Origin of the sequence: Flavobacterium adiutor (genome assembly GCF_048282555.1) — a bacterium.
Classification (GTDB): domain Bacteria; phylum Bacteroidota; class Bacteroidia; order Flavobacteriales; family Flavobacteriaceae; genus Flavobacterium.
In genome coordinates this window covers 461,370-519,040 of the sequence record NZ_CP182487.1, presented here as the reverse complement: position 1 = coordinate 519,040, position 57,671 = coordinate 461,370, and the positions used below count along the sequence as shown (strand labels likewise).

The 57,671-nt window shown below is 33.6% G+C and carries 56 protein-coding genes and 1 pseudogene (2 of these 57 cut by a window edge); 27 read left to right on the top strand and 30 right to left on the bottom strand.

Annotation, left to right across the window (positions count from 1 at the left end; translation table 11 throughout):
* The 4 genes and pseudogenes from ACNC7R_RS02215 to ACNC7R_RS02200 form a co-directional block, all read right to left on the bottom strand.
* Window positions 1-807, bottom strand: partial view of a ribonucleoside-diphosphate reductase subunit alpha gene (locus ACNC7R_RS02215; RefSeq protein WP_417939376.1) — the start only. It extends 1,584 nt beyond the left edge of the window; 807 of the gene's 2,391 nt are visible here — the first part of the coding sequence; it begins with the start codon at window positions 805-807; the stop codon falls past the left edge of the window.
* A gap of 288 nt (window positions 808-1,095) precedes the next feature.
* Window positions 1,096-2,073 (bottom strand): ribonucleotide-diphosphate reductase subunit beta, encoded by a 978-nt coding sequence (locus ACNC7R_RS02210; RefSeq protein WP_417939375.1) that lies wholly within the window; start codon window positions 2,071-2,073, stop codon window positions 1,096-1,098.
* 335 nt (window positions 2,074-2,408) lie between these two features.
* Window positions 2,409-2,633, bottom strand: a pseudogene (locus tag ACNC7R_RS02205) (DUF3109 family protein); the annotation flags it as partial.
* A 643-nt stretch (window positions 2,634-3,276) separates the two neighbouring features.
* Complete coding sequence (locus ACNC7R_RS02200) at window positions 3,277-3,846, bottom strand: DUF3109 family protein (RefSeq protein WP_417939374.1); 570 nt, start codon at window positions 3,844-3,846, stop codon at window positions 3,277-3,279.
* Window positions 3,847-4,161: 315 nt separating this feature from the next.
* On the opposite strand from ACNC7R_RS02200, the gene ACNC7R_RS02195 reads away from it, so the two are divergent.
* The 3 genes from ACNC7R_RS02195 to ACNC7R_RS02185 all read left to right on the top strand — a co-directional run bounded on the left by ACNC7R_RS02195 (window position 4,162) and on the right by ACNC7R_RS02185 (window position 5,635).
* Window positions 4,162-4,740, top strand: coding sequence for a MarC family protein (locus tag ACNC7R_RS02195; protein WP_417939373.1), 579 nt, complete (start codon window positions 4,162-4,164; stop codon window positions 4,738-4,740).
* An 87-nt stretch (window positions 4,741-4,827) separates the two neighbouring features.
* The gene (locus tag ACNC7R_RS02190; protein WP_417939371.1) at window positions 4,828-5,028 is read left to right on the top strand and encodes a hypothetical protein; all 201 of its coding nucleotides are present in this window, start codon (window positions 4,828-4,830) and stop codon (window positions 5,026-5,028) included.
* A 1-nt stretch (window position 5,029) separates the two neighbouring features.
* Window positions 5,030-5,635: an FAD-dependent oxidoreductase gene (locus ACNC7R_RS02185; protein WP_417939370.1), complete on the top strand. Its 606-nt coding sequence runs from the start codon at window positions 5,030-5,032 to the stop codon at window positions 5,633-5,635.
* A gap of 1 nt (window position 5,636) precedes the next feature.
* Here ACNC7R_RS02185 and ACNC7R_RS02180 read toward each other — a convergent pair whose 3' ends face one another.
* From ACNC7R_RS02180 to ACNC7R_RS02150, 7 genes are all read right to left on the bottom strand, one after another.
* Window positions 5,637-5,936 (bottom strand): type II toxin-antitoxin system RelE/ParE family toxin, encoded by a 300-nt coding sequence (locus ACNC7R_RS02180; RefSeq protein ID WP_417939369.1) that lies wholly within the window; start codon window positions 5,934-5,936, stop codon window positions 5,637-5,639.
* Window positions 5,918-6,154 carry a hypothetical protein gene (locus ACNC7R_RS02175; RefSeq protein WP_417939367.1) on the bottom strand — a complete coding sequence of 79 codons (237 nt, stop codon included), beginning with the start codon at window positions 6,152-6,154 and terminating at the stop codon, window positions 5,918-5,920. The genes ACNC7R_RS02180 and ACNC7R_RS02175 overlap by 19 nt, the downstream gene beginning before the upstream one ends.
* Before the next feature lie 64 nt (window positions 6,155-6,218).
* On the bottom strand, window positions 6,219-6,530 hold the full coding sequence (locus ACNC7R_RS02170; protein ID WP_417939365.1) for a hypothetical protein: 312 nt from the start codon (window positions 6,528-6,530) through the stop codon (window positions 6,219-6,221).
* Between the two features lie 17 nt (window positions 6,531-6,547).
* Window positions 6,548-6,913 carry a nuclear transport factor 2 family protein gene (locus ACNC7R_RS02165; protein WP_417939363.1) on the bottom strand — a complete coding sequence of 122 codons (366 nt, stop codon included), beginning with the start codon at window positions 6,911-6,913 and terminating at the stop codon, window positions 6,548-6,550.
* An 18-nt stretch (window positions 6,914-6,931) separates the two neighbouring features.
* Window positions 6,932-8,509 (bottom strand): S41 family peptidase, encoded by a 1,578-nt coding sequence (locus ACNC7R_RS02160; protein WP_417939361.1) that lies wholly within the window; start codon window positions 8,507-8,509, stop codon window positions 6,932-6,934.
* Complete coding sequence (locus ACNC7R_RS02155) at window positions 8,509-8,940, bottom strand: deoxycytidylate deaminase (RefSeq protein ID WP_417939359.1); 432 nt, start codon at window positions 8,938-8,940, stop codon at window positions 8,509-8,511. The genes ACNC7R_RS02160 and ACNC7R_RS02155 overlap by 1 nt, the downstream gene beginning before the upstream one ends.
* Window positions 8,941-8,943: 3 nt before the next feature.
* Entirely contained in the window at window positions 8,944-9,537 is a 594-nt protein-coding gene (locus ACNC7R_RS02150) for a HupE/UreJ family protein (RefSeq protein WP_417939358.1), read from the bottom strand.
* A 169-nt stretch (window positions 9,538-9,706) separates the two neighbouring features.
* On the opposite strand from ACNC7R_RS02150, the gene ACNC7R_RS02145 reads away from it, so the two are divergent.
* Window positions 9,707-10,138, top strand: coding sequence for a TerB family tellurite resistance protein (locus ACNC7R_RS02145; protein ID WP_417943121.1), 432 nt, complete (start codon window positions 9,707-9,709; stop codon window positions 10,136-10,138).
* A 193-nt stretch (window positions 10,139-10,331) separates the two neighbouring features.
* On the opposite strand, the gene fbp is transcribed toward ACNC7R_RS02145, so the two are convergent.
* Window positions 10,332-11,336 (bottom strand): class 1 fructose-bisphosphatase, encoded by a 1,005-nt coding sequence (gene fbp / locus ACNC7R_RS02140; protein ID WP_417939356.1) that lies wholly within the window; start codon window positions 11,334-11,336, stop codon window positions 10,332-10,334.
* A 172-nt stretch (window positions 11,337-11,508) separates the two neighbouring features.
* Between fbp and ACNC7R_RS02135 the strand changes: the two genes are divergently transcribed.
* The 7 genes from ACNC7R_RS02135 (at window position 11,509) to ACNC7R_RS02105 (ending at window position 19,677) form a co-directional block, all read left to right on the top strand.
* Entirely contained in the window at window positions 11,509-11,985 is a 477-nt protein-coding gene (locus tag ACNC7R_RS02135; RefSeq protein ID WP_417939354.1) for a GNAT family N-acetyltransferase, read from the top strand.
* Between the two features lie 110 nt (window positions 11,986-12,095).
* Entirely contained in the window at window positions 12,096-13,355 is a 1,260-nt protein-coding gene (locus ACNC7R_RS02130) for an aspartate kinase (RefSeq protein WP_417939353.1), read from the top strand.
* Window positions 13,356-13,523: 168 nt separating this feature from the next.
* Window positions 13,524-13,874 carry an SdpI family protein gene (locus tag ACNC7R_RS02125; RefSeq protein ID WP_417939351.1) on the top strand — a complete coding sequence of 117 codons (351 nt, stop codon included), beginning with the start codon at window positions 13,524-13,526 and terminating at the stop codon, window positions 13,872-13,874.
* A gap of 78 nt (window positions 13,875-13,952) precedes the next feature.
* Entirely contained in the window at window positions 13,953-14,180 is a 228-nt protein-coding gene (locus tag ACNC7R_RS02120) for a DUF5808 domain-containing protein (protein ID WP_417939350.1), read from the top strand.
* 87 nt (window positions 14,181-14,267) lie between these two features.
* Complete coding sequence (locus ACNC7R_RS02115; protein ID WP_417939348.1) at window positions 14,268-17,699, top strand: hypothetical protein; 3,432 nt, start codon at window positions 14,268-14,270, stop codon at window positions 17,697-17,699.
* 63 nt (window positions 17,700-17,762) lie between these two features.
* Complete coding sequence (locus tag ACNC7R_RS02110) at window positions 17,763-18,245, top strand: hypothetical protein (RefSeq protein WP_417939347.1); 483 nt, start codon at window positions 17,763-17,765, stop codon at window positions 18,243-18,245.
* 364 nt (window positions 18,246-18,609) lie between these two features.
* The gene (locus tag ACNC7R_RS02105; protein ID WP_417939345.1) at window positions 18,610-19,677 is read left to right on the top strand and encodes a glycosyltransferase; all 1,068 of its coding nucleotides are present in this window, start codon (window positions 18,610-18,612) and stop codon (window positions 19,675-19,677) included.
* Window positions 19,678-19,682: 5 nt separating this feature from the next.
* On the opposite strand, the gene ACNC7R_RS02100 is transcribed toward ACNC7R_RS02105, so the two are convergent.
* The 3 genes from ACNC7R_RS02100 to ACNC7R_RS02090 all read right to left on the bottom strand — a co-directional run bounded on the left by ACNC7R_RS02100 (window position 19,683) and on the right by ACNC7R_RS02090 (window position 23,127).
* Window positions 19,683-20,981, bottom strand: coding sequence for a porin (locus tag ACNC7R_RS02100; protein ID WP_417939344.1), 1,299 nt, complete (start codon window positions 20,979-20,981; stop codon window positions 19,683-19,685).
* A 167-nt stretch (window positions 20,982-21,148) separates the two neighbouring features.
* Window positions 21,149-22,228: a sensor histidine kinase gene (locus ACNC7R_RS02095; protein ID WP_417939343.1), complete on the bottom strand. Its 1,080-nt coding sequence runs from the start codon at window positions 22,226-22,228 to the stop codon at window positions 21,149-21,151.
* 215 nt (window positions 22,229-22,443) lie between these two features.
* Window positions 22,444-23,127, bottom strand: a complete 684-nt coding sequence (locus tag ACNC7R_RS02090) for a response regulator transcription factor (RefSeq protein ID WP_417939342.1) — start codon at window positions 23,125-23,127, stop codon at window positions 22,444-22,446.
* A gap of 231 nt (window positions 23,128-23,358) precedes the next feature.
* Between ACNC7R_RS02090 and ACNC7R_RS02085 the strand changes: the two genes are divergently transcribed.
* The 4 genes from ACNC7R_RS02085 (at window position 23,359) to ACNC7R_RS02070 (ending at window position 29,048) form a co-directional block, all read left to right on the top strand.
* Window positions 23,359-26,175, top strand: a complete 2,817-nt coding sequence (locus ACNC7R_RS02085; protein ID WP_417939340.1) for a TonB-dependent receptor domain-containing protein — start codon at window positions 23,359-23,361, stop codon at window positions 26,173-26,175.
* 133 nt (window positions 26,176-26,308) lie between these two features.
* Complete coding sequence (locus ACNC7R_RS02080) at window positions 26,309-27,535, top strand: hypothetical protein (protein ID WP_417939339.1); 1,227 nt, start codon at window positions 26,309-26,311, stop codon at window positions 27,533-27,535.
* A 106-nt stretch (window positions 27,536-27,641) separates the two neighbouring features.
* Entirely contained in the window at window positions 27,642-27,977 is a 336-nt protein-coding gene (locus ACNC7R_RS02075; protein ID WP_417939338.1) for a T9SS type A sorting domain-containing protein, read from the top strand.
* A 90-nt stretch (window positions 27,978-28,067) separates the two neighbouring features.
* Window positions 28,068-29,048 (top strand): acyl transferase, encoded by a 981-nt coding sequence (locus tag ACNC7R_RS02070; RefSeq protein WP_417939337.1) that lies wholly within the window; start codon window positions 28,068-28,070, stop codon window positions 29,046-29,048.
* Here the strand turns inward: ACNC7R_RS02070 and ACNC7R_RS02065 are convergent.
* From ACNC7R_RS02065 to tyrS, 3 genes are read right to left on the bottom strand one after another with little or no spacing between them, the layout of a single operon-like run.
* Window positions 29,045-29,620, bottom strand: coding sequence for a hypothetical protein (locus ACNC7R_RS02065; RefSeq protein WP_417939336.1), 576 nt, complete (start codon window positions 29,618-29,620; stop codon window positions 29,045-29,047). The two genes, ACNC7R_RS02070 and ACNC7R_RS02065, sit on opposite strands and share 4 nt — an antisense overlap.
* Complete coding sequence (locus tag ACNC7R_RS02060) at window positions 29,610-30,824, bottom strand: AAA family ATPase (protein WP_417939335.1); 1,215 nt, start codon at window positions 30,822-30,824, stop codon at window positions 29,610-29,612. The genes ACNC7R_RS02065 and ACNC7R_RS02060 overlap by 11 nt, the downstream gene beginning before the upstream one ends.
* 31 nt (window positions 30,825-30,855) lie before the next feature.
* Window positions 30,856-32,151 (bottom strand): tyrosine--tRNA ligase, encoded by a 1,296-nt coding sequence (gene tyrS, locus ACNC7R_RS02055; protein ID WP_417939334.1) that lies wholly within the window; start codon window positions 32,149-32,151, stop codon window positions 30,856-30,858.
* 326 nt (window positions 32,152-32,477) lie between these two features.
* Here tyrS and ACNC7R_RS02050 point away from each other — a divergent pair, with 326 nt between their 5' ends.
* Window positions 32,478-33,479 (top strand): NAD-dependent epimerase/dehydratase family protein, encoded by a 1,002-nt coding sequence (locus ACNC7R_RS02050; RefSeq protein WP_417939333.1) that lies wholly within the window; start codon window positions 32,478-32,480, stop codon window positions 33,477-33,479.
* On the opposite strand, the gene ACNC7R_RS02045 is transcribed toward ACNC7R_RS02050, so the two are convergent.
* From ACNC7R_RS02045 to ACNC7R_RS02035, 3 genes are read right to left on the bottom strand one after another with little or no spacing between them, the layout of a single operon-like run.
* Complete coding sequence (locus tag ACNC7R_RS02045; protein WP_417939332.1) at window positions 33,474-33,971, bottom strand: DUF4296 domain-containing protein; 498 nt, start codon at window positions 33,969-33,971, stop codon at window positions 33,474-33,476. The two genes, ACNC7R_RS02050 and ACNC7R_RS02045, sit on opposite strands and share 6 nt — an antisense overlap.
* Before the next feature lie 7 nt (window positions 33,972-33,978).
* Window positions 33,979-35,319: a dihydroorotase gene (locus ACNC7R_RS02040; RefSeq protein WP_417939331.1), complete on the bottom strand. Its 1,341-nt coding sequence runs from the start codon at window positions 35,317-35,319 to the stop codon at window positions 33,979-33,981.
* A 10-nt stretch (window positions 35,320-35,329) separates the two neighbouring features.
* Window positions 35,330-36,055, bottom strand: a complete 726-nt coding sequence (locus ACNC7R_RS02035; protein WP_417939330.1) for a polyprenol monophosphomannose synthase — start codon at window positions 36,053-36,055, stop codon at window positions 35,330-35,332.
* Window positions 36,056-36,162: 107 nt separating this feature from the next.
* Between ACNC7R_RS02035 and ACNC7R_RS02030 the strand changes: the two genes are divergently transcribed.
* The 3 genes from ACNC7R_RS02030 to ACNC7R_RS02020 all read left to right on the top strand — a co-directional run bounded on the left by ACNC7R_RS02030 (window position 36,163) and on the right by ACNC7R_RS02020 (window position 38,264).
* A complete protein-coding gene (locus ACNC7R_RS02030) occupies window positions 36,163-36,840 on the top strand; it encodes a DUF4271 domain-containing protein (protein WP_417939329.1) in 678 nt (225 codons plus the stop codon).
* 11 nt (window positions 36,841-36,851) lie between these two features.
* Window positions 36,852-37,601, top strand: a complete 750-nt coding sequence (locus ACNC7R_RS02025) for a uroporphyrinogen-III synthase (protein WP_417939328.1) — start codon at window positions 36,852-36,854, stop codon at window positions 37,599-37,601.
* Between the two features lie 192 nt (window positions 37,602-37,793).
* Complete coding sequence (locus ACNC7R_RS02020) at window positions 37,794-38,264, top strand: Lrp/AsnC family transcriptional regulator (RefSeq protein ID WP_417939327.1); 471 nt, start codon at window positions 37,794-37,796, stop codon at window positions 38,262-38,264.
* 110 nt (window positions 38,265-38,374) lie between these two features.
* Here ACNC7R_RS02020 and ACNC7R_RS02015 read toward each other — a convergent pair whose 3' ends face one another.
* The 5 genes from ACNC7R_RS02015 to ACNC7R_RS01995 form a co-directional block, all read right to left on the bottom strand.
* Window positions 38,375-39,061 carry a zinc metallopeptidase gene (locus ACNC7R_RS02015; protein ID WP_278011329.1) on the bottom strand — a complete coding sequence of 229 codons (687 nt, stop codon included), beginning with the start codon at window positions 39,059-39,061 and terminating at the stop codon, window positions 38,375-38,377.
* 605 nt (window positions 39,062-39,666) lie between these two features.
* Window positions 39,667-40,263, bottom strand: coding sequence for a hypothetical protein (locus tag ACNC7R_RS02010; RefSeq protein ID WP_417939326.1), 597 nt, complete (start codon window positions 40,261-40,263; stop codon window positions 39,667-39,669).
* Window positions 40,250-40,723, bottom strand: coding sequence for an RNA polymerase sigma factor (locus tag ACNC7R_RS02005; RefSeq protein ID WP_417939325.1), 474 nt, complete (start codon window positions 40,721-40,723; stop codon window positions 40,250-40,252). Before ACNC7R_RS02005 ends, ACNC7R_RS02010 begins: the two co-directional genes overlap by 14 nt.
* Complete coding sequence (locus ACNC7R_RS02000; RefSeq protein ID WP_417939324.1) at window positions 40,723-41,574, bottom strand: alpha/beta fold hydrolase; 852 nt, start codon at window positions 41,572-41,574, stop codon at window positions 40,723-40,725. Before ACNC7R_RS02000 ends, ACNC7R_RS02005 begins: the two co-directional genes overlap by 1 nt.
* A gap of 413 nt (window positions 41,575-41,987) precedes the next feature.
* The gene (locus ACNC7R_RS01995) at window positions 41,988-45,137 is read right to left on the bottom strand and encodes a leucine--tRNA ligase (protein WP_417939323.1); all 3,150 of its coding nucleotides are present in this window, start codon (window positions 45,135-45,137) and stop codon (window positions 41,988-41,990) included.
* Window positions 45,138-45,359: 222 nt separating this feature from the next.
* On the opposite strand from ACNC7R_RS01995, the gene ACNC7R_RS01990 reads away from it, so the two are divergent.
* From ACNC7R_RS01990 to truB, 5 genes are all read left to right on the top strand, one after another.
* Window positions 45,360-45,938 (top strand): hypothetical protein, encoded by a 579-nt coding sequence (locus tag ACNC7R_RS01990; protein ID WP_417939322.1) that lies wholly within the window; start codon window positions 45,360-45,362, stop codon window positions 45,936-45,938.
* Between the two features lie 268 nt (window positions 45,939-46,206).
* On the top strand, window positions 46,207-47,082 hold the full coding sequence (locus ACNC7R_RS01985) for a cell division protein FtsX (RefSeq protein ID WP_417939321.1): 876 nt from the start codon (window positions 46,207-46,209) through the stop codon (window positions 47,080-47,082).
* An 82-nt stretch (window positions 47,083-47,164) separates the two neighbouring features.
* A complete protein-coding gene (locus ACNC7R_RS01980; RefSeq protein WP_417939320.1) occupies window positions 47,165-47,425 on the top strand; it encodes a DUF3098 domain-containing protein in 261 nt (86 codons plus the stop codon).
* Window positions 47,426-47,528: 103 nt separating this feature from the next.
* A complete protein-coding gene (locus tag ACNC7R_RS01975) occupies window positions 47,529-48,338 on the top strand; it encodes an undecaprenyl-diphosphate phosphatase (protein WP_417939319.1) in 810 nt (269 codons plus the stop codon).
* A 2-nt stretch (window positions 48,339-48,340) separates the two neighbouring features.
* Window positions 48,341-49,039: a tRNA pseudouridine(55) synthase TruB gene (gene truB, locus ACNC7R_RS01970; RefSeq protein ID WP_417939318.1), complete on the top strand. Its 699-nt coding sequence runs from the start codon at window positions 48,341-48,343 to the stop codon at window positions 49,037-49,039.
* Between the two features lie 373 nt (window positions 49,040-49,412).
* Here truB and ACNC7R_RS01965 read toward each other — a convergent pair whose 3' ends face one another.
* Window positions 49,413-50,030, bottom strand: a complete 618-nt coding sequence (locus ACNC7R_RS01965; protein WP_417939317.1) for a thioredoxin family protein — start codon at window positions 50,028-50,030, stop codon at window positions 49,413-49,415.
* A gap of 183 nt (window positions 50,031-50,213) precedes the next feature.
* On the opposite strand from ACNC7R_RS01965, the gene pyrH reads away from it, so the two are divergent.
* The 3 genes from pyrH (at window position 50,214) to ACNC7R_RS01950 (ending at window position 54,230) form a co-directional block, all read left to right on the top strand.
* Entirely contained in the window at window positions 50,214-50,921 is a 708-nt protein-coding gene (pyrH, locus tag ACNC7R_RS01960) for a UMP kinase (protein WP_278011997.1), read from the top strand.
* A gap of 132 nt (window positions 50,922-51,053) precedes the next feature.
* Entirely contained in the window at window positions 51,054-51,617 is a 564-nt protein-coding gene (gene frr, locus ACNC7R_RS01955; protein WP_417939316.1) for a ribosome recycling factor, read from the top strand.
* A 117-nt stretch (window positions 51,618-51,734) separates the two neighbouring features.
* A complete protein-coding gene (locus ACNC7R_RS01950) occupies window positions 51,735-54,230 on the top strand; it encodes a DUF5686 family protein (RefSeq protein WP_417939315.1) in 2,496 nt (831 codons plus the stop codon).
* 85 nt (window positions 54,231-54,315) lie between these two features.
* Here ACNC7R_RS01950 and ACNC7R_RS01945 read toward each other — a convergent pair whose 3' ends face one another.
* From ACNC7R_RS01945 to ACNC7R_RS01935, 3 genes are all read right to left on the bottom strand, one after another.
* Window positions 54,316-56,586, bottom strand: coding sequence for a cation:proton antiporter (locus ACNC7R_RS01945; protein WP_417939314.1), 2,271 nt, complete (start codon window positions 56,584-56,586; stop codon window positions 54,316-54,318).
* A 110-nt stretch (window positions 56,587-56,696) separates the two neighbouring features.
* Window positions 56,697-57,416: a LytR/AlgR family response regulator transcription factor gene (locus ACNC7R_RS01940; protein WP_417939313.1), complete on the bottom strand. Its 720-nt coding sequence runs from the start codon at window positions 57,414-57,416 to the stop codon at window positions 56,697-56,699.
* Window positions 57,379-57,671 carry the 3' portion of a sensor histidine kinase gene (locus tag ACNC7R_RS01935; protein WP_417939312.1) on the bottom strand. Its footprint extends 469 nt past the window's final position, so 293 of the gene's 762 nt are visible here — the last part of the coding sequence; the start codon falls outside the window, past its right edge; its stop codon occupies window positions 57,379-57,381. The genes ACNC7R_RS01940 and ACNC7R_RS01935 overlap by 38 nt, the downstream gene beginning before the upstream one ends.

Here is a 57,671-nt window from a genome sequence, read left to right as displayed (position 1 = left end):
ATTTGAAGTTCCGTTTGTACCGCGAATGTAAGATCCTGTTGCACGAACGTTGTGAATAGAAAGTCCAATTCCTCCCGCTGACTGCGAGATTTTTGCTGTTTGTTTTAATGTATCGTAAATCCCGTCAATACTATCATCCTGCATTGCCAAAAGGAAACAAGAAGACATTTGAGGTTTTGGAGTCCCCGCGTTGAACAACGTTGGCGTTGCATGTGTAAAATATTTTTTTGACATTAAGTCATACGTTTCAATCACAGATTTTAAATCATCTAAGTGAATCCCTACCGAAACACGCATCAACATATGCTGTGGACGTTCAACGATTTTTCCATTGATTTTCAACAAATAGGAACGCTCTAAAGTTTTAAATCCAAAGTAATCGTAATTAAAATCTCTTGTATAAATAATATGAGAATCTAAGAAAGCTGCATTCTCCTGAATCACTTTATAAACATCATCAGCAATTAACGGAGCATCCTGACCATTTCTTGGGTTTACATAGTGATACATATCTTTCATCGTTTCTGAGAACGATTTTTTGGTATTTGAATGCAGGTTTGAAATTGCCACACGAGCCGCTAATTGTGCATAATCAGGGTGTGCAATAGTCATAGAAGCCGCTGTTTCTGCTGCAAGATTATCTAATTCAGATGTAGAAACTCCGTCATATAATCCTTCGATAACTCTCATGGCTACCTTAACAGGATCTACAAGCTCATTAAGCCCGTAACACAATTTTTTGATTCTTTCTGTAATCTTATCAAACATTACAGGCTCTTTGTGGCCATCTCTTTTTACTACATACATAAGCTTACTTTTTTATAGTTATTGAAAAAATGAAAGGCACCGGAAAATGAATTCCGACACTAAACATTGCGTGTTTTTAAATTTATTTTTTTTGAGAATTGTAAAATTCCCATAGTTGTCCGTTCTTCAATCTAAAATATAGATGAAAAAACCCGTAAAAATGCAACCAGATCTTCGATTTGGGAATGAGATCCAATCTAAAAAATTTGTTTAGTATAGAAACTTTCGTTTCCTGATTTTATTGTGTCTAGTGTTCGTGGCAGACACTAAATTGCAGCATTCTTTGTTCTAAAAATCTGCGTCAAACGATATTTTCTGAGCATCACTATCTGTGTTCATCACACCTGACTTCTGATACTCTGCAACACGTTTTTCAAAGAAATTAGTTTTTCCCTGAAGAGAAATCATGTCCATGAAATCAAACGGATTAGCTGATCCATAAACACGTTCGCAGCCTAATTCTACTAATAGTCTGTCGGCAACAAATTCTAAGTATTGCGTCATTAAAGCAGCATTCATTCCTATCAAACTTACCGGAAGAGATTCAGTTACAAACTCTCTTTCGATATCCAAAGCATTAACGATGATTTCCTTAATTCTTTCTTTTGGCACTTTATTGATCAGGTGGTTATTGTGCAGGTGCACTGCAAAGTCACAATGTACTCCTTCGTCACGGGAAATCAATTCGTTAGAAAAAGTAAGACCTGGCATCAAACCACGTTTCTTCAACCAATAAATAGAACAGAAAGCACCAGAGAAGAAAATACCCTCAACTGCTGCAAAAGCAATCAGCCTTTCAGCAAACGAATCAGATTCAATCCATTTTAAAGCCCATTCGCCTTTTTTGGCAATTGCAGGAAAAACTTCCAAAGCATTAAACAATTCTGCTTTTTCGGCTTCATCTTTCACATAAGTATCGATTAATAACGAATAGGTTTCACTATGAATATTTTCCATCATAATCTGAAACCCGTAAAAAAACTTAGCTTCAGCATATTGCACTTCATTTACAAAGTTCTCAGCAAGATTTTCATTTACGATTCCGTCAGAAGCAGCAAAGAATGCTAAAATGTGTTTGATAAAATATCTTTCGTCGTCATTAAGTTTATTATTCCAATCTGTCAAGTCCTGATGCAAATCGATTTCTTCGGCAGTCCAGAAGCTAGCTTCCATTTTCTTATACCATTCCCAAATATCATGATGTTTAATTGGAAAAATAACAAAGCGATTCTTATTTTCTTGTAAAATTGGTTCAACTTGTGACATTGTATTTTTGTTTAATTTTTATAATGAATTTCCCCCTATTCAGAACGGTTACAAAGATTGTCATTTATCGCCAAAAATGAAAGTCAAACTTATTCACAATTCGATGTAGTTTTTAACAAAGTAAAAAAAATGAAACCTTTTTCAGACAATACGCAAACACCTATAAATCAAACACTTAATATCAGAGCACAAACACTAAACCCCTGTAAAATATAGGCTTTTTAGAATAAGAAACAAGAAATTTTAGAATGTTTTAAAAAGTTTTTTTTGAGCTAAAAAAACTTTTTTTTGAGCTAAAAAAAACCAAAATTATGACATATATAACAGAGTTGATTTTAGACTTTTTTATACTCCTCTGCCACCTTTTCAAGCTCGATATACCAGTCTTCACCAAAACGGCGAATTAGTGCCTCTTTGACAAATTTATAAACCGGAACTTCTAATTCTTTTGCCAAAGAACAAGCATCATCACAGATATCCCACTTGTCATAATTAACTGTAGCAAACTCTTTAAAATCTTCAACAGCATTGGGTATAAAATGAAAAGAAAAAGGTATTTTTTATTTGTATCACAAGTAGCTATCGTAAAAATTAATATAGCATAATAGAATAAGAGATGATGATAGTTGAAAATATTCACTACTGATAGTAAGACATCTTGTAGTTATAAACGATTGTTGATAAATTAAAGGTGTTGTTTTAACATTAGATTTAATGTTTATTTTTACATTTGTAGAAATAAAAAGAACCCGCCTAAGACGGGTTTAAAAATCTAACTATTTTTTATCTTTTGTTGTCCGGTAGATTTCAAGAATAATACCAATAACATTTAAGATAATTCCAGAAATAGTTTGCCAGTTTTCAGGATTTTGAAGATCCATAAAAAAACAAATTTAAAACAAGCCGCAGCTACGAACTGTGGCTTTGTTATTTCTATTCTACAAAGTTGAGTCTTTTCTGCCAAAAAGGAAAGTCAAACTTATTCACAATTCGATGTAGTTTTTAACAAAGGCTAAAAATTGAAACTTTTTTAAGACAATATTTAATTTACTGAAAACAAAACACTTAAACAACTCAATTGTACCCTAAAGTTGCGTAAAATATAGGCTTTTTAGAATAAGAAACAAGAAATTTTAGAATGTATTAAAAAGTTTTTTTTGAGCTAAAAAAAACAAAATTATGACGTATATAACAGCGTTGATTTTAGACTTTTTTATACTCCTCTGCCACCTTTTCAAGCTCGATATACCAGTCTTCACCAAAACGGCGAATTAGTGCCTCTTTGACAAATTTATAAACAGGAACTTCAAGCTCTTTACCTAAAGAACAGGCATTATCACAAATATCCCATTTGTCATAATTTACAGCTGCAAACTCGGTAAAATCTTTTACTCGGATTGGATACAAATGACAGGAAACAGGTTTTTTCCAGTCAACAATTCCCTGATTATAGGCCTGTTCGATTCCACAAAGGGCTGTTTTACCATCAAAAATTACGTAAGCACAATCTTTATTATCAATTAACGGCGTTTCAAGATCGCCGTCGGTACCTTTTATCCAGGTTCCCTGCGCTTCAATAGCTACAATACCTTCTTTGCGCAAAAAAGGTTTTACTTTAGGATATATCTCTTCCAGAATTTTGGTTTCTACTTCGCTCAAAGGAGCACCGGCATCCCCATCAACACAGCAGGCTCCTTTACAAGCCGACAAGTTGCACACAAATTCTTTTTCAAGAATATCTTCTGAAATAATGGTTTTTCCTAATTGAAACATGATAATAAAATACTAAAATTTATAAAGTGCAAAGATAGTCAAAGAAAAGACATAAAAAATCCAGCATGAAGATTCGCAAAGGTTTATACAACTTTCACCAAAGTTTTATTATTATTTATGAAGTTTAAAATAATACTTCGTGAATCTTTGTACAAAATCTTTGCGAAACTATGTTAGAAAAACTATCATTGTTATAAATATCTCATTTTTAACACCAAAAACATATTTTTGTAACAAAAATACATACTATCAAAAAATCACCTAACTTTATTAACTACTTTTGCAAAATCTTTAACCCCTAAAAATCAAAACAATATGCTAGAAATCAGTTTAAAAGAAATCATTACAATAAGCATGGTGCTTTTTGCTGTTATTGATATTGTGGGTTCCATTCCGATTATTGTGAATTTACGAGCTAAAGTAGGCCATATCGAGTCTGAAAAAGCTTCACTTGTTGCAGGTACTATAATGATTGTTTTTCTTTTCGTTGGAGAAGGGCTACTGAATCTAATAGGAATTGATGTTCATTCGTTTGCTGTAGCAGGTTCGTTTGTATTATTCTTTCTGGCACTGGAAATGATTTTAGGCATTAGAATTTACCGTGATGAAGAACCTGGATCAGCATCAATCGTTCCATTAGCTTTTCCGTTAATTGCCGGAGCAGGAACTATGACCACCTTGCTTTCATTGCGATCTCAATTTCACACTATCAATATCATTATTGCGATTTTATTGAACATTATTCTCGTTTATATTGTTTTAAAATCATCGAAAAGAATTGAAACTTTATTAGGTGAAAATGGACTTGGCGTAGTCCGCAAGACATTTGGAGTAATTCTATTAGCAATAGCTGTTAAATTATTCGCAGCTAATGTTAAAGGTTTGTTTGTCTAAAAGATATTTTTTTAAATTTGCTCTATAAAATTCTAAAATACAGCTCAAAAAGCTCTGCTTTATTATTTTAGACAAATAATCAATCCTATGAAAATCTTTACTTCCATCTTAGTGGTTTTGGCACTGGCTTTAATCGTCTTTAATATTACGCAGCTTGACTTTCAAAATCCGTTCGAAGGAGACAGTGCTGTAGCTCTTATTGGAGTAGCTGCTTCATTCTGCGCTATTTTAATTCTTTTGATTTTTAGGATTTCGAAAAAAATAGAAGAGAAAACAAACGGAAGATAATATGTTTGACGTTTTAATTATTGGCGGAGGTGTTTCAGGCATATCATGTGCCATGGTTTTAGGATCCGCCAAAAACAAAGCTTTTGTGACCGATAAAAAAATCGGAATTTTTACACATCAAAAAAATTCTTCGTTACAAGAAGCTATTTTTTATAATGCTTATGGCATAAAACCAGGCAAATTGGGTTCGGCTTTATTAGTCGAAAGCACTCAGGATTTGGCTCAAACATATCCGCACATTGTTCAAATCCCAAATGAAAAGGTAATTAAAATTGAGGGTAATTATCCTGAATTTACAGTAATTACTAACAAGAATTCTTACCCGACAAAAAACATTGTTATCGGAATTGGTTCTGCGAATACTTTTGCTATCGAAGGTTTGATGCAATATGTTGAACCACACAAAAAAGCCTTACCTGAAAAACAGCGTATCCAGCTTAAAAATGACGATCATAAAGTAGCCGATGGTATTTATGTTATTGGAACTTTGGCGGGCTGGAGAAGCCAATTGGCTATTGCTGCCGGAAGCGGTGCTGCTGTTGCCACTGATATTCTTACTTTATGGAATAATGGCGTGCAGACTCATACACATGATAGTATTCGATAAATTATTTTATTTTTCTATTTTCAATATTTTGACAATTATCCCAAAAAGAAAGAATTTCTGTCCTGTCTTTATTAATTTCATAAAAGACCAAATATACATTCATGGGAATTACACGGGTTATTTTATTAGAAGTCAACCTACCTATACCTTCATTTTCAGAAAGAGTTTCCAATAAATCCTCTACTTCTGCCAAAATTTTCAAACTGTAATCAGAACTTTCATTTCGGTTAAAGTAAAACTCAAGAACATTAGAAAACTGAATTTTAGCGAGTTCAGACCAAATTATTTCTTTTTTAGCCATTCTTTCATTTCAGAGATTACATCTTCATTTTTATGAAATTTTTCATTTCCAATCTCTACACGACTGTTTTCTATTGCCTCCCCCTGATCTGAAGACAATTTATACAAAGCCTGTTCTGAAGAATCAAAAACTGTCTGAAGTGCATTTAGAAAATTCAAATCTTCAGAATTTTCTATTCTTGAGATTAAATTTCGCTTTATTTGTTCAGCTGTATTCATACCCTTTTTGTTTACACTCAAATTTAAAGATTAATTCTATATTAAAAGCTTTATATATTGAAAATTACTTCTCAGAAACAATCTCTTTCACTTTAATATGCTTTTCTGTGTCGGTTTTCCAGATTTCACCTTTTAAAGTTACTTCTTCACCTTCTTTGAGTTGTTTATAATTTTGAGGTCCACCTACGTTTACAATACTGATTGTCGCAAAATAAACTTCATTTTTAGCTGTATTGATTTTAGCAGTATAACCGTCCTTACCATTCTCAATAGATTCAACTTTTCCTGAAACTGTATTTTTATCTTTCATACAGGCACAAGAAGCTACAAAAGTCATTAAAACGAATACAAAGCTTATTTTTATTAAATTTTTCATGTTTTTTATTTTATTGTTTATTGCAAGGCGACACAACTTCCAGCTATTATTTTTAAACTTTTATCAAATTGTTTCCAGACTCTGACATAACGAAAAGCACCGCTTATCGGATTATTATCAAATGTTCCTTTTAAAGAAATAGTCACGGCAACAACAGCAGTATCTCCAATTATATTGATAATTTGATCTGAAGCTTCCAGCAAATCAATTTTCATTTTACCGGAACGATAGGAATTTAAATCGAATTCTTTAGTAATAGTATTTCCATCTGGCAAATTGAATAGCAAATCGTCATGCAGCGCCTTTTCTAAAACTGAAACATCTGCTTTTTTGATAGCCGCCAGAAGTTCGATTTCAGCATTTACAACAGTTTCTATTTTCATTACAAAGAAGTTAAAAGATTATTTCTTTACATTCAGCACCTTTTTAATCATGGCGTCCTCTTTTAAAATAACGTCGTAGTAATACAATTCACCGTATAATTGTCGTGCAAATTCTGCAGCAATATAACGATTGACTAAATCTTTGGTTTTATCCAACTTAAGATCCAGGCCAGTCATAAAAATGTAGTTTTTGAATTTCTTAAAATAAACCTCAGACTTTTTCATTTTAGATAAAAACGCATTAAAATAAAGTCCTGAAAAAGCATTTCTGTTTTTATCCAATTCTTCAAAAACGAAATGCCCCACAACTCCTGTTTGCAGCAAGTAAGCTACATTTTCATTTCCGTGCTCTGCTTCCATTGGCACAAAAACATCAGGAACAATGCCTCCTCCTCCATAAACAATTCTGCCTTTTGGGGTTTTAAATTTTAAAGAATCAGCCACTTTTATACTGTCTTTTGCATACAACTCACCTGATTTTATTCTCGCTTCAGATTCTTTAAAATATTCTTCGTTTCCTTTGGTATATGGTTTCTGAATAGATCTGCCGGTTGGGGTGTAATACCTCGCCACAGTTAACCGAACTGCAGAACCATCATTGAAGTCCATTTCGCGCTGCACCAAACCTTTTCCAAAAGAACGGCGTCCAACAATTGTTCCTCGATCATTATCCTGAATTGCTCCCGCCAGAATTTCACTTGCTGAGGCACTGTTTTCATTAATCAAAACCGTTACTTTACCCGTTTCAAAACTTCCTTTTTTTGTAGCATAAGCTTTTTCGGTACTGCCATTTTTGTTTTTCGTAAAAACAATCAGCTGTTTGTCTTTTAAAAACTCATCAGCAATAGCAACAGCTTCTTCCATATAACCGCCACCGTTATCCCGAAGATCGATAACAAGTGACTGAACTCCTTTTAGTTTTAACTTCGTCAATCCAGCTTTGAATTCCTTATAAGTGGTTTCGGCAAAACGATTAATTTTAATATATCCTGTATTATTGGAAAGCATCATTGCAGCATCAACACTTTTTATAGGAATGATGTCTCTTTTTATTTTGAATTTAAGTTTCTTCTGCTCAGATTTTCTAAAAACAGTCAGTTCGATTTCTGACCCTTTTGTCCCTTTTAACTTAGAAAACAAACTATCAGAAGGCAGTTTTCTTCCATATAATTTTGTTTTGCCTGCATATAAAATTCGGTCGCCTGATTTTATTCCGGCTTTCGCCGAAGGACCATTTTCAACAGGCTTTATGATCGCAACAGAATCTTTATACATGTAAAAATTAATTCCCACACCCACAAAATCACCTTTCATACTTTCGGCAACTTCTGCCTGTTCAGTAGGCGGAATATAAACAGAATGCGGGTCTAATTTAGACAAAATATTATCTACCGTAAGATTTACAATCGAATCTGTGTTAACACTATCCACATACTCATTATTGATAAAATCAATCAGCTTATTAAGCTTGGTCTTTGAATAATTTTTAGCCAGAAGCGTATCCTCTACCGGAGCATTCATCAGACTACCCAAAAGAGTTCCAAGAGCAAAGGCTGCTCCAATAACGATTGGCAAATATTTTGAATTGAATCTCATTATTCTTCTAAAACCGGGATATGCTCTACCTCAACACCTGCTTTCAATAAAAACTGGATTCCGGAATCATCACGATATCCATTTTGGTACACAACCCTTTTTATGCCTGACTGATGTATGAGCTTGCTGCATTCTTTACACGGTGAAAGTGTAATATATAAAGTTGCACCTTCACAGGATTGGGTTGATCTGGCTACTTTTAAAATTGCATTTGCTTCAGCATGCAAAACATCCCAACGTGTTAATCCGTCTTCATCTTCGCAGCAATTTTCAAATCCGGTTGGTGTTCCATTATAACCATCAGAAATAATCATTCTGTCTTTTACAATTATAGCACCTACCTTCTTACGTTTACAATACGACAGCGAACCCCATTCCCTAGCTATCCTCAAATAAGCTTTATCGTATTTGTTTAATTTTTTTATATCCATTATTTATCTGTTCCAAATAGGACTTTCTACAATCATCGGAATTACAACTCCAATAACAAAGGCCGACATTACAAGTGCCCAGTCACGTTTTGAAAAACGAAATACTGTCTGTACAATATACGATACAATCAAAACTACAAAGACTACTATTAATTGCGCTGCTTCGATTCCTAATGCAAATTCCAATAAAGGTACTAATTTTGAAGATGCTGTACCTCCTAAAATAGTCTTAAAATAATTTGAAAATCCAAGACCGTGAATAATCCCAAAAAATAAAGTCAAAAAAAACACCAGATTAAGGCTTTCATTTTTAGATACTTTTCCGGCTGTAAAAAGATTGAAAAATGCGGTTATTAAAATTGTAACCGGAATTAGAAACTCTACCAGACTAGCTTTTACGGCTATAACTCCAAAAACAGAAAGCAAAAGCGCTAATGTGTGACCAACCGTAAACATTGTAACAAGCAATAAGATCCGTTTCCAGTCCTTAAATGCATATGGTGTTGTTAAAGCGATTAAAAACAATACGTGATCATAAGCATGAATATCTAAAACATGCTTTAAACCGATCTGAAAATAAATCCAAAATTCTGACATGAGGGCACTTATATTAATTCATTTTGGGCTGTAAACATACAATTTATTTTGAATAATAAACAAAGCCCTTTATTAAATCAACGCAGAAAAATAAGTTAAATTTTATGAGAACTTTAAAATTGATAATTTAAAATAAAATTTATCTTTGTTCAATAAAAACACTTTTAATATGTCATTTGCAGAATTATTTGATAGCGAATTCAAACAAAGAAATAAAGGTCACTTTTCAGCTATTGTTCGCGTAGCGTTTGCAGACGGAGTTGTATATCCGGAAGAAAAAAACTTCCTAGACAAACTTGCATCCCGTTTAGAAATAACTGATTCTGAGTATGAAGAAATCCTTAGCGATCCTTTGAAATACCCTATCAACCCACCTTATTCATATGTTCAGCGCCTGGAGCGCTTATATGATTTAACAAGAATGGTACATGTTGACCATCATCTTGAAGATAAACAAGAAGTTTTATTAAAAAAGATAAGTATAGCTTTAGGATTTACCCCTAGTAATGTGGATTACATCATTGCAAAAGCATTGTCATTAGTAGACAAAAAAGTTGATTTAGACACATTTGTTTATGAAATGCAACACATGAATAAATAATTTTAGTGGTCAGTTTACAGATTATTAGTATTCAGTTCAATACTTAATTTAAAAAAAATTGCCAATTCAAAAGTAAACCCGACAGATTTTGAAAACCTGTCGGGTTTGTTTTTACTGATATTTCTGCTATAAAAAAGCTAACAAACTTTAAAGTTTCAAGGTGCTCTGTGAACTGAACACTAAAAACTGAATACTATTCAGCTGCCATAAATTCCTCAGCCTTCTCTACCATATTAATGCTTCCGCAAAAAAACGGAACCCTCTGATGCAATTCTGTTGGCTGGATTTCCATTATTCTTCCAAAACCGTCTGTTGCTTTTCCTCCGGCCTGCTCTGCAATGAATGCCATCGGATTGCATTCGTACATTAATCGCAGTTTTCCTTTTGGTGCTTTTGAACTGGTTGGATATATATAAATCCCACCTTTAATCATATTTCGATGAAAATCGGAAACCAAACTTCCAATATATCTGGAAGTATAAGGCCTGTCCTCTTCTTCACGCTGACAATATTTGATATAATTTTTTACTCCTTGCGGAAAGTGAACATAATTTCCTTCGTTTACCGAATAGATATTACCGTCTTTAGGAAATTTCATGTTTGGATGTGAAAGATAAAAAGTTCCAATTGCCGGGTTTAAAGTAAATCCGTTTACACCATGTCCGGTTGTATAAACCAGCATAGTTGAAGTTCCGTAAATTACATATCCTGCTGCCACCTGATTAACGCCCGGCTGTAAAAAATCCTCGCTTGTTACCGGGGTGCCGATTGGTGTTTTTCTTCTGAAAACAGAAAAAATAGTTCCTAAAGAAACATTTACATCAATGTTTGAAGATCCGTCCAGCGGATCCATTAAGATCACGTACTTATTATTATTACTGTTGTCGCTCCCCTTGACAGTAATATATTCGTCGTTTTCTTCTGAAGCAATTCCACAGACAATCTCACGGTTTATTAACGTCTGAATGAATACTTCATTGGCATAGACATCTAATTTTTGCTGGTCTTCTCCCTGAACATTCTGTTCGCCCACGGCGCCTATTATATCCACTAATCCAGCTTTGTTTACTTTATAGTTGACAACTTTTGCCGCCAGACGTATAGAGTTGATAATCCGGGATAATTCCCCAGATGAATACTGAAATGCTTTTTGGTTCTCAATAATAAACTCTCCCAGTGTTTTATTGCGTTCTTCCATTTGCTATATCGTTGTAGTTTTAATTATAAGTCACAAATATCGCTTTTTTTGTGAGAATGATTCAAAAATTATTTCGTTAGTTTGCTACTATTGTATATTTGCTAATTAAACGCAAAAAGTTTACAATAAAAAAATACTTAATTCTCCAATAACAGATTAAAAATATGAATTTATGAATATTAGAAAAGGAAAACCTGAAGATATGAAGGCGGTTTTAGGACTGATTCAGGAGCTTGCGATATTCGAAAAAGAACCTGATGCAGTTTTAATTACCGAAGAGGATTTAGTACGTGATGGTTTTGGTGAAAGACCACTGTTTCACGTTTTTGTAGCGGAAGTAGATGAAAAAATTGTTGGCATTGCACTATATTATTATCGCTATTCAACTTGGAAAGGAAAAACAATTCATCTTGAAGATTTAATTGTAAAAGAAGAAATGAGAGGTACAGGTTTAGGATCGGCGCTTTATTCTGAAATAATGAAACAGGGGAAAAAAGATAATGTTCGAAGAATCGAATGGAATGTTCTCAACTGGAATACTCCTGCAGTAAATTTCTACGAAAACTCAGGCGCAAGAGTTATAGAAGACTGGAGGGTAGTTCAAATGGATGAAGCAGGAATTAATTCGTACTTAGAAAAAATTAATTAAACAAAAGCGACAGGAAAATTAAGGAGTGATCCTGTTAAATTCAAATATTAAAATTTTAAAAAAACTGACAGAGACGCACTTCAGTGGGTCTCAACAATACAAATTCAAAGATGAGAGTATTTAAATTTGGTGGTGCATCGGTAAAAGATGCTGAAGGAATTAAAAACGTTTATGACGTTTTGCAAAAAGTTGGGTATGAAGATGTAATTTTGGTCGTTTCGGCTATGGGGAAAACCACAAATGCATTGGAGGTCGTTATTAAAAACTATTTTGATAAATCGGCGGAACTTACTTCTTCTGTACAAGAGATAAAAAAATATCACAATCAAATATTACTGGATTTATTTGCAGATGAAAAACATGCCGTTTTTGCAGCTGTTAATGAGCAGTTTTCAGAGTTAGAATATTTCCTGGCTCATAATAAATCTCCAAACTATAATTTTGTTTACGATCAAATTGTGAGTTTTGGTGAGCTGATTTCAACAAATATTCTAAGTCATTTTATGAATTTCATGGGTATTCAAACGCAATGGCTTGATGTTCGTAACTTCATTAAAACTAATGCTAATTACAGAGACGCAGAAGTTGACTGGGAAACTACTCAGCAAAACATCAGCAAAAATGTACCTCGCAAAATCTTAAACATCACGCAAGGATTTTTAGGTGCTGATGAAAACAATTTTACCACAACTTTAGGACGTGAAGGTTCAGACTACACTGCAGGAATTTTTGCTTATTGTCTAAATGCAGAAAGCGTTACAATCTGGAAAGATGTTCCGGGAGTTATGAATGCAGATCCGCGCTATTTTGAAAATGCGAGTTTGTTAAACCAGATTTCATACCGTGAAGCTATTGAACTTGCTTTTTACGGCGCAACGGTTATTCACCCGAAAACATTACAGCCATTACAAAAGAAAGAGATTCCTTTGTACGTAAAATCATTTGTGAATCCGTTATTAAAAGGAACCTGCGTTTCTAAAGGAGTAGATTTAGAGCCTTACCTGCCTTGTTTTATTGTAAAAAGAGAACAGCTTTTGATTTCACTTTCTTCCATTGATTTTTCTTTTATTATGGAAGAAAACATCAGTGAAATTTTCGGGTTATTCCATCAGTTTAAACTGAAAGTAAACTTAATTCAGAACTCAGCGATTAGTTTCTCTGTTTGCGTAGAAGATAAATTTGGAAACTTCAATGAACTGAATGCTATTCTTTCAAAAAAATTCAAAGTAGATTTTACTGACAATGTAACTTTATATACAATTCGTCATTTTAGTGAAGAAGCCGCACAAACTGTTGAAGAAAACAAAGCAGTTTTACTAAAACAAGTAAGCCGTGAAACGATGCAGATTGTCACGAAAGAATTAAACTAATTTTTTATAAAAGGTAATTATTTAGTTCAAACTTATAGAAAGGGCTTCACTTCATTGTGAAGCCTTATTTATTTTTCCATTTATATAAATGTTTGATAATCATTTAATTTTGTCGGTTATTTTTTTATAAATTTGAAATCAAGTTCCTTAAAAAAATCAAATAATTATATGGAAGCAATAGATCTTTTATTCAAAAATCCAATAGTAATCATCACTTTGTGTGTGATATTGATAACTAAGCTGTTTCCTCCAAAAAAAATAAATTCATTGTATGGCTATCGAACAGCTAATTCAATGAAAAATAAAGTGAATTGGGATTTTGCACAAAAATTTAGTACAAGTCTTTTTCTTAAATTATTGTCTTTATTGTTACTTATTCAAATTGTATTATATATAATTTTCGGTTCTACATCATTTACAGAGTTCTCAGTGCTTGTAGGTCTCATACTATGCATCGCCATTGTTTTATATGAAACTGAAAAGAAACTCAAACTCAATCAATTCAAAAATCATGAATAACGCAGCTTTAGCACTCTCACTTTAGTAATTATAATTGCAATTGGATAATTCATTACAATAAAAAATAAATCCAAAGAAATGGGATACAATCAAGAACCAACAGAAGAACAAAAAAACAATTGGAACCAAGATCCTGAAAGCTGGATTTGGGGTATTTTTTATTATAACCCAAAAGACAAAAGGCTATTTCCTCCCAAAAAAATAAACCAATTTGGATACACCACTAATTTTGCAAATCCTCATTCTGTTTTTGCATTGATAATCTTAATGATAACTCTTATTGTCATAGGAACACATCTCAATTAAGCATTTTATCCAATAACTAAACCTTTATCTGCCACAACATTTCCCAATTATAAATACTACTTTTGGCTTTTTAGAGTTAAAGTATTTATGCTGAAAAAATTACTTCTTTTATTGGTTTTAATTTCTTGCTCCGGGCTTCGGGCCCAGGAAACAGATCCGCTCTATAAAACCAAAAAAGTAAAAATTACAAGAGATACGATTCATCTGGAAAATATCAGTATCAATTCCGGATTTTTTCAGCTTTTAAACTCAAAAAACGAAACTATAGATTCTTCCTTTTATAAAATCGATTTTCAAAAAGGCTATCTTCTCTTAAAAGAAAATATTAGTTCGGATTCAGATACTTTGACAGTTAATTATTTAAAATACCCTGATTTTTTAACCAAAGAATACAGCCTTTACAAATCAAGTCAGGTGGTAAGCAATGGTGCCGGCTCTGAAAAACTATACAAAATAGACAACACCAATTCTAAAAAAACCACCCCGTTTGATGGATTAAATACTTCTGGGAGTATCACCCGCGGTGTCACCATTGGAAACAATCAAAATACGGTCTTAAACTCCAATTTAGACCTTCAGATTACCGGAAAAATATCGGATAAGGTAAGTCTTCGGGCGTCGCTGCAGGACAGTAATATTCCGCTGCAGGAAGGCGGTTATTCGCAAAAGCTCGATCAGTTTGATAACATCTTTATGGAATTGTTCAGTGACGACTGGAACATCAGGGCCGGAGATGTGTTTTTAGAAAACCGAAAAACGCAATTTTTAAGTTTTAACAAAAAAGTTCAGGGACTTTCGGGCAGTTTTGATTTTGGCGATGAAGACAATAAAACTAATGTTTTTGCATCGGTAGCTTTTGCAAAAGGGCAATATGCCAAAAGCACCTTTATTGGACAGGAAGGAAATCAGGGACCTTATAAGTTAAAAGGGCAAAATGGCGAATTATATGTTTTAGTTATTTCTGGCTCCGAACGAGTTTATGTAAACGGCGTTTTGCTGAAAAGAGGCGAGAATAATGATTATGTAATTGATTATAACGCTGGAGAAATTGTTTTTACCTCCCTTTTTACGATTACTTCTGAAATGCGTATTAATATTGAATACCAGTATTCAGACCGTAACTATAATCGTATGTTAACCTATGCCAGTGCTTCCCATGAAAATAAAAACTGGAGTTTTGCAGGTTATTTATATTCTGAAAATGATTTAAAAAATCAGCCTTTACAGCAAAATCTTTCTACAGAACAAGTTCAGATTTTAAGTGAGGCTGGAGATGATACCACCTTAATGCAAGCACCTTCGGCATATGAAGACACCTTTTCTGATAAGAAAATTTTATACAAAAAAACAATTATAAATGGCATTGAAGCTTATGAGTACTCCACTAACCCTGATGATGTTTTGTATAATGTAAAATTCAGTCTTATAGGAGCCAACTCTGGAAATTATGTCATTAAGAATGCCAATTCAGTTGAGCGGATTTATGAATATATTGCTCCGGTAAATGGAATTCCTCAGGGAAATTATGAACCTCTTTTACAATTAGTGGCACCGATGAAACTTCAAATCGCTACTCTTTTAGGAAAATACAATCCGAACGAAAAAACGCTGGTTGATTTTGAAATTGGAATTAGTAACAATGACCAGAATCTTTTTTCGGAGCTTGATGATGGCAACAACAACGGAATCGCTTTAAAAGTAAACACCAAAAAACGCCTTTTTACGAAAGACTGGACTTTGGATGGTTATGCTAATTATCAGTTTGTAGAAAAGGATTTTAAGTCAGTCGAACGTTTGTATAATATCGAATTTAACAGAGACTGGAATTTAAATACAACACTTTTAGGTGATCAGAGTTTATTAGTCGCAGGCTTAAATTTTGATTTGTTTACGAAGAAAAAAACAACCAATATCGGATTGTTTAATTATCAGTTTGAAAAATTGGATTTTACCGAAAGTTATTCCGGAAACCGACATACTTCTACCGCTTTTTTTAAACTAAAAAACTGGACGATCGAAAATCAAGGTAGTCTTCTGAGCAGTGATGCCACAGCCTCAACTTCAAAATTTATTAGAAACCTTGCCAAAACCAAATATCATTTTGGCAAAAACTGGATTGGCGGGAATATTCAGATCGAAGACAATCAGGAAAAAGATAAAGCTACGAACCAGTTTTCGGCAATTAGCCAACGATTTGCAGAGTATGGTATTTTTGTTGGTCGTGGCGACAGTACCAAAGTTTTTGTAGAACTGGGTTTTTTACGCAGAAAAAATGATAGTTTGCAAAACGGATTATTACAACATGTGAGCCATTCGCAAACCTATTTTTTGAAATCGAAACTGATTCAGAACAAAAAAACAGATTTAGCGGTTTATGCCAGTTACCGAAATTTAGATTTTACAGCTGCTGACCGGAAAAACGAACCTTCGTTAAATTCGAGAATATTGTACAACGATCGTTTTTTTAAGCAGTTTCTTCAAGTCGGAACCGTTTACGAAACCAGTTCCGGTACCATTGCACAGCAGGAATATACCTATCTGGAAGTTCCTGGCGGTCAGGGTGTCTATGCGTGGAATGATTACAACGGCAATAATGTTCAGGAGCTGGAAGAGTTTGAAGTAGCGCCATTTCCGGATCAGGCTAAATTCATCCGTGTATTTTTACCTAATCGGGTTTATATTAAAACCAATCAGAATAAATTTTCACAGTCCCTGACTATAAACCCTTTGCAATGGCAAAATGAAAAAGGTTACAAAAAGATATTATCTTACTTTTATAACCAGACCTCCTTTATTCTGGACAGAAAGGTAAAAAGTGATGGCGATAATTTTGAACTGAATCCGTTTTATTCTTCCGAAGAAAATATTTTGGGCTTAAATTCGGGTTTCAGGAACAGTTTATTTTATAACCGGGGTAAGCAGAAGCATTCTGTCACTTATTCTTATCTGATTAATAATGCAAAAACCCTTCTCTCTATTGGTTCTCAGTCTGTAAAAAACGATTCACATCAATTGCAATACACGCATTTGTACCAAAAAAGCTGGCTATTTAATCTATTTGCAAAAACAATTAAAACATCCCTCACATCAGAGGACTTTATCGAGAAAAATTATGACTTAACCGGTTTTCAGGTCGCTCCTAAAATCAGTTATTTGTTTTCGAAAAACACTAGCCTGGACTTCTTTTATGAATTGCAGCAAAAAGAAAATCAAACTGGAAATTTTGAAACCTTAAACCAAAATAGATTAGGGACTTCATTTTCGTATGCCGGCGATAAAAAAGTGACAGTGAACGGAGAGTTCTCCTTTTATAAAAATAAATTCGCTGGAAATGAATTTTCTTCTGTTGGGTTTCAAATGCTCGAAGGACTTCAGGCAGGTGAAAATTTAGTCTGGAAATTACTTCTGCAGAAAAATATAACCCAGTTTTTAGATATAAATTTAAACTATCAGGGTCGCAAAAGTGAAACAGGAGTTACAGTACATACTGGAAACATACAGCTACGTGCTTATTTTTAACCCTTTAAAGAAAAGCTATTATAAAATTGATTAATTTTAATTCAACTTTAAACTCCTACTCTTATGAAAAAAATAGTATTACTTTGTTTTGTAGTTGTCTTCTCAACTCATTTGTATGCTCAGGAAACAGCTGTGAAAACAACTAAGAGCAAAACCGAGGCCTCTGCAAAAAAAACCAAATCGGACGCTGAAAAAGCTAAAAAAGCAGCAGACAAAGCAAAAAAGGAGTCCGCAAATGCTAAAAATACAGCAGATAAAGAAGCTGTAAAAGCTAAAAAAGAAGCTGAGAATTCGAAGAATGCTGCTAAGCAAGCCGAAAATGCAAAGAACACAGCAAACAAAGAAGCTGTAAAAGCCAAAACCGCAGCTGAGAAAGCTAAAAAATCTGCTTCAAAAAGTAAGACTTTAAAAGAAACTACCGAAAAAGCCCCAAAAGTAGCCGATAAAGTTACTGGCGAATACAATGGTAAAAAAGTCTATACCGGTCCAAAAGGAGGAAAATATTACATAAACAAAAACGGAAACAAAACGTATATTCAGGATTAAAAAGATTTTTTTCAGACCCGCAAGTCCGGATTCTCATTGAGAAGTCCGGACTTTTTTATACATGAAAACAATCATTTTCTCCTAAACCCAGATTACGCATTAAAGATTTAAAAAAATCATACAGTATTAATATTCAACATCTTATTCTTTAAAGACTAAAGATATCAAATATCTAACTAATTTTATTTCGATTAGTTATAAAATTTAGTTTTTCTAATGCGTAATCTGGGCTAAATTCAATATTATTTGCATTGATTTTTGAACTTGATTTTTGAATTTCAAACTTTATAGTTAATAATTTAGTAATATTTCCGAAATAATATAAAAAGAGTATTTCTGTATCTTCGTTTGAAAATCGCCCGATATGAGCATCGAATATACAGCCAATAAAACTATTTTAATTACTCCTTTAAACTGGGGATTGGGTCATGCCACCAGATGCATTCCAATAATTAAAGCTTTACAGGAAAATAATTATATCCCTATAATTGCTTCGGATGGCATTGCATTGGCATTATTACAAAAAGAATTTCCATATATTCAGACTTTAGAACTGCCTTCTTATCATATTGAATATGCCAAAAATGGCAAAAACTTTAAATGGAAGCTGATTAAAAGTTTACCTAAAATGATTGCCGCTATAGTGGATGAAAAGAAAATAGTGAATTCATGGATTAAAAAATATGATATAGACGGTATCATTTCAGATAACAGACTGGGGGTTTTCAGTAAAAAAGTACCTTCAGTATTTATTACCCATCAACTCAATGTGATGACAGGAAATACGACAAAGTTTACTAGTAAATGCCATCAGTATTTTATAAAAAAATATAATGAATGCTGGATTCCTGATACAGATGGAGATCCAAATTTAACAGGTAATCTGGGTCATCTTAAAAAAAGTGAACTTAACCTGAAATATATTGGGCCTTTGAGCAGAATGCGCAAAAAAGATACTCCCAAACAATATGATCTAATGATTATTTTGTCCGGTCCTGAGCCTCAGCGTACATTATTAGAAGAAAAACTTCAGGCAGAAATTACACGATACAAAGGTGAAATTGTTTTTATAAAAGGTATTGTCGAAAAAACACAAACCAAACAGCAGATCAAAAATGTGACCTATTATAATTTCATGAATACCAAACAACTGGAACAGACTTTTAACGAAAGTGATTTGGTTTTATGCCGCTCAGGTTATACAACCGTTATGGATTTGGCAAAACTGGGTAAAAAGGCCTTTTTTATTCCAACACCGGGTCAATACGAACAGGAATATCTGGCTATAAAACTTCAGGAAGAACAACTGGTGCCATATGCAACACAAAACGACTTTACGATTGAAGATCTTTCAAAAGTAAAATCGTTTAAAGGTTTATCCCAATTTGAAAATAAGATCGACTGGGAATCATTATTTACTGTTTTTGAGTAGTAGATTTAGAAATTAAACTGCGCTTGTAATCGCAATAAATTCCCCTGTTGTCTGTTAAGCGGAATGGCACTATCTTCAAATGTTCTGTCGGCAATAACGTATTCTGCGACTAATTCAAATGCCTTAATTGGCTGCCATTCTACGCCAATTTGGTAATCTCTTACTACATAACTTCTGGCATCTTTTTCATATTTTTTACCTCCGTCATAATATTGAAATTTGGCGAAAGGATAAATATGTTGTTTTTTTATGTCCCATTTATAATTCAGTAAAACGTACCCGCCATTTAAATCTGTAACATCAACCGAATTCGTAGTCGGATTATAGCGTGGTCCAGTTCCAATATTATATTCAGTCTGTATTCCGAAAGGCTTAGGATACAAAACAAAAGTCGCTCCTATCCTCTCGTCTTTTATATATTTAGGATCCCCATTTACGACAACTCCTGAAGAAATTTCTCCGGTAAAAGCCCATTTTCCAGTGTACGCCTGAATCCCGGGTTCTATAATCTGGTTCCCAATAACAAAAGGATAAGTAGCTCTTGCTACTGCATTTAAATCTCTGTTCCCGTCTATTTTATTTGCTATTTGTCCGTTGTAAACTCCCAAAGCAAAAACCCCAAAATCACCTGAACCTTTGTAACCATCTTTTACCAGCATCGCAAAACGTTCCCTGATTTCAGCTGGTGCCCAATAAAAGAAAATTCCTAAATCACGTTCGTTTGCGATTGCACTGTTTATCCCGTCAGCACGGTCTAAAGTAAGACGCTGTGAACTGGACTGCATATTTTCAAATCCATAAGGAATTTTACTTTGTCCCACACGTACACGATATTCTCTTTTTTTATCGAAAGAAAGATCGAAATACAAATCACGAATTTGTACGAAATTATTAAGCCCAGTGCCTGGTGAACTGGCAAAATCCGGCTGAAAATAAAAAAAAACATTTGGATGAACCTGTCCAGAAAACACTAACCGCGCACGACGGACAAAAAGCCCGTTGTTTGCTTTTGCATCCGGGTCGGTAGAAGTTGTCCCCCAGGATTTATCACACTGGTCGCAGGAAACTTTATCATTTGTAGAAAACAAACCGTTGTATCTGATTTGTGCATAACCTCTTAAAGAAATTTTGTCGTACCAGTGTTCTTCAACACCTCCCCCAGATTTGGTATCAGGAAGTTTTGCTTTATTGATAGAATCTAAAATACGCATCACTTCGTTTTTTACATCCTGTTTATTCAGTTCCTGCGCATTAGCTCCACATGTCAGCAGTATTAAAACTGCTATTAGTATTCTTTTTATCATTTTTTCTTTTGCCCTTAATTTAAGGATGCAAAGATGTAACCACCTATGTTAAGAAATCATTAACCAGATGTTATCATAATAAAAATTTAATGTTATGAGCTAAATCAGTATGTTGATTTATTGTTAAAACCTTTGTTTTACAGCTTTTACGAAAAACGTAGTTACAATTATTTAACCTCAGTTTTGGTTGTTTTATTTGCTTTTTCGAGGGTAAAAGAAAATTCAGAACCAATTCCAAATTCACTTTCAACATACACTTTCTCTTTATGAGCCTCGATAATATGTTTTACAATTGCGAGTCCCAAACCAGAGCCTCCCTCTGAACGGGTTCCGCTTTTATCAACTCTGTAAAAACGTTCAAACAGACGTGAAATATTTTGTTTTTCAACCCCTTCGCCATTATCGCTAATACGAATTAAGACTTTTTTCTTGGTCAGGTTCACAACACCTACCTCGGTCAATCCTCCTTCTTTTCCGTATTTAATAGAGTTCACGATTAGATTTTCCAGAACCTGCTGGATTCTGTCTTTATCCCCCTTCACTATTAAGGACTGAACATTCTTGCTTTCGAATGCTAATTTGATTTTCTTTTTATCAGCTTTCATTTCCAATAAATCAAAAACATTCTGAATCAGTTCAACAATATTAAATTCCGTAAAATTCAAATCTAAATCTCCCGATTCTAATTTAGTGATCATATCAAGATCTTCAACGATATAGATCAGGCGCTCTACACCTTTTTCTGCACGTTTTAAGTATTTTTTACGGATCGTTTTATCATCCATTGCACCATCCAGCAAAGTTGAAACATAGCCCTGAACTGTAAACAGGGGGGTTTTAAGTTCGTGCGAAACGTTTCCCAGAAATTCTCGTCGATATTGTTCCCTGATTTCAAGCATCTCGATTTCGAGTTTTTTATCGGTAGCGAATTTTTTTACCTCACGGGAAAGCGTTTCCATATCTGTTGTAATGGGCTGGTTAATAAGAGGTGTTGATTCAAGTAAAGAAACCTCATCGTAGATCTTTTTTACCCTTCTGTATATAAAGCGTTCTACACGATACTGGAGTACCAGAAACGAAAAGATGTAAACAGAAATTAAAAAGATTATTCCAAATCCGGTCTGATACTTCAACTGATTTCTATAAAAGATATTCATCAGCAGCAATACAAATCCTGTTGTAAAGAGACTTATATACAATGCCGACTTGATAGCGAATCTATAGGTTTTCTTGAAATTGATTTTCATTTAAATTTTAAAATAAACAATTAAGGGAATATTTTTCACCATATTAAGTAATATAAGTTCATTTAAAAACTAACCTTGTTTTTGCCTTAAATGAATTTTAAAAAAGCCAATCTTTGACAAAATAAACTTTGACAAAGATTGACTTCAGTTAAGTTGTAACATTATAAATTTACTAAACTTATATTACATATAGGGTTTAAATTTATATTGAATGTTTAAGCTTCAAATTTATAGCCGACTCCTTTTATAGTTTTAAAAAGGTCTTCGCCAATTTTCTCGCGTAATTTTCGGATATGCACATCAATGGTTCTTCCGCCTACTACCACTTCATTACCCCAAACTTTATCTAAGATCTCATCTCTTTTAAATACTTTTCCGGGTTTGGAAGCGAGTAAATAGAACAATTCGAATTCTTTTCTTGGAAGCGAAATTTCAACATTATCTTTAATAATTTTATATTCTTCACGATTTATTTCGATTCCCCCTACGTTTAAGGTATCTGTAGTTACCACCTGCTCTTTTAACCTTCTTAACAAAGCCTTTACTTTACTTACGAGTACTTTCGGTTTTATTGGTTTGGTAATGTAATCATCAGCACCGGCATCAAAACCAGCTACTTGAGAATAGTCCTCGCTTCTTGCGGTTAAAAATGTTATGATAACGTTATTTAATTCGGGAATTTTTCTAATATGCTCACAAGCTTCCATCCCGTCCATTTCAGCCATCATAACATCCATAATAATAAGTTCTGGTAATTCTTTCTGAGCTTTTGCGATTGCCTCTTTCCCATTTGAAGCAGTAACAATCTGATAGCCTTCCTGAGCCAGGTTGTACCCTACAATTTCAAGAATATCCGGCTCATCATCAACTAACAAAATCTTGGTTTGTGTTTTTTTCATAAATAGCAAAAATTGAAATTTTCACATCAAATTTTATGTGTTATGGATTTGATGTTTTTGAATTGCGATGGTAAATATAATATAAAAACAACGGTTAAAAAGTTGTGTTAACGGTAATTTAATCTGGTAACAATTTGATAATCTACAAGACACAAAATCATAACAAGTGCCTAACATGAACTTTACAGTGTGTGTATTTCTTTGCACCAAAATATAAACACAACACTGACAATGAAATTCAATTTAAAATTTCTATTTATTACATTATTTATCTGTACGATTTCGATCGCACAAAACAAAGGTACGATTTCTGGTGTATTAACCGACAAAGAAACGAATAATGAAGTGCTTCCTTTTGCAAATATTTTAATTAAAGGAACCAACATTAGTACCAACACTGACATTGACGGAAAATATTCCTTATCCGTAAATCCGGGAAACTATACTCTTATTTTTAGTTTTGTTGGATATGAATCTGTAGAAAAAGCTGTTACTGTTAAAGCAAACGAAACAATTACTGTTAACCAGGTATTATCTGCCGGAGGTTACACACTGAAAGATGTAGTTGTAAAATCGACAGGAGGAAACAGAGAAAAAGAAACAGCTTTACTTTTAGAACAAAAAAATGCTGTCGTTATTAAACAAAGTATCGGCGCACAGGAAATGTCCCGAAAAGGCGTTAGTGATGTTGAAGAAGGTTTAACAAAAGTAACCGGAATTACTAAAGTAGACGGAAGAGGTTTATTTGTAAGAGGTTTGGAAGATCGTTACAACAGTCTTTTACTAAATGACTTGGCTGTTCCATCAAACAATCCATTTAAAAAAATCATTCCGTTGGATATTTTTCCAACTGATATTGTAAGTGTTTTAGAAACATACAAAACTTTCAATACTAATTTATACGGTGATTTTGCCGGAGCTACTTTTAACATAGTAACAACTGCTACTGGAAAAAGCCAGACTAAAATTAATTTTGGAGCTGGTTACACAATCAATAACAACCTAAAAAAGTTCCTTATTTCCCGTGATGCGACTTCAACATCTGATTTTTTCGGATTTTCAGGAAATGAAAGAGATTTACCATCTGCAATAAACAAAAATCCTAGTTTTCAAACATTAACTGCAGATCAGGCTGCAAACGGATTTGGCTCAGGGTTTGACGTCAAAAGCGATGTAGCTCCTCTAAATACAAGTTTTGGAATTACTCATTCTGAAAAATTCAATATAGGAAAAAACCAAAACGTATTTCAATATTTGATTTCACTTAACTATGATAATAAATTTCAGACAAGAAGTGGTGCAGATAGATTTTTCAATCCAGGGCAAGGAAACTACAGTAATGATTTAGTTACAACACAGTATAAATTTATAACAAACTCTTCTGTATTAGCCGCTTTAACTTATAAAACAAAAAGGTTTTCTCTTACATCAAACACCACCTATCTAAAATCGACCGAAAATTCAATACAAGATCAGCTGGGTTACACAAACTCTAATGTAAACCAACCAAATGGTTTTATAAGAATGAACCAATTACAAGAGTCAACTTTTTTAAACACACAATTGTTTGGCAATTATAAAATAACTGAGGACGAAAGACACACTATAAAATCAGGTATTTCATACTCTACAACACAATACGAACTACCTGATAGAAAATCTTTCAGCGGTACTAAGGTTGACGATAACACAACTTCGATAAGCTATTCTGGAAATAGTATAGTTAGACAATATCTTAATTTTAAAGGTGATAATCACATTTCTGGCTTACTGGAATATAATTGGAAATTTGGAAACGAAGATCTAAGCAAATCACACAAACTTACAGCAGGATATAGTGGTTACATGAATAAAATGGGATCGGAATTTAGATTTCTTGTATCACAAAGACTAAACTCAAATAGTGTTACTTTCTCAACTAATACTCCTGATTCAACTTTAAAAAATGAGATTTTAAACAATAATTTCACCTACAGCGATGGAACGAACCCAACTTACAAAGCAATGTTAGAGGAGTTTATTAACGCTGGATACTTAGACTTTGCCTTCAAATTTTCTGAAAAAATTGAATTAAATGTAGGTGCAAGAGTTGAACAGACTCATAGAGATACAAAATACAAAGAAGCGGGAAGTTTTGAAGATCCTTATCAAACAATAAATAATGATAAAACAGATTTTTTGCCATCTTTAAACACAAAATATATTTTAAATGAGAATTCAAACTTACGATTTGCAGCCTCAAAAACAATTACAAGACCTGTAATTATGGAGTCTTATCCTCTTGAGTTTGTAAATCCAGACGGCACCATAGAACAAGGTAATCCTTTATTAATCAATAGTGACAATTATAACTTTGATTTGAAATACGAATTATTTCCAACCAATAAGGAATTAATTTCTGCCACAATTTTCACTAAAATAATAGAAAACCCTATTGAACGATTATTTACAAACTCAGCAGGAAGCGGTGGACAAATTATGACATACGGTAACTCTCAAAAAGCTTTACTATATGGCGCTGAATTCGAGTTTTTATTTCAATTCGAAAGAATTTCAAAATCATTATCTAATTTCTCTTTAGGTGCTAATGCGTCATTAATGGATTCTAAAGTAACTATTGAAAAGACTTTTAAAAACGGAGTTAACAATCCAGAAACTATCGCAGCAGATGAGAATCCTTCCAGAAAACTACAGGGAGCATCTCCTTGGATCGTAAATGCCGATCTTAAATACGATACTGAGTTTAGTGAAAAATGGAAAAGTTCTATGACTATGGTGTACAATGTCTATAGTAAACGAATCTATGCTGTGGGAACAAATAAATTAGATAATTATTATGAAATGCCATTTGGCAAACTTGATTTTATTTGGCAAAACAAAATTTCAGACAAATTTGATGTTAAACTTTCTGTAGACAACATATTAAACCCATCTTATAAAATAGAAATGGGTGAAAAGAGCAGACTTGAAATCACTGAAAGAGATTTAACAGTAAGAGAATACAAAAAAGGAGTTGGTTTCTCTATGAATATATCTTATACCTTTTAAAAAAACACTTAACAATAAAAAAACACAAAGTTAAAGAACAAGTATTAATTTGATAACATTCTCTTAAATACATCATAAAGAGACTCGTATTAAATTTGTTGAAGATTAAAAATCAAATAAAAAATCACACTTTATGAAAAAATTAGTATTCTGCTTAGCAGTTTTAGGAAGTATCTTTACAGGATGTTCAAGTGACAATGATAATAGCACACCGATAAAACAACCAGTAGTCGGAGAAATATCTTCAAATATTACAGCAAATACAACTTATGCTTATGGTAACTATACCTTAAAAGGAATGATAAAAGTTAGCGAAGGTGTAACTCTTACTTTCGAAGCTGGTTCTACAATTACTTGTGACAAATCTACTGGACAAAATGGTCTTATTATATTAAAGGGAGGAAAACTAATTGCTAATGGCACAGCAGATGCTCCAATCGTTTTTACTGAAAAATCAAAAACAGGAGGTTCTTGGGCTGGAATTATTATGTATGGTGATGCTCCAATTGTAAACTCTGCTACTGCTACTGCTCCACAAACAGCTGTTTCGGAAGATGGTTTAGGATTGACATACGGAGGTTCAAATGAAACACACAACGGAGGTTCATTGAAATATGTAAGAGTTGAATATGCCGGACAAGTAATCACTTCTAACAGTAAAGAAAATAACGGATTCTCATTCTACTCTGTTGGATCAGGAACAACATTAGATCACTTAGTAGCTTACAAAGGTAATGATGATGGTTTTGAATTTTACGGAGGAACTGTAAGCTTAACTAACTCAATATCTTACGGAAACAGTGATGACTCTTTTGACTGGCAAGATGGATGGAGAGGTCAAAACAATACAAACTGGTATGCTTATCAAACAGGTGTTGCTAACTACGGCTTAGAAGTAGAATCTAAAAGTGTTGATAATGCGTTCTGGCCAAAAGTTACTAACATCACTCTTAAAAGAGCTGCTGGTACAACTACGGAATCACAAGGTGAAGTTCAATTGGATGCTATTCAATTTAAAAAAGAAGGAAATGGTGATTACAGCAACATCGTGATTGATGGTTATATTAGCCAAGCGGCTGTAGGTGAAAATAAGGCTATTAATGGTGGTGCAATTCAAATACAAGACAAAGTAACTTATGACCATCAAGTTGCTGGGGGAAAAATCAAATTAAACAACGTAAAAATTACTAACTCTCCTATTACTTTTATTTCAGGAGTTCCAGCTTCATTCACAGTAACTGCAGCTAGTTTTGTTCCAGCATCAAACTGGACAACTAGTACTACAGCTACAGGAGCTACTTTAACCCCTGGTGCATGGGCTACTGTTGATGGTGTAAATTTATTGAGCAATCTAAACTAATTTTAGCTTACATAACTGTTAAAAACATCCTAAATATTTAGGATGTTTTTTTTTGTGTAATTTTTGAAAACTTTTTTTTGTATATTTACTTATCTAAAATTATGCGATGGCAAAAAATTACTTTTATATTACTTTCTTACTGGCTTTTTTCTTTACTGTAAGCGTCTCAGCTCAGGATAGTAAACCAACGCCTAAAACTCAGGGAACTCCTATAGAGGGACTGAGTTTGTACCCTAACCCTGTATTAAATGGGAAAGTATATATAACTTCCAAAAATGATCTTGAAAAAGAAATTATCATTTTTGATGTTTTAGGTAAAAAAGTACTTCAGACACATTTGACTACAAAAGAACTAAACATCGCTGACTTAACTCCGGGAGTTTACATCATAAAAATAAGCGAACAAGGCAATTCGGCAACACGAAAATTAATTGTTCGATAATCATAGAAAACACATTTTTAGCTCCATAATTTGGAGCTTTTTTATTGCCCTCACACCTACAATAATTTATACCTTTGCATAAAAAAAGTTTTGATTACAGCCAACGATATATTTACCATTTCAAGTCAGAAACAATTTGAAAAGATAGCGCTTAAGGTGTTTCGTTTTCAGCATGAAAACAACAAAGTATATCGTGATTTCTGCGATTTTTTAAATGTAAATCCGCAACAGGTAAAATCGCTGGAAAAAATTCCGTTTCTTCCAATTCAGTTTTTTAAAAGCCATGAAGTAGTTTCAAATTCAGATTTTGCCGAAGTAACTTTTACCAGTAGCGGTACCACCGGAATGGTTACCAGCAGACATTTGGTTACTGATGTTTCGCTTTACAAAGAAAGTTATCAAAAAGGCTTTTCCCAGTTTTACGGCAATATAGAAGATTACGTTGTTTTAGCCCTCTTGCCATCTTATTTAGAGCGCAACGGATCTTCACTAATTTATATGGTCGAAGATTTAATAAAACTATCCAATCAGCCTGAAAGTGGATTTTATTTGCATAATCATGATGATTTAATTAAAAAACTAACCGAACTTGATGAATCAGGTCAGAATGTGATTTTGATTGGCGTTACCTATGCTTTATTAGATTTGATCGAAAAACATCAGTTCAATCTTCAGAATACCATCATCATGGAAACTGGCGGAATGAAAGGCAAACGCAAAGAAATGATTCGTGAAGAACTGCATGAACAGCTTTGTAAAGGCTTTGGCGTTTCTTCAATTCATTCAGAATACGGCATGACAGAACTTTTAGCACAGGCTTATTCTCTTGGCGAAGGTGTTTTCGAATGTCCTTCCTGGATGCAAGTTCTCATGCGTGATCCGGAAGACGCACTCACTTACGTAAAAGATGGAAAAACCGGCGGCATCAATGTTATTGATTTAGCCAACATCAATTCATGCTCGTTTATTGCCACACAGGACTTGGGCAAAAAAAATCCCAACAACTCTTTCGAGGTATTGGGACGTTTTGATAATTCTGATATTCGTGGCTGTAATTTGATGGTTCTTTAAATCGTAATCCTTTTTTCGCTCTTTATTATTGCTGAATTTGCAGCTCTAATTTTTACTTTATGTTCTAAAAGTATCTCAACAAACAAATCTGGTGAAAACATAAAAGCACTAAACTCTTCCATTAGTGTAGGAATTGCTAAAATTCCATTAACTCGTTTATCAATACCTATAATTTCTCTTCTTCTAAAATATTTAACACTTTCAACAACTTGATCTATCATTTTTTTAGGGTAGCCATTTTTAACATCCGAAGCTGTTTTTAAATCTTTAGAATATTTACATTCAATAAATAAAACCCAATCCGTTTCAACACAACTATCAGGGAACACAACACATTCACATTGTTGACTATAAAAACCCGTTTCAATTTCTAATGCATTATCCTTAAAACCTGTAAAGCAAACACAAATACCTCCTTCGTTTTTTAAATGAACATAATTCTCACTAGGCTCATTTTCTAATAACTCAACACCTCCTCCGTTAATGTTTTTATAATCAACAATATATAAATTTTCCGAAGATGTTTCTACGATTATCTGCTTTGGCAAATGTACTTGAATATTACTCTTCATATTCAAAATGATTTAACATTTCGTAATATTCATTCATAATATCATTCATTACTGTATTAAAATAATGCTTATCTACAGTGCCTGTTTTTGAATTTTTAATCGATTTCAAACCACCATTTTTACTGTCTATTTCAAAAATATTAACCTGTGATGGTGAAATCCAAGAGTCAAAACTTGCAAATTCCTTTTTTTCTTCTTCAGTCAATTTGTCTGAGATAACACTACCCATTAAACAATTATTTATTGCATAAAGAATATATGGACTATGAGTTGTAAGAATCAAAGAATGATCTCTTTCGCCTTGAATTTTATTAAATAAATAATAGATTAAGTCTCGTTGCGTTCCGGGAAATAGATTCTGCTCTGGTTCTTCTATAATAAATTGCGTTTTGTGATAATTAATAGGTAAAGCATCTTTTCCTTCTGGATAAATATAAACTTTACGTGTTTCATCACGATCTTTTTCATAATAATCAGCATCCACAATCTTGCCTGAATTCCTAAATCTCTTACTTAAATGATCTAATTCTGCAATAGAAGGAGACACTTCTTCTTTATAAAAACCATTTGTCAGATATTCAGTTAAAACCACCAAAGGAATAAGAGATTGTAAGCCACTTGATCCAGTTCTTAAATAAATTTCTTTTTTATTTTTTAAAGTAATTAAATCTAAATCTTTTTCTTTATCATTATGAAAATCCACATCTAAATTCAAAACAGAAAATGCATCATTTCTCTGAAAACTTCTTTTGGCTGAGTACCAATCATACACGAAGCTCATTATATTATCAAATGGAGCCTTATAATTTCGTAAATCAGGCATTACAGAAACGAAATTTCTTTCAGAAGGAATATATATATTTTTCGTTTTCTTATAATTTGCAACACTTTCAATTTCTATTATTTCCTCTTTTTTATCTCCCCATCTATAATAAATTTTAACAAAATCAGTAATATACTCAAAATAAGATCTTTCAGAAAAATAATTCCCACTTAATCTATGAAAATCCAAAAGCTGACCTTCAATACTTTCTTCATATTTCCCATCCAACAAATATCTTTTTTCAACCCACTGACAATAACTGACAATTTTAGCAATAGTACTTTTACCACTACTTTGAGGTCCCATAAAAACATTCACTTTGTTCAATTCAATTTCAATATCTGAAATTGGACCAATATTTTTAATTATTAATTTTGTCATTTTTTGATGTTTTAGATTCAAAAGCACTTATTTAAACCACTCTAATCACAAAATAATTTCGTCTTCCACTCTGTAACAACACAAACTGATTATTAATTAAATCATTTGCAGTCAATACAAAATCTTCTTTAATTTTTTCTCTGTTTACTGAAATAGAATTTGCAGTTAAAGCACGTCTGGCTTCTCCATTTGATTTAAAGAAACCTGTTTTTTCATTTAAAACGGTAATGATCTCCAAACCGTTTTCCAGATCTGCTTTTGCAATTTCTGCCTGAGGAACTCCGTCAAAAACTTCTAAAAATGTTTTTTCATCCAGTTTCTTCAAATCCTCCGCAGTTGAATTTCCAAACAAAATATTCGAAGCCTGAATCGCTTTTTCTAATTCTTCTTTACTGTGAACAAAAATGGTAATTTCTTCTGCCAATTTCTTCTGCAACACTCTCAAATGCGGAGCTGTTTTGTGTTCTTCAATCAAAGCTTCGATTGCTTCTTTATCTAAAAAAGTAAAGATTTTAATGTATTTTTCAGCATCTGCATCTGTTGTGTTTACCCAAAACTGGTAGAATTTGTAAACCGAAGTTTTATCAGCATCTAACCAAACGTTTCCTCCTTCAGACTTTCCGAATTTAGAACCGTCTGCTTTTGTAATCAAAGGAGTTGTTAAGGCGTAAGCTTTAGCATTCTCGCCTCCCATTCTGCGCACTAATTCTGTACCCGTAGTAATATTACCCCATTGGTCAGAACCACCCATTTGCAGAATACAATTGTTATTTTTATATAAATGATAGAAATCGTAACCTTGAATTAATTGATATGTAAATTCTGTGAAAGACATTCCTTCGCCTTCTCCGCTAAATCTCTTTTTTACAGAATCTTTAGCCATCATATAGTTTACGGTAATTCTTTTTCCAACTTCACGTGCAAAATCGATAAAAGAGAATTCTTTCATCCAATCGTAGTTATTCACCATTACCGGTGCATTTACTTCGGTTGAATTAAAATCTAAGAAACGAGACAAAACGCTTTTGATTCCAGCTACGTTTTTAGCCAAAGCCTCTTCGTCAAGCAAGTTTCTTTCATCAGATTTACCAGAAGGGTCTCCGATCATTCCTGTTGCTCCACCCACTAAAGCAATTGGTCTGTGACCAAAATTCTTTAAGTGAACCAATAAAATAATCTGAACCATACTTCCGATATGCAGTGAATCTGCCGTTGGATCAAAACCGATATAGGCAGTAGTTGCTTCTTTTAGCAATTGTTCTTCCGTTCCAGGCATACTATCATGGTATAACCCGCGCCATTTTAATTCTTCAACTAGATTCTTCATTTTAAAATATTTTTGCGCAAATGTAATCAATGATAATGGCAATTTCAATTTCAATGGCAAAAATCAATGGCAATGTCAAATTCAAAAAGCAATGACAATATCAAAAATCAATAAATTTTAAATTCCAAACTTTAAAAAACTCCAAATTCCAATTTTTTCAAGGGCGATTTAGATTTCGTTTCTGTTTTGTAAAAATAACACCGTCAGGAATTACACTAATTAAAACTACATCAACAGGGAAATTCGTGTAATTTGTGGTAAAAAAATTTTGAGCCTTTGCATCTTTGTAACTTTGTAACTTTGCCTCAAAACAGTATATTTACAAAATGATATTAGTAACAGGAGGAACCGGTTTAGTTGGTGCACATTTATTGCTTCATTTAATTGAAAATGGAGAAAATGTAAGGGCTATTTACCGAAACCTGAATAACATACAAAAAACAAAATCTCTTTTTGAACTGTACCAAAAAGGCGATTTATTCGAAAAAATCAATTGGCTTGAAGCTGATATTTTAGATATTCCTTCTCTTGAAACTGCTTTTATCGGGATAGAATATGTTTATCATTGCGCTGCCTTAATTTCGTTTGACCCAAAAGATGAAGATGCGCTTCGAAAAACCAACATTGAAGGAACAGCCAATATGGTTAATTTTTCTCTGGCTTATGGAATAAAAAAATTCTGTTTTGTAAGCTCAATTGCTGCTTTGGGAGATTTGCAGCCACATGAGACACATATTACCGAAGAAACCGACTGGAATCCGGAAAAACCGCATAGTGACTACGCTATCTCAAAATATGGTGCCGAAATGGAAGTCTGGAGAGGTGTTCAGGAAGGTTTAGATGTAATCATTATAAATCCCGGCGTCATTTTAGCTCCCGTTGCAACAAAGTCAATTTTTAAACACGGAAGCAATGAACTGTATGTAAAAATAAGTAAAGGCCTTTCATTCTACACCCTTGGAAAAAGTGGATTTATCACTGTAAATGATGTCATAAGAGTTGCTTTTGAGTTAATGAAAAGCAATATAAAAAACGAACGTTTTACGCTAATAGCGGACAATATTGTATTGAGGGATATCCTAAACACAATTGCTGAAGTTTTAAAAGTAAAAAAACCAACAATTCACGCAACACCATTATTTATGAATATTTTATGGATTGCTGATAGCATATTTTCAACACTGTTTCTGCAAAAAAGAAGCCTCACGAAAGCAACAGCAAAAGCTTCTTATTCTGGAAGTCTGTATTCGAATGAAAAAATAAAAACCGCTCTAAGAACGGTTTTTCAAGACGTGCATCAATACATAAAAGAAGCATCAAAATTATAATCTTTTATGCTGAAGTTTTCTCTTTGTTTTTATAGAATCGATATTAACTTTTTTAATGACTTCCTTTTTGACAGAATCTTTAGGAGTTTCTTTTAATTTTTTCTTTTTAGCTTCAGCTGCTTTTTTTGCTTTAGCTGCTTTTTCTTCAGCTTTCAGCTTTTTTTCAGTACTCTTTTTTTCTTTATCCAGCCTCGCATTTATTTGATCGAACATTTCTTTGTAACTATCATAATCAGCAGCGTAATAAATGTTACTTTGCGCAAACTGTAAACTGTCAACCTTGTATTTTTTAAAAATAAACTTTGTTGGGTTTGATGCAACTGAATCCAGCGACAGAGGCTGCTGGTATTTTATAGCTTCCAATAGAGATAAATCATATATTATATCGATCATCTTTTCTTTCTCTATAAGTTTCGCAGGTTCCTTGACCAACTCTTTTTTGCAACTTACAGAAAGAAACAAAACCAATAGTATAAACACAAAATTCTTCATCTGTAGTTTATCTGTTAAATAATAATCGTTTACCGGCACGGATATCTTTTACTTTAAAATTATTGTAAACCATTTCACCGTTTACAAACGTATGTGTAATTCTCGATTTGAATGTAAAATTTTCAAACGGAGACCAACCGCATTTATACAATATATTCTCAGGCTTTACACTCCATGGCAAACCTGGATTTACAATAACCAAATCTGCATAATAACCTGCTTTAATAAACCCTCTTTTTTCGATTTTAAAAATCTTCGCTGGGTTATGGCACATTTTTTCTACGATTTTCTCCACCGTGATTTTTCCCTGATGGTACGCTTCAAACATCGCCACAACCGCATGCTGCACTAAAGGCCCTCCTGAAGGTGCTTTTAAATAAGACTGTAATTTTTCTTCTTTTGTATGTGGCGCATGATCGGTTGCAATAACATCAATACGACCGTCATTCAGGGCTCTCCAAAGTTCTTTTCTGTCATCAGCTGTTTTTACTGCGGGATTCCATTTGATAAAATTCCCTTTTGTTTTGTAATCTTCATCGGTAAACCAAAGATGATGTACACAAACCTCAGCTGTAATTTTTTTCTCTTCCAACGGAATTTTATTGGTGAACAATTCCATTTCCTTCGCAGTGGAAAGATGGAAAATATGAAGCCTTGCACCAGTTTTCTTTGCCAAAGCCACTGCTTTTGAAGACGAAATATAACAAGCCTCAGCACTACGGATCAGGTTATGTGCCGTAACCGGAATATCATCTCCGTATTTTTCTTTGAATTCGTCCAAATTATTCTGAATCGTAGTTTCATCTTCACAATGAACCGCAATCAGCATGGGCGTACTCGAAAATATTTTCTCTAGAGTAGCTTCGTTGTCAACCAGCATATTTCCAGTTGAAGACCCAAGAAAAATCTTTATTCCGGCAACATTTTTAGGATTTGTTTTTAAAACTTCTTCCAGGTTATCATTGGTTGCTCCCATCATGAACGAATAATTCGCAAACGATTTCTGGGCAGCTATTTGGTATTTATCTTCTAATATTTCCTGTGTAACAGCATTCGGAACCGTGTTTGGCTGTTCGATGAAAGAAGTAATCCCTCCTGCTACTGCAGCTCTGGACTCCGATTCAATATCACCTTTATGCGTAAGTCCAGGCTCTCTAAAATGCACCTGATCATCAATTGCTCCCGGAATCAGAAAATTTCCTTCGGCGTCTATAACTTTACAATCAGATGATTTTAGACTGATACTGTCTGCAACTTCAATAATTAACTCGTTTTCTATTAAAACATCGCCTTCAAAAATTGATCCTTCGTTTACAATTTTGGCATTTTTGATTAAAATCCTGTTCATCGCCGTTCGTTTATAGTGTGTTGAATAATTTTTTTAATCGAAGAGAAATAACTCCAAGTATTGCTTCTTTAATAATAGCATTGCTCATTTTTGAGACTCCTTTTGTACGGTCGGTAAAAATAATCGGAACTTCTGTTATTTCAAATTTACCACAATAAGTTCTATATTTCATTTCGATTTGAAAAGCATATCCAACAAATTTGATTTTATCGAGATTTATCTTTTCCAGAACTTCTCTTTTATAACATACAAAACCTGCTGTCGCATCGTGAATTTTCATTCCGGTAATAAACTTTACATAAACCGAAGCAAAATAAGACATCAATACCCTGCTAAGAGGCCAGTTCACTACGTTTACTCCTGTAACATAACGTGACCCTATAGCTAAAGAAGCACCTCCAAGACGACAGGCATCGTATAATTTTTCAAGATCATTTGGATTATGTGAAAAATCTGCATCCATTTCAAAAATGAAATCATATTTATGTTCCATAGCCCATTTAAAACCATGAACATAAGCTGTACCAAGACCAGATTTCTTAGCTCTTTTTTCCAGAAACAGTCTTCCCGGAAATTCTTCCTGAAGCACCATAACTTTGTCAGCCGTGTGATCAGGTGAATTATCATCGATAATTAAAAGGTGAAAAGATTTATGTTGAGAAAGTACAGCGCGTACTATACTTTCTATGTTTTCAATTTCGTTATAGGTAGGAATTATGACAATACTATCGCTCATTTTTTCTGCGTAATTTCACCGCAAAAGTAAACTTTTTTACAGCATTTGGTTCATAATAAATCTATAATAAAAGTATTGATACAAAAAATCACTAATTTTGCAACGTTATGATTGAACAGCTTCACCTCAGAATAATAGAAAACAAAGACTGGGCAACACTTCTATTTGTGTTGGCTTTTGCTGTTGTTGCGATTACTAAATCAGCATATGAAAACAGATTTAGTGAATTTACGAGACTTATTTTCTCGGATAAATACGTTAAAATTTACCGTGATGTTTCGCATCTGAAAAGCAGTTTTACAGTGGCCTTATTTTTTGTGCAAATTATCTCTTATGCCTTTTTCATACAGCTTACAATGCACATCTTTGAGTTTCCTGTAAAAACAGAAAAAACAGACTGGATGCTTTTTACCCAAATTGTGACATTTTTGACCTATTTTATATTAGCGAAGTATTTAATTGAAAAAATCGTAGGAACTTCTTTCAATATAAATGAATTTGTCGATCTTTTTAACTTACAAAAAGCGACTTACAGAACCTATATTGGTCTTTTAATACTTCCTGTTAATGCTATTTTGTTCTATAATGACAATATTCCTAAAATCATACCATTAGCAATAATAGGCGTTTCAGCATGTATAAGTATGTTTTCATACTTTATTTCAATTAAAACTTATCAAAATACAATAATCAACAAATTGTTTTATTTTATTTTGTATCTTTGCACTCTTGAAATAGCCCCTTATTATTTCCTTTATTATTGGATTACAAAGGTGGCTCAGTAAATGTCTATAATATGAAAGTGAAAACAATTTTGGTGTCACAGCCTGAACCTAAAGTGGAAAACTCCCCTTACTTTGAGCTCCAACAGAAACACAAAATAAAAATTGATTTCAGACCTTTTATTCATGTGGAGGGAGTTAGTGCAAAAGAAATCCGATTACAAAAAATCGATCTTAATCATTACACTGCAATTATTTTAACAAGCCGAAATGCCGTTGACCATTTTTTCAGAGTTGCTGAAGAAATGCGCTACAAAGTACCTGAAGGGTTGAAATATTTTTGCCAGTCTGAAGCTGTAGCTTTTTACCTTCAAAAATATGTGGTATACAGAAAACGTAAAATTTACGTTGGCGCTAAAGATTTTGCAGATTTATCTCCACTGATCAAAAAATACAAGGACGAAAAATTCTTATTGCCGGCTTCTGACCAGTTAAACGCTGATGCACCTATAACTTTAAACGGCTTAAAAGTAGACTGGGCACAAGCTATTTTCTACAGGACTGTAATGAGCGACTTATCAGATTTAGCAGACGTTTATTATGACGTTTTGGCTTTTTTCAGTCCAACCGGAATAAAATCATTGTTTAAAAACTTTCCTGATTTTAAGCAAAATAACACCCGAATTGCTGTATTTGGAAGCACAACTCAAAAAGAAGCTTTAGACCACGGTTTAAGAATTGATATTCTTGCCCCTACTCCTGAAACTCCTTCTATGACAATGGCTTTAGAAAAATATATTGCTGAAGCAAACAAATCAAAATAAATTCTAAAATATATAATCTTAAAATTCCAAATTCCAGCCTAAAACCTGGGATTTGGAATTTTCTTTTACCGCAATCTTATCTGTTGCAATTTAGGATTCACATAAAATGAAATTTTCTTTTTCAGAGCAATTTAACTACATTTGATTTCTATTCTAAACCCAAATCACAAGAATAGTTTCAAATTTTAAGCTATGAAAATTAATTCCCTCTTAATTGAAATTGACGGCATCGACAAAGAAATCCTTCGATATCTCATGGAAGATGCCCGCAAGCCTATTCTTCAAATTGCTAATAAAATAGGTATTTCGGGAGCAGCAATTCATCAGCGTTTAAAAAAGCTGGAACAATCTGGTGTGATTTCGGGATCAAAATTTACTGTAAACCCAAAAGTCTTAGGGTATAATACCATGGCATTTATTGGTGTTTATCTGGACAAGGCTTCTGGAAATTCGGAAGCCGTAAAAGAACTCAGGAAAATCCCCGAGGTTTTAGAATGCCACTACACTACCGGAAACTGGTCGGTTTTGATTAAGATTATTTGTCGTGACAACGAACATTTAATGCAGCTTTTAAATACCAAAATCCAGGCCATTGAAGGGGTTTCGAGAACCGAAACCTTTATTTCGCTGGATCAGCAGATTGACAGGCAGATTCAGTTATAATTTGATAATTAGATAATTTTTAATGCCATAATAAAAGCCGGATAGATTTTAAATTTATCCGGCTTCTATTATTATCTAATTGACTAATTATCTCAATTACCACATTAAAATTAGTTCCTCCTGCTTCCTGAATAAATCGAAATATAATACAACAACGTTGCAATTGAACCAATAGCCGCTACAACATACGTTCTCGCTGCCCATTTTAATGCATCTTTTGCTCCAGCCTGCTCTTGTTGGGTCAGCATTCGTTTATTTTCTAACCATGCCAGCGCACGATTACTTGCATCATATTCAACGGGCAAAGTTATTATCGTAAACAATGTTGTTGCAGCAAAAATCACGATACCTACTAACAACAATTGTGGAAAAGTCCTGATCATCAGGATTCCGGCCAATAAAATCCATTGTACATAATTGGATGCTACGCTTACAATAGGCACTAATGCCGAACGCATTGTCAACCACTCATATCCAATTGCATGCTGTACCGCATGGCCACATTCGTGTGCTGCAACGGCTGCAGCAGCTGCGTTTCTGTGATTATAAACCGCTTCACTCAAATTAACCGTTTTATCTGCCGGATTGTAATGATCTGTCAATTGTCCCGGCGTCGAAATAACCCGAACATCATAAATACCATTGTCTGCCAGCATCTTTTCGGCAATTTCTCTTCCGCTCATGCCGTTCTGCAATTGCAGTTTAGAGTATAATTCGAATTTACTTTTTAATCTTGAACTTACCAGCCAGCTGAATAACATAATAGCTCCGGCAATAATTAAATATCCACTTCCCATGATTTTATTTTATTTGATTGAATCTAAATTTACAAAACGATCTGCAAATTATGAACCATTTTAACAAAATGTCATTTTGGCATTTTTTACACCCTTAATCTTAGTTCAAATCGTGTTCTTAATATTAAGAGTCTGTTTTAAATTTTATTCAATACATGCTTCATAGCAGCTAATTTTACCCTGTTTTCGGCAAAACACTTTATCTGGATAGTCTTCGGCTATTGTCGAGCCCTGCAAATATTCTAAATCAGCCCATTTTGAATAGCAACAGGAAGTAAGCTGGCATTTTACAAAATTAGAAGGTAACATTCGCTACTGAACTCCACTTTTACATCAAGTAATTAATTGTGTCTCAAATCAAATAAAAGTTGTGTTTACGTTTTCTATCCTCTAATTCCAATGTTTTTTTAATAAATTGACGCTGATTTTCTATTAAATCGGTTAGATGCCATATTATTGTTGTTTAATCACTACAAAAAACCATTTCCAATTGGTTTCTTTAACTTCTAAACAATACTTTTCCCTTTTTTAAACAGACTCTTAATGTAAATTATCATATTTAATTTAAAAACAGAGCTGACTCAAAAATAAGTCAGCCCTTCTTTTTATGATTCTAACTGATGTGTTACTTCTTCAAATTTCTCAATCAGACTATTGATTTTGTCCTGCTGTTTTTTAATTTGTTTGGGACGAATAAAAAACCAGTTGAATAAAATCCATAAAAATGTTATCCCATAAGTCAACCCGGCTCCCAAAAGAGTCATTCGGCTTGCGTACTCGTACATGTACAGGCCAATTCCTGCACTTAGCATCATAAAATACAGACTCATCATATTAGTTTGTAAAAATTGCTGTTTCTTTTTAATCAAAACTAACTTTTGGAGATAATCATGATTAGTCGTAGTCGTATCAATATCTTTATATTTTCCAAATAATTTATTGTAAACTAACAGATAAACCACCATAGCGAGAATTACCAAAACGATTCCGATCTTAGTTGATATTAGCTTAGGCTTAAAATATATCCAGATAAAAATTATAAAAATACTTGTTGCCAAAAGCATGATATTGGTCATCCACAAACTGCGCAGTGCTGCTTTTTTAAACACACTCACTCTGGAAAGCAAATCCTGCATATCAGGCTGACTTACGGTTTGTTTTTTCCATAAATCTTTAAAATCTATATTGTTATCGCTGTTCATTTTCTTTGAATTTTTGAGTCAGTTTTTCTTTTATTCTGTGAATTTTCACGCGTACATTGGCTTCAGAAAGTCCTACGATTTTGGCAATTTCCGACTGTTTAATATCTTCTAATTCCAGTGAAATAATGATACGCTCTGTTTCCGGCAATTCGGCTATACATTTGTATAAAAATTGAATATGGGGTTCAATAGAAGTTTGTTTTTCTTCACTCAGATGAACCGGCAAATTTGATTTTGGAAAACGTTTGTCTTTTTCAATCTGCCTTAAGCAATTATTCGAAGCAATCCTGAAAATCCAGGTTCCAATCGCTGACTCATTTCTAAAAGTTTCCAGTTTTTGCCAGACGATTATAAAGGTTTCCTGAGCCAAATCCTGTGCGATATCATAATCGTTGACAAACCCCATACAAAGCCTGAAAATTCTGTCCCAATACGTTTTGTAGATAGTTTCAAACTCCATCATTTAGATTTTAAAAAATTGTTCAATTGTTCCAAATACCAGTCCGTATCATCATACATAATAAAGTGAAGCCCTTTGGTGGCATATTTAAAATCAGCGGTTTTCAGGTTTTTATATTGTTCACCGATTGCAGGTTTTAAATTTATAAAATAAGATTCTAACAAAATTAACGATGGGCATTTTACATCTGTAATTTTCTCTCTTAAATCAGTATTGAAAAAGTCACAGTACATTTGTCCAAAAGTGGTTCGGTCCGATTTTACACTCCAGCTTACTACTGTTTCAAGTTTTGATGAATCTTGCAAAAGTCTTGGCATCATTTGTTTCTGCATATCATAAAACTGAGTTTCATTCATAGATGTCATTTGATTTACGGTTGCAGAACAATCGTTATTTTCTTTTGATTTAAAAGAAGTGTCGCTCAAAGCTGCCAAACACGGAAGCGCATCAACTACTACAATCTTCCCAATCAATTCCGGATAATCAGAAGCAAGAGCAAGCGCAAGTCCACCGCCCATACTATGACCGATTACAATTGGTTTTTCGATTTTATTGTTTTTAATATAATCGGCAATTGCAGTTTTCCAGTTTTCGAATGAAGGATCCGGCTGTGGTTTTACTCCGGCGAAACCGGCCATTGTAAGGGTATAACAGATGAAATCTTTCTCGAATGTAGCTTTGGTTTCATTCCAGACTTCACCGGAAGATGCAAATCCAGGAATGAAGATAATCGCTTGTTTTCCTTTGCCGGTTTTTACAACTTCAAACGGATATTGTTTTGTTTGCGCAAAAACATTTAGACACAATGCTGAGCATAGGAATGCGATAATTACGATACTATATTTTTTCATTTTAATAGTTATAAGTTGTTAAATAATCGGATCCGTGCTTTGGATACGTGAACTATTAAAATGTTACAATGAGAATTAAAATTTTAATGAAAAAATTCCAAATCCCAATGTTACTGCGGGTTTTTAACCGCGAAGTACGCGAAGGTTTACGAAAAGAACGCAAAGTCTTCTCCACAATATTGTCATTCCGACCGAAGGGGAAATCCTCGAGAGAAACTCCGCATTCAAAATTGCCAATCTTTGTAGAGTTACTTATTGAGATTTCTCCTTCGTCGAAATGACAGACTATGCGTATTTGGGGTGAAATTTGTGGAAATTCGTGCAATTCGTGGCAAAAAAAACAAGGCACAAAAAAAATCCCAAACCCCAACAAAAATTGGAATTTGGAATTTTAAATATTGAATTTTATTTGGTTATCCAACCAAATTGATAATCTTCCCAGGAACAATAATCACTTTATTCGGCGTTCTTCCGTCTAATTGTTTTTGCGTTCTTTCATCTTTCATCACGATTTCTTCGATTTGTTCCTTGGTTAAATCCAAAGGCAATTCGATAGTGAAACGCATTTTTCCGTTGAAAGAAACCGGGTATTCTTTATTGGTTTCAATTAAATGTTTTTCCTCAAAAACTGGGAACGCAACATCAGAAATTGAAGTGGTATATCCTAACTGCGCCCATAATTCTTCTGCGATATGCGGTGCATAAGGCGAAACCAAAATGGCTAACGGTTCTAAAATTGCTCTTGAATGACAGTTTTGAGAAGACAATTCGTTTACACAAATCATAAACTGCGAAACCGAAGTATTGAAAGAGAAATTCTCGATATCTTCTGCTACTTTTTTGATGGTTTTGTGCAATGATTTTAAGTTGTCTTTTGTTGGTTCGTCGTTGTTTACGATTAAACCGTTATTTTCATCAAAATACAATCTCCATAATTTTTTAAGGAAACCAAAAACTCCCGAAATTCCGGCAGTATTCCAGGGTTTTGCCTGCTCTAACGGACCTAAGAACATTTCGTACAAACGTAATGTATCAGCACCGTATTCGTTACAAATATCATCTGGAGTTACAACATTGTGATAAGATTTTGACATTTTCTCAACTCCTCTCCCAACAATAAATTTTCCTTTGTAAAAAAAGTTAGAAGCAGATAATTGGTGGAATCCTTTTTTCAATCCTTCAACATCCAATTCATTACTATTGTTTACATAATTAATTGGAATTCTAATTGGATCAAAACTTACATCTAAAATATAATCTCCCTTTAAAACCTTATCAATAATTTCTTCATTAACATCAAATTCAGACATAAGATCTTTTCCTAATTCTAAATTAGAAACTGTAAATACTTTATTTGATTCAAAATTTGAGGGTTCAATTTTGCCATCACTTAGATCTGTTAAGTAATTAAATGAAGTATAATAACTATAATTTTCTGAAAGATATTTTATAGCGTCCATTGGATACCTAACTTCTCTTTCACTTTTTTGAACCATTTTAGATTTATCTAAAACTTTTAAATAAATTCTGTAAACAAAAGCACTAGTCCCCAAAATCATTCCCTGATTGATCAGTTTTTTGAATGGTTCTTCTGTTGGCGCAAAACCTTTGTCTTTTAAAAATTTGTTCCAGAAACGAGAATACAATAAGTGACCTGTTGCGTGTTCGCTTCCTCCAATATATAAATCTACATTTTCCCAGTAAGCCAAAGCTTCTTTATTTGCAAATTCAGTTTCGTTGTGCGCATCCATATAACGCATCCAGTACCATGAACTTCCCGCCCAACCTGGCATGGTGTTTAATTCTAAAGGAAAAACCGAAACATTGTCAACCAAATCTGTATTCACAACTTTGTTTTGATTGGTATCCCAAGCCCAAACTGCAGCGTTTCCTAATGGCGGCAAACCGTCTTCAGTTGGTAAATATTTTTCTACTTCCGGCAAAATAATTGGCAAATGCTGCGCATCAATCATTTTAGGCAATCCATTCACATAATACACCGGGAATGGCTCACCCCAATAACGCTGGCGAGAGAAAACAGCGTCACGCAAACGATAATTTGTTTTTCCTGTTCCCTGCCCGATTTCTTCTAATTTTTCGATCGCTTTTTGAGTTCCTTTTTTATAATCTAATCCGTTTAAGAAATCAGAATTAGCGATTTCAACGTTGTCTTTTGATCCGTAAGCGGCTTCAGAAATATCAACATTGGCAAAAATGTTTTTAATTTCGGGCATTCCGTTTTGACCTTTAAAGAAATTAGCAAACGCATAATCCCTTTCGTCTCCGCAAGGAACTGCCATTACAGCACCAGTTCCATAACCAGCCAAAACATAATCCCCAATCCAAACCGGAATTGGTTCTTTTGTAAATGGATGTTCAGCATAAGCACCTGTAAATACCCCAGAAATAGTTTTTACATCGGCCATACGCTCACGTTCTGAACGTTTTGCGGTTTTTTCGATATACGCTTCAACTGCTTCTTTTTGTTCTGGAGTTGTAATTTTAGCCACCAAATCATGCTCTGGCGCCAAAGTCATAAAAGTCACTCCGAAGATGGTATCAGGTCTTGTTGTGAAAACTTCGATAAAATTTGTTTCAGTTTTCACGTTTAAAGTTTCATCACTTTGCGCATCAACCTGAGACTTGAAACTTGAAACTTGAAACTTAACTAAAGCACCAACCGATTTTCCAATCCAGTTTCTTTGTGATTCTTTGATAGACTCACTCCAATCGATATCATTTAGACCTTGAAGCAGGCGTTCGGCATAAGCAGAAATTCGCATACTCCATTGTGTCATTTTTTTTCTTATAACAGGATAGCCTCCACGCTCCGAAACTCCGTTTACAATTTCGTCATTTGCCAACACCGTTCCTAAGCCGGGACACCAGTTTACTTCGGTTTCTGCCAAATAGGTTAATCTGTATTGTAAAAGAATTTTTTCCTGTTGTTCTTTCGAAAATGCATTCCATTCGCCTGACGAAAAAACAGGAATATTGTCGTCAGAAACGGCTTTTACATTTGCATTTCCTTCTTTTTCGAAAATAGTAATCAAGGTAGAAATATCTTCGGCTTTGTCAGAATCTTTATTGTACCAGGAATTGAACAGCTGAATAAAAATCCATTGTGTATGTTTGTAATAATCCGGATTTGAGGTACGCACTTCACGCGCCCAGTCAAATGAGAATCCGATTTTATCTAATTGTTTTCTGTAACCAGCGATTTGTTTTCCTTCTTTATCAACACCTCCATCAATGTTTACGCGAGTTGTATCTTCCGGACGCTGTCCTGTCTGAATCGCATACTGCTCTGCCGGCAATCCAAAACTATCATAACCCATTGGGTGCAAAACATTGAATCCCTGATGTCTTTTGAAACGAGAATACACATCCGAAGCAATATAACCCAGCGGATGCCCAACGTGTAATCCCGCTCCAGATGGATAAGGAAACATATCAAGAACATAATGCTTCGGCTTTTCAGAGTTGTTTTTTGCTGCAAAAGTTTGATTTTCTGCCCAATATTTTTGCCATTTGGCGTCAATTTCGTTTGGATTGTATTTCATTCCTTGTTTATATTTTTTATTTTATGGAGTCATGCTTTCGCTTCCTCAAGTCATTTCTAAGTAACTAAGCTTCTAAGGCTTTGCACTAATTAATTATGGCGCAAATTTACATTTATTGTGGCTTGTTCCAAAGCTATTTCACTGACAAACAAATAAAATATCCGAATACGTAATTAAATTAAGTAAAAATACGTAATATTAAACCATTAACTATTCCGTATTATGAAAACAAAAAAACATATCCTAATTCTATTCATAGCTTTTTCATGCACCATGTGTAACTCTTCTAAAAAAGATAAAGAAGAAATTTCAAAAACAGAAAAACACGAACATAAGAGTCTTACTGCTAAGGACAGTCGAAAATTAATCAGTCACCACATTGAAGTTAAAGGCGAAGTCGAAAATGAATTACGACTAACAGTGGATTCCTTAAAGAAAATGAAAGTAGCCACTATCGAAGACCTCAAAATAACTGGTAAAGACGGCGCAATTAAAAGAGAGATCAAATCCTGCAAAGCCGTTCTTTTGAAAACTATTTTGGAGAAAGCCAAAATAAAGCAGACCGATCATAAAGACCGCAATTTTTATATTGTTGCAAGAGCACCAGACGATTATAAAGCTACTTTTTCTTGGGCGGAAATTTTCAATAATCCAACCGGAGAAAACACGTTCATTCTATTTGAAGAAAATGGAAAAACGGTTAAAAACGGCGAAATGATTGCGATTTGTAAAAATGATATTAAAACTGGCCCGAGGCATGTGTATTGGCTGAAAAGCATTGAAGTATATAAAGTAAAATAAACTGCCTTTTTACCGCAAAGCACGAAAAGTTATCACTTAGCAGTGTAACAAAAAAGTAAAGTTCGCAAAGCTTTATAAATACTAAGCTTTGCGGACTTTGCGTTATTATAAACTTAAACATTAAAAATCTTTGCGGACTTTGCGGTTAAATTCAATTAAAATCAACTTTTTATTCAACAGGTAATTGTACATTTATAGTATAAAAGTTCGTTAATAACTTTAAATAAAGAAATTGTTTATTATTTTTACCACATAATTTAAGCAGACTATGAGTTCTAATTTTGATAAATTTCAAAAACGCAGGTTAATTTCCTCTTATTTTTCGGTTGTATTGAGTGTATTTCTAGTATTATTCCTTTTGGGAGTACTGGGACTATTCATTATTAATTCAAAAAAACTGGCTAATGATTTTAAAGAAAAAATCGCTATGACGGTTTTCTTTAAAAATGAAGCAACAGATAGTGTCACCAAAGCATTTGATACCGAATTGAAAAGAGCTCCTTTTGCAAAATCATATGTTTACGTTAGCAAAGAAAAAGCGGCAAAAGAACATACTGATATTATTGGAGAAGATTTTCTGACCTTTTTGGGAGAAAACCCTTTATTGAATTCTTACGATATTCATTTAAAAGCAGATTATGTCGAAAGAGACAGCATTGTTAAAATTGAAAGCAACCTGCGTAAAAACACTATGATCGAAGACATTGTTTACGACAAACAATTAGTAAATCTGGTAAATGACAATATCAAAAAAGTAAGTATGTGGATTTTGATCATCAGCGGTTTCCTTGCGGTGATTGCGGTTTTATTAATAAACAGTTCTTTGCGCTTATCCATTCATTCTAACAGATTTATTATCAAAACTATGCAGATGGTTGGGGCTACAAAAGCTTTCATTCGTAAACCTTTTATAATGCGCAGTGTAAAACTTGGAATATTAGGATCTGTTTTGGCAATTTTTGCCTTAATTGCACTCTTGCTTTATGTCGAAAATAACTTCCCCGGATTAGGAATTATGGAAGACAAAGCTTTAATAGGGTTAGTATTGCTGGCTGTATTTGGTTTAGGAGTTTTAATTACCTGGGTAAGTACACACTTTGCAACACAGCGTTTCCTTAACTTAAGAACCGATGATCTTTATTAATTTTAGATTAGAGCTTAGCATTTTTTGATTAAAAAACTTTAAATATCTGGAATGAGACTGTTTCGTTCCGTGCAATGACAAGATGAAAAACAACTATAAAGAAGAACCGCAATCAGAGCCTCAAAAACAGGAATTTCTTTTTGACAACATCAATTACAAAATCTTATTGATTGGAATTGGTGTTATCGCATTAGGCTTTATTTTAATGTCTGGAGGAGGAAGTAATAATCCAAATGTCTTTAACGAAGAGATTTTTAACTTTAGACGTATCAGACTCGCTCCGACAACCGTGTTAATTGGCTTTGGAATCACGATTTATTCTATCTTCAAAAAATCTAAATAGACTTATTTTAGACTTTCTTAGACTCCTTAGATCTTTAGATTATTAGATTAATCTTCATAAAGTCTAAATCTAAAAATATCTAAAAATCTAAAATCTAATTTTAATGAATACATTACAAGCAATTCTTATTGCAGTAGTTGAAGGACTAACAGAATACCTCCCTGTTTCCTCAACAGCACACATGATTTTTACAAGTTCATTTTTTGGAATACAGGAAGATGATTTTGTAAAGTTATTTCAGGTTTCCATTCAGTTTGGTGCTATTTTGGCAGTTGTAGTTTTGTACTGGAAAAAGTTTTTTGACTTTAGTAAAATCAATTTCTACATCAAATTAGCCTGTGCTGTTATTCCCGCTTTGATTTTAGGAAAATTATTTGATGACAAAATCGATGCTATTTTAGGAAATCCCATTCCAATTGCTATTGTTTTAATATTAGGTGGAATCGTCTTGCTTTTTATAGACAAACAATTCAAAAATCCAACTATTATAAACGAAGAAGATATTACCATAAAAAAAGCTGTAACTATTGGTTTTTGGCAATGTTTAGCTATGATGCCAGGCACAAGCCGTTCAGCAGCTTCTATAATTGGCGGAATGCAGCAAGGATTGGACAGACAGACTGCTGCGGAATTTTCTTTTTTCTTAGCGGTCCCAACAATGCTCGCAGTAACAACGTATTCTTTATTATTAAAAACTTACGAAGTTTCTCAATTGAAAGGTTACGAATTGTTAACACAATCACCAGATAATCTGAAATTATTTTTGATTGGAAATATAATTGCATTTGTAGTAGCCATTATTGCGATAAAATCCTTCATCGGAATCATAAAAAAATACGGTTTTAAGCCATGGGGTTATTACAGAATTATTGCTGGAATTCTCTTATTGGCGTATTTCTCATTAAATAAATAATTTTGAAAACTCCCGAAGAATATTTAGAAGGACAAGTTTTACTGATAGACAAACCTTTAAAATGGAGTTCGTTTCAGGCAGTTAATAAACTAAAATACCTTCTAATCAATAAAGTTGGACTACCAAAAAAGTTCAAAATTGGTCATGCCGGAACTTTGGATCCTTTAGCAACCGGATTATTACTAATCTGTACCGGAAAATTTACGAAACGAATTTCTGAACTTCAGGGGCAGGCAAAAGAATATACCGGAACTTTTTATATTGGTGCCACTACTCCATCTTATGATCTGGAAACTGAAATCGATCAGAATTTCCCAACAGCACATATCAATGAAGCTTTAATTCACGAAACAGTAAAACAATTTTTAGGCGAAATCGATCAAAAACCGCCCATTTTCTCCGCTATAAAAAAAGACGGTGTTCGTCTTTATGAACATGCACGCGCAGGAGAAACGATAGAAATAGCAAGCAGAAAAACGACAATTCATGAATTTGAAATTACCCGGATTGCGTTACCAGAAGTCGATTTTAGAGTAGTATGCAGCAAAGGAACCTATATACGTTCTTTAGCTTATGACTTTGGAAAAGCAATGAATACAGGTTCGCATTTAACTGTTTTACGCCGAACGAAGATTGGTGATTACGATGTTAAAAATGCTATAGATATTACCCTGTTTGAAGAAAATCTCAAAAACAGTTAAATAAAAAAGCACATTACAAATGTGACTACAGTAATGTGCTTGTTCCAGTTTCCCGATTAAAAATAAAATTATTCCATACTTTAGGAATTTAATAATGAGAGATGTTTTTTCCTCCAAATAAAAGCCTTGAAAAAAAATCGTAAAATTTTTCGAATAACGTTTTCATAATAGTGTATTTTTAAAATTATTAAATATTAATATTAAATAAAACACCAATAAAAAAAGTAAATACTATAGTAGATGCGGGAATAGATTACTAAATTACAACATTATAAACTTATAAAAAACACTTTTAACGTATTTTTTATTACTAAAATTCTTGTTTTCAGCAAATTACCTCTAAAACGACACTTTTAAACTATTTTTCAAAAAATTACAACCTGTTATATTTTATATTTTCCATAATTTCAACTAATTCTTCCTGAACTGAAATTCCCTTATCAGCTAAATACCATAATTGCAAATCAGTTTTGATTTTTTCATCTATAACTCCAAAATCCCTTTTATAATTTGCCATCAATTCTGCTGCTCCTTTTGGCCTGGGTCCCCAGTCTGCACGCACGATACCGGCCTCTTTACAAATTACGATAACTTTTGGTATTGCCCTTCCGCCGTTTGTTAGATATTGACTCATCAATTCCTCATTTTGATCTCTTAAAACAATTCTGAGATCAATTTTCTTATCTGATGCCAAAGCCATCTTGTTTACTATTGGAAGTATCTGAGCCGCATCTCCGCACCATCCTTCAGAAATAACTAACCATATATAATGATTGTCTAAATTTTGAAGCTTCGAAATTACATCCTCAGAAATTTTAATAGTTTTCTCTAAACGATTCATTCTCGCCTCGTTAAGGCTTGTATAATGTGTTAAACTTTCAGATTGTTCATGACCGGTTGATTTCCCTTCTGATAACAAATCAGTAACTAGCTTACGATACTCCGCGTAAGAATGACTATTGAATAATGCTTTGGCTACAATACTTTTCATATTTCTTTCGTTTTGATTCCATAAAAATACACTTTTTAAAAATAGTGCTTAATGACTTTTATCACATTTAAAAGAAATCGGAAATGTCTAAGAAATTAAATTCGAAAAGAAGAATTAATTTTTTAAAACTCTATTTTAAAAAAACAGAATATGTCTATATTTGCACAAACAAAAGCAACACAGATGAAATACAAAAGAATTCTTCTAAAACTAAGTGGGGAAGCCTTGATGGGAGACTTACAATACGGAATTGACCCTAAAAGATTAGGTGAATATGCCGATGAAATTAAGCAGATTCACGACAAAGGAGTAGAAATTGCTATTGTTATTGGAGGAGGAAATATTTTTAGAGGAGTTGCCGGAGCAAGTTCAGGTATGGACAGAGTACAAGGCGATTACATGGGAATGCTTGCTACTGTTATTAACGGAATGGCTTTGCAGGGTGCTCTTGAAGACAAAGGAATGAAAACCCGCCTGCAGACTGCTTTGAAAATGGAATCTATTGCAGAACCTTATATCAAAAGAAGAGCAGACCGTCACCTTGAAAAAGGACGAATCGTAATTTTTGGTGCGGGAACCGGAAATCCTTATTTTACTACTGATACAGCTGCTGTTTTAAGAGGAATTGAAATTAATGCTGATGTTATTCTAAAAGGAACCCGTGTAGATGGAGTTTATGATTGTGATCCTGAGAAAAACGCTTCAGCTGTAAAATTTGACTTTATTTCTTTTGAAGATGTAATCAAAAAAGGATTAAATGTAATGGATACTACAGCTTTTACATTAAGTCAGGAAAATAAATTACCAATTGTTGTTTTTGACATGAACAAAATTGGAAATCTTTTGAAAATCTGTGAAGGCGAAAACATCGGAACTGTAGTCAATATTTAAACTACTTGCATTATTAGAATTTTAGACTAATCTGGATTCTCTAAATCTAATAATCTTAAAAAATAATTAGTTAGTAAATTACAAGAATCTGTTTTTAAAATCTACTCATCTAAAAATTTAAAATCTAAAAAAATGACTGAAGAAATAGATTTCATATTAGAAAGTACTGAAGAATCAATGAATGGCACGATTGCACATTTAGAAAAAGAATTTCTAAATATTCGTGCAGGAAAAGCTTCACCGGCAATGCTTGGAGGGGTTTTTGTAGATTATTATGGTGCTTCAACCCCTCTTTCTCAGGTATCTAAAATTAGTGTTCCTGATGCACGAACCATTACATTGCAACCTTTCGAAAAAAACATGTTATCCGCAATTGAAAAAGCTATTTTAGTTGCCAATATTGGTTTTAATCCGATGAACAATGGCGATGTCATTATCATTAGTGTTCCGCCTCTGACAGAAGAGCGACGAAGGGATTTGGCAAAACAGGCAAAAGCTGAAGCTGAAGATGCTAAAGTTGGTATTCGCAATTCCCGTAAAGATGCTAATACAGATATCAAGAAATTAGAAAAAGAAGGTACATCGGAAGACATTTGTAAATCTGCCGAAGAAGAAGTTCAGAACCTAACAAATGCTTACACAAAAAAAATAGATGAATTATTAGCTGCTAAAGAGGCTGAAATCATGAAAGTATAACTCATTTGATATAAAATTAAGAATCCGTTTGGTTAAAATTATACCAGACGGATTTTTTATTTATTACTTTTGCATACCAAAATAAATTCCTTTGGTTTCTAAACCACTATACTCTGTATGAAGCTATTCTGTTTATTTACTTTGTTTTTTACACTTACTCTACAGGCACAATTTCAAATAAACGGAATTGTAAAAGACTCCGGCAACAAACCACTTCCTTTTGCTACTATTACCACTTCAGACAACAATAATACAATTACAGATGTTGATGGAAAATTTATACTTTCATCAAAGGTAAAAATTACTGCTTTTACGGTTTCCTATATTGGCTTTCAAACGAGAGTCATCACTATCCAGGACAATAAAAAGTTTTATCAGGTTTCTCTAAAACAAAAAACAGATGACCTGAAAGAAGTTATTGTTACTAATGAAAATCCGGCATTGGCTATTGTAAAAAAGGTAATTGCAAACAAAAGCATCAATAATCCGCAGAAAAAACTTAACAGTTTTGAATACAAAACATACAATAAACTCATTGTAACGGCTAATCCCGATTCTATAAACGGGAGGATTGACTCATCTGCTTCTTATAAAGATTTAAAGAAAAAAATAATAAATATTGACTCTTCTGATTATAAATTTAAAGAAGTGATATCCAAACAGCATCTGTTTCAAACCGAAAAAATTTCACAATATCAATTTGCAAACAAAAAACTCAAAGAAACTATTCTGGGTACCAAAATGGCAGGTTTTAAACAGCCTGTTTACGAAATTATTGCTTTCAATTTACAGTCTATTTCCATTTATGATGCTAAATACGAACTTTTTGAAACCAAATACAACAACCCTGTTTCGGATGATGCGCTAAAAGATTACAATTACAAATTACTGGATACGGTAACTATTAATGAGCGAAGTACTTATATGATTTATTTTAAGAATAAACAAAAAAGAAAAGCAGCCGGTTTAGAAGGCGTTTTGTACATTGATCAGGAAAATTTTGCCATTGCAAAAGCTGTTATGCGTATAAAAGGGGTACTTGATATTAGCGGAATACACGAATTTAAATATGTTCCTGAGGAAAAAATCTGGTTTCCTGCAAATACTACTTTCAAAATTGTAAAAGGAAAGAATGATGATGACATCAATTTCTTAGGCGGGACTATTCAGTTTGACGGAGATGCAGAAGATGCTTTTACAACCAGAAAAAAAAGTGCTTCCGATTTTACTTATGTACTCTCTGAAAGCAACAATTTCGACATTCATTATAATACTGCCTCTCCGATAAAAAACCCTTCTTATTATATCGAAATCAAAGATGATGCAAGTACAAAATCAGAAGAATTCTGGAATGAATACAGAAAAGAAAACCTTGATCTTAAAAGCCAAAGAACGTATCAGTTATTAGATAGCATTTCAATCAAAAAAAGAATTGAAAAGCGTTTGGGGCTTGGCCGGAAAATCATAAACGGTTATATTCCGATTGGTCCGGTTGACCTGGATTTGAAAAAAGTAATTAGTTATAATAATTACGAAGGTTTTCGATTAGGACTGGGCGGAATTACAAATGATCGTTTTTCTAAACGCTTCAGGATTGAAGGTTATGGTGCTTACGGTACAAAAGACGGTAACTTAAAATACAATCTGGGTTCAGGTTTTTTACTGGATAAAAATACCAATACCTGGCTAAACGGATCGTATACAGATGATGTGAGAGAGATTGCGAGTACTGTTTTCGCAGTTGATAAACGCGTTTTTAAGATTTATGATCCCCGCCCAATCAACATTAGCACATTTTACCATTACCTCAGCTGGAAAACCAATCTGCAGACGAAAATTATTCCGAAAACAGAAGCTGTCTTTGAGTTAGCAAGAACATATATCGAACCAAAGTTTGACTATCTTTTTAACTATAACGAAAAATTGTATTCGCACTATGTCATGACAACTGCTATGGCGTCTATAGTCTGGGCACCATTTAGTAATTTTATGCAGACCCCTACGGGCAGATCTGAAACCGAAAAACGTTTTCCAAGATTTACTTTTCAGTTTACTCAGTCACTGCCAAATGTTCTGGATAATGATTTCAGTTTTGCTAAAATAGATTTTAAAACAGAATACGAAAAAAAATATCTGGACGGACAAAAAACCAGTCTTTTATTTCAGGGAGGTTACGCTATGGGTGATGTTCCAATTACACATTTGTATAATACCATGCCCAACAACCTTAACAAAGAAACTGTGATCCAGCGTATTACTTTTTCTGGAAGAAATAGTTTTGAAACAATGTATTTTAATGAATTTTTTTCTAGCGAATATCTGTTTTTCCAGATAAAACATGGTTTTAACAGAGTAAAAATTCTCAAAAAAGTTCGTCCGTCCTTAGTTTTGGTTACCAGAATGGCCTGGGGAAATATGAAAAGACCAGAACAACATATTGGACTGGCTTATAAAACGCTCGATAAAGGTTTTTTTGAATCCGGACTTGAATTAAACAAAATCTTTAAAGGTTTTGGTTTAGGCGGATTTTATCGTTACGGTCCAAATCAATTACCGAAATTCGAAGACAATATAGCGGTTAAAATTTCTTATGTATTAGATTTAGGATTATAAAAATTGAAATCCCAATTAAAAAAATCCAAATCCCAATTATATAAAAATTGGAATTTGGATTTTATTTTTTGGAATTTTTCAATCATTATGGTTTCAAAATCAAAACCGATGGTGTATTATTGAGCCAGATACTTTGAGATTCGATTAGTTTTTTCCAGCTGTCTAAACTTATGATCATTAAATTTTGAGTTTCCAGAAACTCTTTTTTAATAGTTCTGTTATGCATCATCATAATATGGTTTGGCGCTATCTGCTCAATTGAGCGAATACTTTCCTGCATGTTACGTCCACTCTTTACTTCACCACTGGCATCCAGAACCGTAATTTGCGATCCGTTATTGTTGATTAGTTTTTTGGCATAATCAATCAAAAAAGAATCTTCCTCACTAAAAATCGGCATAAAAATCCGATCTACTTCTTCTAAATCCTTGTCAATAAAAATACCCACTGCCATTTTAGTTTTGGAAATAATATGACGTGTTCTTTCATCAAAAGGAGAGTTTTCGAACAAACCTTCTTTTCCGGTAAACTTATCAATCAATCGATCAGGATTTACAATTCTTGAGGTAAACCCAAGGATTTTTCCTAGCAGAGTTCCTTCAAAAATAGATTGTCCTAAACCAATCAGCAACAAATCGTATTCTCCCTGATTTGCAACATCTATAATATCGGCATCTATATCATTTGTTACTTTAAAAACACTGACCATATTCTGGTTCAAACGCTCTGATTCTTCAATCACAGGAACAAGCATTTTGCGCTCATGATCCTTGACATCAAAAGAGTGAATTTCAGTACTCAGCGACAAATGCATTGCCGTAACAATTGAATTGTCAGTCTGTTTTTTCACTAAACTATTGGCAATCTGCAAAAGTTTTTTTCCTCGTTCAGGAGTCGCAAACGAGAGCAGGATTTTGTATTTGCTTTTATTCCCAATTTCCTGTGGAATTATTGTTGGCTTATCCTTAAAAATATAGCCAATAAAATCCAGGGCTGGTCCTGTCATAAAAGTAGTTACCAGAGCCATAATGACCATCATGGTAAAAATCTCAGTAGACAAAACCCCCAGGTCGTAGCCAATATTTAAAACGACCAGTTCCATTAATCCGCGTGTGTTCATCAAAGCTCCGATAGCCAAACTGTCCTTCCAGTTTTGACCGACAAATTTTGCAGCGAATGCACTTCCAAAAAATTTACCTGCAACGGCAACGGCAATAATTACTGCTGTAACTTTCCATAAATACGGATCATTTAGCAAACCAATCTGTGTACGTAAACCTGTAAATACAAAGAACAATGGTAGTAAAACGATAATCGAAACGTCTTCAACTTTTTCTATAAAAATGTTTCTGAATTTATTGTTCTCCGGCATAATTGCTCCTGCTAAAAATGCTCCAAATAAAGCATGAATTCCAATTAATTCTGATGCATAAGAAGAAAATAAAAGTGTTATAAAGAAAATAGCAACCACAGGTTTGTTCAGACTTTCACGCGTCGAATTTAAATCACCTACACGTTTCAGGAATGGACGAACTATTTTCAACATGATAATTACATATAAAATTGCCAATCCAATAACATATAATGCACTTGTAAACGATCCTGCTTTTACAATGGCAATTACAACTGCAAGTATACACCAGGCCGTAATATCATCGGCGGCGGCACAGGTGATGGCAATAGTTCCGAGTTTTGTTTTTTGCATGCCTCTTTCCTGAACGATTCTGGCTAAAACTGGAAAAGCAGTAATACTCATCGCAATTCCCATGAATAATCCGAAAGAAGAAAATGCTACTCCTTTCGGCGCAAAAATTCCATAAATGAAATAAGCCAGTGTTAATCCTAAAGCAAACGGAATCACAATACTGGCGTGACTGATTACCACAGATTCGTGTGCTTTATTTTTTAATACTTTTAAATCCAGCTCCATTCCTATCACGAACATAAAAAGTATCAAACCAATCTGACTTAGAAATTGCAGATTCCCTAAAGATGCTGCCGGAAACAAAGTAGCTGAGAATTCAGGAAAATACATCCCGACCAAAGAAGGACCTAAAACAATTCCGGCAATCATTTCTCCAATTACAGATGGCTGCCCAATTTTCCTGAAAATCCAGCCAAATAAGCGTGCTGCCAGGATAATCGTTATAATTTGTGCCAGCAAAATCGCCAGAGGATGCTGCAGGTTTTCAATCATCGAATGTAAAAAGTCATTCCAGTGATTGCTTTCCATTTTTTTCTGAATAATTCCGCGTCCTGCTTCAAGTGAAGCTCCTTTTAAAATCATCCAGTATATCAGACCGGTAAAACCACCAATGACTGTAACGTAGAATAAAGAATTTTTAATATTATTCATAACCCGCATTTTAAATTATGGGCAAATATCAGCACTGAAAATGTAGCGAAAAAGCAAATTTAGCCCTAATTTTCAATCTATGTAATAAGTCTGAAAAACTTTGTAATAAGTTAGATTTTGACCTTTTTTAAAAAGTCAGAACGATACGTTTCACTCAGCAAAAGTCTAGTGTTTTTATTATTTTCTTCTAAATGGTGCAGCACAATTTCGTTATGATTAAAGAATTTGATTGCTTTTACCGCAACAATTTCTTTTTTATTCACACGACAGAAATCGGCATCAGGCAACTCATTTAAAAGCGTATCAAATTTCACGTTCTTTAAATTCAAAAAACTTCCGTCTAACAAAAGAACTGTTTTATCACGGCTGTCGCTCACTGCAGTTTTGATATACTGAATCTGACTAAAATACAATAAGGTTTTTCCTTTATCTGTATTGAGCTGAATGAATTTTTTGGCTGCTTCAGGTTTATTGAACCGTTCAAAAGCTTTTGAGATTGCTTTTTGCAAACGTTCCAGTTTTACGGGCTTTGTAATATAATCTACAGCATCAATGTTAAAAGCATCTGCAGCATAATCTTTATAGGCCGTACAAAAAATCACGAGTTTATTCTGAATCATTTCAGCCAGATGCAATCCGTCTATTCCGGGCATTTCGATATCTGAAATCAACAAATCAAATTCGAGATCCGGAATTTCGGTCAATAGTTTTTCAGGATTATTAAACGTTTTTACGATTTCTACTTCTGGAATTTGTTCGCAAAGCATTTTCAGATACGTTAATCCCGGTAACTCATCGTCCAGAAGCAAGCATTTCAGTTTTGTATTCAAGTAAGTCTATTTTTAGATGGGCTATATAAATATCGTTTTCTGTAAACCTTTCGAGTTTAAAATTGTTCTTGTAGATAATTCTTAAACGGTGTTCTAAAGTTGTATTTCCTAAACCGCTTCGTTCCTTTTTCAGGACTTTCTTATCTGAAATTTTATTCGAAACTGTCATAAAGAAAGCATTGTCCTTAAACTCAAAAACAACCGAAATAAAGGCATCGGCACTTTGCAAATCGGCGTGTTTAAAGGCATTTTCAA

Bases quoted from the DNA above. Each gene is read 5' to 3' on its own strand.
- ACNC7R_RS02210 (WP_417939375.1), bottom strand. From the start codon at position 2,073: ATGTCACAAGTTGAACCAATTTTACAAGAAAATAAGAATCGCTTTGTT.
- ACNC7R_RS02200 (WP_417939374.1), bottom strand. From the start codon at position 3,846: ATGTTTCAATTAGGAAAAACCATTATTTCAGAAGATATTCTTGAAAAA.
- ACNC7R_RS02195 (WP_417939373.1), top strand. From the start codon at position 4,162: ATGCTAGAAATCAGTTTAAAAGAAATCATTACAATAAGCATGGTGCTT.
- ACNC7R_RS02190 (WP_417939371.1), top strand. From the start codon at position 4,828: ATGAAAATCTTTACTTCCATCTTAGTGGTTTTGGCACTGGCTTTAATC.
- ACNC7R_RS02185 (WP_417939370.1), top strand. From the start codon at position 5,030: ATGTTTGACGTTTTAATTATTGGCGGAGGTGTTTCAGGCATATCATGT.
- ACNC7R_RS02180 (WP_417939369.1), bottom strand. From the start codon at position 5,936: ATGGCTAAAAAAGAAATAATTTGGTCTGAACTCGCTAAAATTCAGTTT.
- ACNC7R_RS02175 (WP_417939367.1), bottom strand. From the start codon at position 6,154: ATGAATACAGCTGAACAAATAAAGCGAAATTTAATCTCAAGAATAGAA.
- ACNC7R_RS02170 (WP_417939365.1), bottom strand. From the start codon at position 6,530: ATGAAAAATTTAATAAAAATAAGCTTTGTATTCGTTTTAATGACTTTT.
- ACNC7R_RS02165 (WP_417939363.1), bottom strand. From the start codon at position 6,913: ATGAAAATAGAAACTGTTGTAAATGCTGAAATCGAACTTCTGGCGGCT.
- ACNC7R_RS02160 (WP_417939361.1), bottom strand. From the start codon at position 8,509: ATGAGATTCAATTCAAAATATTTGCCAATCGTTATTGGAGCAGCCTTT.
- ACNC7R_RS02155 (WP_417939359.1), bottom strand. From the start codon at position 8,940: ATGGATATAAAAAAATTAAACAAATACGATAAAGCTTATTTGAGGATA.
- ACNC7R_RS02150 (WP_417939358.1), bottom strand. From the start codon at position 9,537: ATGTCAGAATTTTGGATTTATTTTCAGATCGGTTTAAAGCATGTTTTA.
- ACNC7R_RS02145 (WP_417943121.1), top strand. From the start codon at position 9,707: ATGTCATTTGCAGAATTATTTGATAGCGAATTCAAACAAAGAAATAAA.
- fbp (WP_417939356.1), bottom strand. From the start codon at position 11,336: ATGGAAGAACGCAATAAAACACTGGGAGAGTTTATTATTGAGAACCAA.
- ACNC7R_RS02135 (WP_417939354.1), top strand. From the start codon at position 11,509: ATGAATATTAGAAAAGGAAAACCTGAAGATATGAAGGCGGTTTTAGGA.
- ACNC7R_RS02130 (WP_417939353.1), top strand. From the start codon at position 12,096: ATGAGAGTATTTAAATTTGGTGGTGCATCGGTAAAAGATGCTGAAGGA.
- ACNC7R_RS02125 (WP_417939351.1), top strand. From the start codon at position 13,524: ATGGAAGCAATAGATCTTTTATTCAAAAATCCAATAGTAATCATCACT.
- ACNC7R_RS02120 (WP_417939350.1), top strand. From the start codon at position 13,953: ATGGGATACAATCAAGAACCAACAGAAGAACAAAAAAACAATTGGAAC.
- ACNC7R_RS02115 (WP_417939348.1), top strand. From the start codon at position 14,268: ATGCTGAAAAAATTACTTCTTTTATTGGTTTTAATTTCTTGCTCCGGG.
- ACNC7R_RS02110 (WP_417939347.1), top strand. From the start codon at position 17,763: ATGAAAAAAATAGTATTACTTTGTTTTGTAGTTGTCTTCTCAACTCAT.
- ACNC7R_RS02105 (WP_417939345.1), top strand. From the start codon at position 18,610: ATGAGCATCGAATATACAGCCAATAAAACTATTTTAATTACTCCTTTA.
- ACNC7R_RS02100 (WP_417939344.1), bottom strand. From the start codon at position 20,981: ATGATAAAAAGAATACTAATAGCAGTTTTAATACTGCTGACATGTGGA.
- ACNC7R_RS02095 (WP_417939343.1), bottom strand. From the start codon at position 22,228: ATGAAAATCAATTTCAAGAAAACCTATAGATTCGCTATCAAGTCGGCA.
- ACNC7R_RS02090 (WP_417939342.1), bottom strand. From the start codon at position 23,127: ATGAAAAAAACACAAACCAAGATTTTGTTAGTTGATGATGAGCCGGAT.
- ACNC7R_RS02085 (WP_417939340.1), top strand. From the start codon at position 23,359: ATGAAATTCAATTTAAAATTTCTATTTATTACATTATTTATCTGTACG.
- ACNC7R_RS02080 (WP_417939339.1), top strand. From the start codon at position 26,309: ATGAAAAAATTAGTATTCTGCTTAGCAGTTTTAGGAAGTATCTTTACA.
- ACNC7R_RS02075 (WP_417939338.1), top strand. From the start codon at position 27,642: ATGGCAAAAAATTACTTTTATATTACTTTCTTACTGGCTTTTTTCTTT.
- ACNC7R_RS02065 (WP_417939336.1), bottom strand. From the start codon at position 29,620: ATGAAGAGTAATATTCAAGTACATTTGCCAAAGCAGATAATCGTAGAA.
- ACNC7R_RS02060 (WP_417939335.1), bottom strand. From the start codon at position 30,824: ATGACAAAATTAATAATTAAAAATATTGGTCCAATTTCAGATATTGAA.
- tyrS (WP_417939334.1), bottom strand. From the start codon at position 32,151: ATGAAGAATCTAGTTGAAGAATTAAAATGGCGCGGGTTATACCATGAT.
- ACNC7R_RS02050 (WP_417939333.1), top strand. From the start codon at position 32,478: ATGATATTAGTAACAGGAGGAACCGGTTTAGTTGGTGCACATTTATTG.
- ACNC7R_RS02045 (WP_417939332.1), bottom strand. From the start codon at position 33,971: ATGAAGAATTTTGTGTTTATACTATTGGTTTTGTTTCTTTCTGTAAGT.
- ACNC7R_RS02040 (WP_417939331.1), bottom strand. From the start codon at position 35,319: ATGAACAGGATTTTAATCAAAAATGCCAAAATTGTAAACGAAGGATCA.
- ACNC7R_RS02035 (WP_417939330.1), bottom strand. From the start codon at position 36,055: ATGAGCGATAGTATTGTCATAATTCCTACCTATAACGAAATTGAAAAC.
- ACNC7R_RS02030 (WP_417939329.1), top strand. From the start codon at position 36,163: ATGATTGAACAGCTTCACCTCAGAATAATAGAAAACAAAGACTGGGCA.
- ACNC7R_RS02025 (WP_417939328.1), top strand. From the start codon at position 36,852: ATGAAAGTGAAAACAATTTTGGTGTCACAGCCTGAACCTAAAGTGGAA.
- ACNC7R_RS02020 (WP_417939327.1), top strand. From the start codon at position 37,794: ATGAAAATTAATTCCCTCTTAATTGAAATTGACGGCATCGACAAAGAA.
- ACNC7R_RS02015 (WP_278011329.1), bottom strand. From the start codon at position 39,061: ATGGGAAGTGGATATTTAATTATTGCCGGAGCTATTATGTTATTCAGC.
- ACNC7R_RS02010 (WP_417939326.1), bottom strand. From the start codon at position 40,263: ATGAACAGCGATAACAATATAGATTTTAAAGATTTATGGAAAAAACAA.
- ACNC7R_RS02005 (WP_417939325.1), bottom strand. From the start codon at position 40,723: ATGGAGTTTGAAACTATCTACAAAACGTATTGGGACAGAATTTTCAGG.
- ACNC7R_RS02000 (WP_417939324.1), bottom strand. From the start codon at position 41,574: ATGAAAAAATATAGTATCGTAATTATCGCATTCCTATGCTCAGCATTG.
- ACNC7R_RS01995 (WP_417939323.1), bottom strand. From the start codon at position 45,137: ATGAAATACAATCCAAACGAAATTGACGCCAAATGGCAAAAATATTGG.
- ACNC7R_RS01990 (WP_417939322.1), top strand. From the start codon at position 45,360: ATGAAAACAAAAAAACATATCCTAATTCTATTCATAGCTTTTTCATGC.
- ACNC7R_RS01985 (WP_417939321.1), top strand. From the start codon at position 46,207: ATGAGTTCTAATTTTGATAAATTTCAAAAACGCAGGTTAATTTCCTCT.
- ACNC7R_RS01980 (WP_417939320.1), top strand. From the start codon at position 47,165: ATGAAAAACAACTATAAAGAAGAACCGCAATCAGAGCCTCAAAAACAG.
- ACNC7R_RS01975 (WP_417939319.1), top strand. From the start codon at position 47,529: ATGAATACATTACAAGCAATTCTTATTGCAGTAGTTGAAGGACTAACA.
- ACNC7R_RS01965 (WP_417939317.1), bottom strand. From the start codon at position 50,030: ATGAAAAGTATTGTAGCCAAAGCATTATTCAATAGTCATTCTTACGCG.
- pyrH (WP_278011997.1), top strand. From the start codon at position 50,214: ATGAAATACAAAAGAATTCTTCTAAAACTAAGTGGGGAAGCCTTGATG.
- frr (WP_417939316.1), top strand. From the start codon at position 51,054: ATGACTGAAGAAATAGATTTCATATTAGAAAGTACTGAAGAATCAATG.
- ACNC7R_RS01950 (WP_417939315.1), top strand. From the start codon at position 51,735: ATGAAGCTATTCTGTTTATTTACTTTGTTTTTTACACTTACTCTACAG.
- ACNC7R_RS01945 (WP_417939314.1), bottom strand. From the start codon at position 56,586: ATGAATAATATTAAAAATTCTTTATTCTACGTTACAGTCATTGGTGGT.